General features: G+C 64.8%; 50 protein-coding genes (2 of these 50 only partly in view). 24 read left to right on the forward strand and 26 right to left on the reverse strand.

Features of this window, described 5'->3' with window-relative positions:
* The 6 genes from PTT45_RS10115 to PTT45_RS10140 form a co-directional block, all read left to right on the forward strand.
* On the forward strand, nt 1-129 hold the 3' end of the coding sequence (locus PTT45_RS10115; RefSeq protein WP_273813081.1) for an NAD-dependent epimerase/dehydratase family protein. 840 nt of this gene lie to the left of the window's left edge; 129 of the gene's 969 nt are visible here — the last part of the coding sequence; its start codon lies beyond the left edge, outside the window; the stop codon is at nt 127-129.
* Complete coding sequence (locus tag PTT45_RS10120) at nt 123-1,133, forward strand: MraY family glycosyltransferase (protein ID WP_443218172.1); 1,011 nt, start codon at nt 123-125, stop codon at nt 1,131-1,133. The genes PTT45_RS10115 and PTT45_RS10120 overlap by 7 nt, the downstream gene beginning before the upstream one ends.
* An 18-nt stretch (nt 1,134-1,151) precedes the next feature.
* Nucleotides 1,152-3,146 (forward strand): polysaccharide biosynthesis protein, encoded by a 1,995-nt coding sequence (locus PTT45_RS10125; protein WP_273813082.1) that lies wholly within the window; start codon nt 1,152-1,154, stop codon nt 3,144-3,146.
* 86 nt (nt 3,147-3,232) lie between these two features.
* Entirely contained in the window at nt 3,233-3,553 is a 321-nt protein-coding gene (locus tag PTT45_RS10130) for a ComEA family DNA-binding protein (RefSeq protein ID WP_273813083.1), read from the forward strand.
* Between the two features lie 70 nt (nt 3,554-3,623).
* Nucleotides 3,624-4,547, forward strand: coding sequence for an NAD(P)-dependent oxidoreductase (locus PTT45_RS10135; RefSeq protein ID WP_443218175.1), 924 nt, complete (start codon nt 3,624-3,626; stop codon nt 4,545-4,547).
* The gene (locus PTT45_RS10140) at nt 4,544-5,329 is read left to right on the forward strand and encodes a hydroxypyruvate isomerase family protein (protein WP_273813086.1); all 786 of its coding nucleotides are present in this window, start codon (nt 4,544-4,546) and stop codon (nt 5,327-5,329) included. Before PTT45_RS10135 ends, PTT45_RS10140 begins: the two co-directional genes overlap by 4 nt.
* Nucleotides 5,330-5,374: 45 nt before the next feature.
* Here the strand turns inward: PTT45_RS10140 and PTT45_RS10145 are convergent, their stop codons facing one another.
* The gene (locus PTT45_RS10145; RefSeq protein WP_443218176.1) at nt 5,375-7,420 is read right to left on the reverse strand and encodes a hypothetical protein; all 2,046 of its coding nucleotides are present in this window, start codon (nt 7,418-7,420) and stop codon (nt 5,375-5,377) included.
* 523 nt (nt 7,421-7,943) lie between these two features.
* Between PTT45_RS10145 and PTT45_RS10150 the strand changes: the two genes are divergently transcribed.
* From PTT45_RS10150 to PTT45_RS10160, 3 genes are all read left to right on the forward strand, one after another.
* Nucleotides 7,944-9,104: an MFS transporter gene (locus PTT45_RS10150; protein ID WP_273813090.1), complete on the forward strand. Its 1,161-nt coding sequence runs from the start codon at nt 7,944-7,946 to the stop codon at nt 9,102-9,104.
* Between the two features lie 103 nt (nt 9,105-9,207).
* Complete coding sequence (locus PTT45_RS10155) at nt 9,208-9,636, forward strand: hypothetical protein (RefSeq protein WP_273813092.1); 429 nt, start codon at nt 9,208-9,210, stop codon at nt 9,634-9,636.
* A 55-nt stretch (nt 9,637-9,691) separates the two neighbouring features.
* Nucleotides 9,692-10,024 (forward strand): YnfA family protein, encoded by a 333-nt coding sequence (locus PTT45_RS10160; protein WP_273813094.1) that lies wholly within the window; start codon nt 9,692-9,694, stop codon nt 10,022-10,024.
* Here PTT45_RS10160 and PTT45_RS10165 read toward each other — a convergent pair.
* From PTT45_RS10165 to mnmC, 8 genes are all read right to left on the reverse strand, one after another.
* Complete coding sequence (locus PTT45_RS10165; protein WP_273813095.1) at nt 10,021-10,251, reverse strand: YheU family protein; 231 nt, start codon at nt 10,249-10,251, stop codon at nt 10,021-10,023. The genes PTT45_RS10160 and PTT45_RS10165 overlap by 4 nt on opposite strands.
* Before the next feature lie 27 nt (nt 10,252-10,278).
* Entirely contained in the window at nt 10,279-13,029 is a 2,751-nt protein-coding gene (locus PTT45_RS10170; protein ID WP_273813096.1) for a hybrid sensor histidine kinase/response regulator, read from the reverse strand.
* A gap of 102 nt (nt 13,030-13,131) precedes the next feature.
* Entirely contained in the window at nt 13,132-14,328 is a 1,197-nt protein-coding gene (locus PTT45_RS10175) for an osmoprotectant NAGGN system M42 family peptidase (RefSeq protein ID WP_273813098.1), read from the reverse strand.
* Between the two features lie 8 nt (nt 14,329-14,336).
* On the reverse strand, nt 14,337-16,073 hold the full coding sequence (gene ngg, locus PTT45_RS10180; RefSeq protein ID WP_273813100.1) for an N-acetylglutaminylglutamine synthetase: 1,737 nt from the start codon (nt 16,071-16,073) through the stop codon (nt 14,337-14,339).
* Between the two features lie 21 nt (nt 16,074-16,094).
* The gene (locus tag PTT45_RS10185; protein WP_273813101.1) at nt 16,095-17,864 is read right to left on the reverse strand and encodes an N-acetylglutaminylglutamine amidotransferase; all 1,770 of its coding nucleotides are present in this window, start codon (nt 17,862-17,864) and stop codon (nt 16,095-16,097) included.
* Between the two features lie 125 nt (nt 17,865-17,989).
* A complete protein-coding gene (locus tag PTT45_RS10190) occupies nt 17,990-18,682 on the reverse strand; it encodes an MBL fold metallo-hydrolase (RefSeq protein WP_273813103.1) in 693 nt (230 codons plus the stop codon).
* A gap of 2 nt (nt 18,683-18,684) precedes the next feature.
* The gene (locus PTT45_RS10195; protein ID WP_273813104.1) at nt 18,685-19,440 is read right to left on the reverse strand and encodes a sulfite exporter TauE/SafE family protein; all 756 of its coding nucleotides are present in this window, start codon (nt 19,438-19,440) and stop codon (nt 18,685-18,687) included.
* A gap of 184 nt (nt 19,441-19,624) precedes the next feature.
* Nucleotides 19,625-21,571 (reverse strand): bifunctional tRNA (5-methylaminomethyl-2-thiouridine)(34)-methyltransferase MnmD/FAD-dependent 5-carboxymethylaminomethyl-2-thiouridine(34) oxidoreductase MnmC, encoded by a 1,947-nt coding sequence (gene mnmC, locus PTT45_RS10200; RefSeq protein ID WP_273813106.1) that lies wholly within the window; start codon nt 21,569-21,571, stop codon nt 19,625-19,627.
* 93 nt (nt 21,572-21,664) lie between these two features.
* Here mnmC and pap point away from each other — a divergent pair, with 93 nt between their 5' ends.
* Entirely contained in the window at nt 21,665-23,152 is a 1,488-nt protein-coding gene (pap, locus tag PTT45_RS10205) for a polyphosphate:AMP phosphotransferase (protein ID WP_273813107.1), read from the forward strand.
* A 28-nt stretch (nt 23,153-23,180) separates the two neighbouring features.
* Here pap and PTT45_RS10210 read toward each other — a convergent pair whose 3' ends face one another.
* The 4 genes from PTT45_RS10210 to PTT45_RS10225 all read right to left on the reverse strand — a co-directional run bounded on the left by PTT45_RS10210 (nt 23,181) and on the right by PTT45_RS10225 (nt 26,617).
* The gene (locus PTT45_RS10210; RefSeq protein ID WP_273813109.1) at nt 23,181-23,390 is read right to left on the reverse strand and encodes a DUF6316 family protein; all 210 of its coding nucleotides are present in this window, start codon (nt 23,388-23,390) and stop codon (nt 23,181-23,183) included.
* 132 nt (nt 23,391-23,522) lie between these two features.
* The gene (locus PTT45_RS10215) at nt 23,523-24,143 is read right to left on the reverse strand and encodes an NAD(P)H-dependent oxidoreductase (protein ID WP_273813110.1); all 621 of its coding nucleotides are present in this window, start codon (nt 24,141-24,143) and stop codon (nt 23,523-23,525) included.
* Nucleotides 24,136-25,530, reverse strand: a complete 1,395-nt coding sequence (locus tag PTT45_RS10220) for a class II fumarate hydratase (RefSeq protein ID WP_273813111.1) — start codon at nt 25,528-25,530, stop codon at nt 24,136-24,138. The genes PTT45_RS10215 and PTT45_RS10220 overlap by 8 nt, the downstream gene beginning before the upstream one ends.
* Before the next feature lie 76 nt (nt 25,531-25,606).
* Nucleotides 25,607-26,617, reverse strand: a complete 1,011-nt coding sequence (locus PTT45_RS10225) for a DUF2804 domain-containing protein (RefSeq protein ID WP_273813114.1) — start codon at nt 26,615-26,617, stop codon at nt 25,607-25,609.
* Nucleotides 26,618-26,804: 187 nt separating this feature from the next.
* On the opposite strand from PTT45_RS10225, the gene PTT45_RS10230 reads away from it, so the two are divergent.
* The 5 genes from PTT45_RS10230 to PTT45_RS10250 all read left to right on the forward strand — a co-directional run bounded on the left by PTT45_RS10230 (nt 26,805) and on the right by PTT45_RS10250 (nt 31,167).
* The gene (locus PTT45_RS10230; RefSeq protein WP_273813301.1) at nt 26,805-27,302 is read left to right on the forward strand and encodes a DUF2059 domain-containing protein; all 498 of its coding nucleotides are present in this window, start codon (nt 26,805-26,807) and stop codon (nt 27,300-27,302) included.
* Between the two features lie 13 nt (nt 27,303-27,315).
* Nucleotides 27,316-27,621 carry a BolA family protein gene (locus tag PTT45_RS10235; protein ID WP_273813116.1) on the forward strand — a complete coding sequence of 102 codons (306 nt, stop codon included), beginning with the start codon at nt 27,316-27,318 and terminating at the stop codon, nt 27,619-27,621.
* Nucleotides 27,622-27,743: 122 nt separating this feature from the next.
* Complete coding sequence (gene trhO, locus PTT45_RS10240) at nt 27,744-28,682, forward strand: oxygen-dependent tRNA uridine(34) hydroxylase TrhO (RefSeq protein WP_273813118.1); 939 nt, start codon at nt 27,744-27,746, stop codon at nt 28,680-28,682.
* 114 nt (nt 28,683-28,796) lie between these two features.
* Nucleotides 28,797-29,396 carry a DsbA family protein gene (locus tag PTT45_RS10245; RefSeq protein ID WP_443218177.1) on the forward strand — a complete coding sequence of 200 codons (600 nt, stop codon included), beginning with the start codon at nt 28,797-28,799 and terminating at the stop codon, nt 29,394-29,396.
* Nucleotides 29,389-31,167: an ABC transporter ATP-binding protein gene (locus PTT45_RS10250; protein ID WP_273813120.1), complete on the forward strand. Its 1,779-nt coding sequence runs from the start codon at nt 29,389-29,391 to the stop codon at nt 31,165-31,167. Before PTT45_RS10245 ends, PTT45_RS10250 begins: the two co-directional genes overlap by 8 nt.
* A gap of 65 nt (nt 31,168-31,232) precedes the next feature.
* On the opposite strand, the gene PTT45_RS10255 is transcribed toward PTT45_RS10250, so the two are convergent.
* The 4 genes from PTT45_RS10255 to ccoG form a co-directional block, all read right to left on the reverse strand.
* Nucleotides 31,233-31,955, reverse strand: coding sequence for a TorF family putative porin (locus tag PTT45_RS10255; protein ID WP_273813121.1), 723 nt, complete (start codon nt 31,953-31,955; stop codon nt 31,233-31,235).
* A gap of 289 nt (nt 31,956-32,244) precedes the next feature.
* Nucleotides 32,245-32,877, reverse strand: a complete 633-nt coding sequence (locus PTT45_RS10260) for a hypothetical protein (protein ID WP_273813122.1) — start codon at nt 32,875-32,877, stop codon at nt 32,245-32,247.
* A gap of 119 nt (nt 32,878-32,996) precedes the next feature.
* Complete coding sequence (gene mapR / locus PTT45_RS10265) at nt 32,997-34,406, reverse strand: GntR family transcriptional regulator MpaR (RefSeq protein WP_273813123.1); 1,410 nt, start codon at nt 34,404-34,406, stop codon at nt 32,997-32,999.
* 62 nt (nt 34,407-34,468) lie between these two features.
* A complete protein-coding gene (gene ccoG / locus PTT45_RS10270; RefSeq protein ID WP_273813124.1) occupies nt 34,469-35,884 on the reverse strand; it encodes a cytochrome c oxidase accessory protein CcoG in 1,416 nt (471 codons plus the stop codon).
* A 267-nt stretch (nt 35,885-36,151) separates the two neighbouring features.
* Between ccoG and PTT45_RS10275 the strand changes: the two genes are divergently transcribed.
* Together PTT45_RS10275 and PTT45_RS10280 are read left to right on the forward strand one after the other, a co-directional pair.
* The gene (locus tag PTT45_RS10275) at nt 36,152-37,672 is read left to right on the forward strand and encodes a calcium-binding protein (RefSeq protein WP_273813125.1); all 1,521 of its coding nucleotides are present in this window, start codon (nt 36,152-36,154) and stop codon (nt 37,670-37,672) included.
* Between the two features lie 139 nt (nt 37,673-37,811).
* Nucleotides 37,812-40,250 carry an EAL domain-containing protein gene (locus PTT45_RS10280; RefSeq protein WP_273813126.1) on the forward strand — a complete coding sequence of 813 codons (2,439 nt, stop codon included), beginning with the start codon at nt 37,812-37,814 and terminating at the stop codon, nt 40,248-40,250.
* A 4-nt stretch (nt 40,251-40,254) separates the two neighbouring features.
* Here PTT45_RS10280 and PTT45_RS10285 read toward each other — a convergent pair whose 3' ends face one another.
* The gene (locus PTT45_RS10285) at nt 40,255-41,217 is read right to left on the reverse strand and encodes a quinone oxidoreductase family protein (RefSeq protein ID WP_273813127.1); all 963 of its coding nucleotides are present in this window, start codon (nt 41,215-41,217) and stop codon (nt 40,255-40,257) included.
* Nucleotides 41,218-41,341: 124 nt separating this feature from the next.
* Complete coding sequence (locus tag PTT45_RS10290; RefSeq protein WP_273813128.1) at nt 41,342-42,118, reverse strand: AraC family transcriptional regulator; 777 nt, start codon at nt 42,116-42,118, stop codon at nt 41,342-41,344.
* Between the two features lie 309 nt (nt 42,119-42,427).
* Between PTT45_RS10290 and hppD the strand changes: the two genes are divergently transcribed.
* The 4 genes from hppD to maiA all read left to right on the forward strand — a co-directional run bounded on the left by hppD (nt 42,428) and on the right by maiA (nt 46,513).
* The gene (hppD, locus tag PTT45_RS10295; protein ID WP_273813129.1) at nt 42,428-43,510 is read left to right on the forward strand and encodes a 4-hydroxyphenylpyruvate dioxygenase; all 1,083 of its coding nucleotides are present in this window, start codon (nt 42,428-42,430) and stop codon (nt 43,508-43,510) included.
* A 154-nt stretch (nt 43,511-43,664) separates the two neighbouring features.
* On the forward strand, nt 43,665-44,801 hold the full coding sequence (locus tag PTT45_RS10300; protein ID WP_273813130.1) for a homogentisate 1,2-dioxygenase: 1,137 nt from the start codon (nt 43,665-43,667) through the stop codon (nt 44,799-44,801).
* A 76-nt stretch (nt 44,802-44,877) separates the two neighbouring features.
* Nucleotides 44,878-45,861, forward strand: a complete 984-nt coding sequence (locus tag PTT45_RS10305) for a fumarylacetoacetate hydrolase family protein (protein ID WP_273813131.1) — start codon at nt 44,878-44,880, stop codon at nt 45,859-45,861.
* Nucleotides 45,851-46,513, forward strand: a complete 663-nt coding sequence (gene maiA, locus PTT45_RS10310) for a maleylacetoacetate isomerase (RefSeq protein WP_273813133.1) — start codon at nt 45,851-45,853, stop codon at nt 46,511-46,513. The genes PTT45_RS10305 and maiA overlap by 11 nt, the downstream gene beginning before the upstream one ends.
* A 160-nt stretch (nt 46,514-46,673) precedes the next feature.
* Here maiA and PTT45_RS10315 read toward each other — a convergent pair whose 3' ends face one another.
* The 4 genes from PTT45_RS10315 to PTT45_RS10330 form a co-directional block, all read right to left on the reverse strand.
* Nucleotides 46,674-47,066 (reverse strand): hypothetical protein, encoded by a 393-nt coding sequence (locus PTT45_RS10315; protein ID WP_273813134.1) that lies wholly within the window; start codon nt 47,064-47,066, stop codon nt 46,674-46,676.
* On the reverse strand, nt 47,063-47,662 hold the full coding sequence (locus tag PTT45_RS10320) for a hypothetical protein (protein ID WP_273813135.1): 600 nt from the start codon (nt 47,660-47,662) through the stop codon (nt 47,063-47,065). The genes PTT45_RS10315 and PTT45_RS10320 overlap by 4 nt, the downstream gene beginning before the upstream one ends.
* A 247-nt stretch (nt 47,663-47,909) precedes the next feature.
* Nucleotides 47,910-48,275 carry a response regulator gene (locus PTT45_RS10325; protein WP_273813137.1) on the reverse strand — a complete coding sequence of 122 codons (366 nt, stop codon included), beginning with the start codon at nt 48,273-48,275 and terminating at the stop codon, nt 47,910-47,912.
* An 83-nt stretch (nt 48,276-48,358) separates the two neighbouring features.
* Complete coding sequence (locus PTT45_RS10330) at nt 48,359-49,753, reverse strand: ATPase domain-containing protein (protein WP_273813138.1); 1,395 nt, start codon at nt 49,751-49,753, stop codon at nt 48,359-48,361.
* 403 nt (nt 49,754-50,156) lie between these two features.
* Between PTT45_RS10330 and PTT45_RS10335 the strand changes: the two genes are divergently transcribed.
* Entirely contained in the window at nt 50,157-50,606 is a 450-nt protein-coding gene (locus PTT45_RS10335) for a hypothetical protein (protein WP_273813139.1), read from the forward strand.
* Complete coding sequence (locus tag PTT45_RS10340; RefSeq protein ID WP_273813140.1) at nt 50,585-51,049, forward strand: hypothetical protein; 465 nt, start codon at nt 50,585-50,587, stop codon at nt 51,047-51,049. Before PTT45_RS10335 ends, PTT45_RS10340 begins: the two co-directional genes overlap by 22 nt.
* A 135-nt stretch (nt 51,050-51,184) precedes the next feature.
* Here PTT45_RS10340 and PTT45_RS10345 read toward each other — a convergent pair whose 3' ends face one another.
* From PTT45_RS10345 to PTT45_RS10355, 3 genes are all read right to left on the reverse strand, one after another.
* Entirely contained in the window at nt 51,185-51,940 is a 756-nt protein-coding gene (locus tag PTT45_RS10345; RefSeq protein WP_273813141.1) for a bestrophin-like domain, read from the reverse strand.
* Nucleotides 51,941-52,250: 310 nt separating this feature from the next.
* Nucleotides 52,251-52,847 (reverse strand): hypothetical protein, encoded by a 597-nt coding sequence (locus PTT45_RS10350; RefSeq protein WP_273813142.1) that lies wholly within the window; start codon nt 52,845-52,847, stop codon nt 52,251-52,253.
* Between the two features lie 357 nt (nt 52,848-53,204).
* Complete coding sequence (locus tag PTT45_RS10355) at nt 53,205-53,672, reverse strand: Lrp/AsnC family transcriptional regulator (protein WP_273813143.1); 468 nt, start codon at nt 53,670-53,672, stop codon at nt 53,205-53,207.
* A 199-nt stretch (nt 53,673-53,871) separates the two neighbouring features.
* Between PTT45_RS10355 and PTT45_RS10360 the strand changes: the two genes are divergently transcribed.
* Nucleotides 53,872-56,332, forward strand: the 5' portion of a protein-coding gene (locus PTT45_RS10360) for an indolepyruvate ferredoxin oxidoreductase family protein (protein WP_273813144.1). 1,007 nt of this gene lie beyond the right edge of the window; the window shows 2,461 of its 3,468 coding nt (coding positions 1-2,461); the start codon lies at nt 53,872-53,874; its stop codon lies off the right edge, out of view.

Genomic DNA, 56,332 nt, shown 5'->3' on the forward strand with positions numbered 1-56,332 from the left:
CGGCTGTACGGTTCCTTGCAGGTCGATATCGAGAAAAACCGAATGCTACTGGCCTGGACGCCACCTATCAGTAATCAAGAGGCTTTGCGCATTACTGCTGAGGATTTTCTAAGGAGGGAAAGATGCTGACTCTGGCCTGGCTTCTGCCCGCCGTTTTGCTGCTTTCATGGGCTGTGACAGGTGGTCTGCGGCAGTATGCGCTCCATCGCAATCTCCTGGATGTGCCTAATCAGCGCAGCTCCCATAGTGTGCCCACCCCGCGAGGCGGAGGCATGGCTATCGTGCTGAGCTTCCTGCTGGCGCTACTGGTGCTGTGGCTATGCGAATGGATCTCTGCGTCTCTGGCGGTCGCCCTGCTTGGGGCCGGATTGCTTGTGGCCCTGATTGGGTTTCTTGATGACCATGGGCACGTCCCCGCTCGCTGGCGTTTACTCATCCATTTTGTCGCCGCTATTTGGGGACTCTACTGGCTGGGAGGCGCGCCCGCTGTAGTCGTTGGTGATACGAATATAGAGCTGGATTGGTTGGGGGTTGTTCTTGGCACCTTTTACCTAGTCTGGCTACTCAATCTCTATAATTTCATGGATGGTATCGACGGCATCGCGGGCATCGAAGCGGTTACCACCTGCCTGTCTGTGGTGTTGATTTGTGTTTTGATGGGCCGTTGGCAGGTAGCGTTGATGCCGGCTGTGCTCGGTTTGGCTTCGCTGGGGTTTCTACTGTGGAATTTCCCGCCTGCGAAAATTTTTATGGGCGATGCTGGCAGTGGCTTCCTCGGGCTGATGCTGGGCATGCTCTCTTTGCATATGGCTTGGGTGGAACCCCAGCTTTTTGTTTCTTGGCTGATATTGCTAGGCGTTTTTCTGGTTGATGCTAGTGTCACCTTGGTTCGCAGGCTGCTGCGTGGCGAAAAGATCTATCAGGCACACCGCAGCCATGCTTATCAATATGCCTCGAGAAGGTATGGCCGGCACCTACCGGTTACCCTGGCTGTAGCAGCTATAAATTTATTCTGGCTGGCCCCGCTGGCTGTCTGGGCTGCATTTCATGGGAACGATTGGCTGGTGCTTTCATTGGCGTATGTGCCGCTAGTTCTTTTGGCTCTGAAATTCCGAGCCGGCCAATCTGATTGAAACAAGGGCATGAGGCCTATGAATATTCGTTCCTGGCTGGTTAGTTGGCCGCGTAGATATAAGCGATTGCTGCAGGTTGGGGCTGACGTTCTGATTTGCTGGGGTGCGCTATGGCTGGCCTTCTGGGTTCGCTTGGGGTCGGACAAGCTGATCAATCCCTTCGGCGATTATCTGTGGCTGTTTGTATCGGCTCCTCTTATCGCCATCCCCGTCTATATTCGCGCCGGCATGTACCGAGCAGTGTTGCGTTATCTGGGTAATGATGCCCTGGTAACTATTTTTAAAGCGGTGACTTTCTCCGCGTTGCTACTGGCCTTGGTGGTGTATTGGCATAAAGGTGCGGCTGTAGTCGTCCCGCGCTCCTTGGTGTTCAATTACTGGTGGCTGAGTCTGGTGTTGGCTGGTGGTCTCCGCCTGCTGATGCGCCAGTATTTTATGGGCGACTGGTTCAATGTCCGTGCCGCTATCAATCTGTCTAGCAAGGACGATTCATTGCCTCGCGTTGCCGTCTATGGGGCTGGTACCGCGGGTAATCAGCTGGTGGCCGCGTTACGCATGGGGCGCTCAATGCGGCCAGTGGCGTTCATCGATGACGACGACAGCATTGCCACCCGTGTCATTGCCGGGCTGAAGGTTTACAAGCCCAAGCATATCTCCCAGTTGATCAATGAGACCGGGGCTCAGGAAATTCTCCTGGCAATACCATCCGCCAGTCGCGCCCGTCGTAAAGAGATCTTGCATCACCTTGAGCCCTTTCCCCTTCATATTCGCTCAGTCCCCGACATCATGGACTTGGCCAGTGGCCGGGTTCGTGTCGATGATATTCAAGAGGTCGATATCGCTGACTTGCTGGGGCGAGATGCGGTGCCGCCTCAGGCTGAACTGTTTGAGCGCTGCATCCGCGACAAGGTAGTGATGGTGACCGGGGCTGGTGGCTCGATAGGCTCTGAACTATGCCGTCAACTGGTTGGCAGCCAGCCTAGAACCCTAGTGTTGTTCGAACACGCCGAGTTCAACCTCTACAGCATTCATCTCGAGCTGGAGGCAATCGTTCGGCGGGAATCTTTGCCCATTCGCCTGGTGCCCATACTCGGCTCGGTGCGCTCGCAAGAGCACTTGCTGGAGGTGATGCGAGCCTGGGGTGTAAACACTGTCTATCACGCTGCTGCGTACAAGCATGTACCGATGGTCGAGCACAATATTGCAGAGGGTGTGCGCAATAACGTATTTGGAACCTTGAGTGCCGCACAGGCTGCGCTCAAGGCCGGCGTTGATCACTTTGTGCTGATCTCCACCGATAAGGCCGTTCGCCCCACGAATATCATGGGAAGCACCAAGCGGCTGGCAGAGTTGGTGTTGCAGGCACTGAGCCTGGAGGCTGCCCCTGTTTTGTTCAGCGATACGGGCGGAGTGCACCAGGTCAACAAGACACACTTCACCATGGTGCGTTTCGGCAACGTGCTGGGTTCTTCCGGCTCGGTAATTCCGTTGTTCCGTGAGCAGATCCGGCGTGGTGGGCCGGTGACCGTAACCCATCCATCTATCACGCGTTATTTCATGACCATTTCCGAGGCCGCGCAGCTCGTGATCCAGGCTGGTGCCATGGGGCAGGGTGGTGATGTGTTTGTCTTGGACATGGGGCAGCCAGTCAAGATCCTCGAGTTGGCCGAGAAGATGATCCATCTTTCTGGCCTGAACATTCGCTCCGAGCGTAACCCGCAAGGAGATATCGATATTCAGTTCACCGGTTTGCGGCCGGGTGAAAAGCTCTATGAGGAGTTGCTGATCGGCGACAACGTCAGCCCAACTGGCCACCCGATGATCATGTGCGCCAATGAGGAGCACCTGCCTTGGGACAGCATGAAGTTGATTCTCGACGAGATGCTGCTTGCATTGGTCAAGGATGATTACGATCGAGTTCGGCAACTACTGCGTGAGACGGTCAGTGGATACTCTCCAGAAGGAGAGATAGTCGACTGGATACATGTGCAGCGTCGCACAGAACCTAAGTAGTGGCCGTTTGACAGCCCTGGGATGATGGCTAGATTTCAGGGGCGTGATCAGGAAGTCACGCCTCACTGAATACAAGGAGCCTCACCATGTACAAGAAGTCTCTCGCCATCCTGCTGCTTTCTTGCGCCGTATCGCTGACCGCCAATGCCGCGACTACTGAGCCGGCCAAGTCCTCTACGGCGCCCGCCGAGCAGGTTCAGCAGGTCGAAGGTCAGATCAATCTCAACACCGCTGATGTTGCAACCCTCGAGGCGGGGCTGCTGGGTATTGGGCCGGCGAAGGCCCAGGCCATAGTCGATCACCGTAACAGCAACGGTCCTTTTGCATCGGTCGATGAGCTGCTGGAAGTCAAAGGTATTGGCCCGGCAACGCTGGAGAAGAATCGCGACAAGCTGAGCGTCAACTGACACCTAGCCTCCCTTCCTGAAAAAAGCCGGTCCATGACCGGCTTTTTTGCTTTCTGCGCGACAGATTACACTGCGCCTTCGCAAAAGCCGCCAGGAGTCAGTCGTGTCTGCAATGCAACCTTCGCTCGGATTCGCCGGTATCGGCTTGATGGGCCTTCCCATGGCCCGGCGCCTGCTGGCGGCCGGTTATCCGTTGAGTGTGTGGAATCGTTCTGCTGAGAAGTGCGCCGTCTTGGCCGATGAAGGGGCCGAGGTTGTTTCCTCCGTCGGCGATCTATGTGAGCGGGCCGATATCGTGATGCTGTGCCTGGCCGACACGGCGGTAGTGCGTGAAGTGGTCTTCGGCCAAGGAGGGCTGGTCGAGCACGCTCGCCCCGGCCAGTTGCTGGTCGATTTTTCCAGCCTGGAACCGGCGGCCACCCGCGAGATGGCCTCGGAGTTGGGCGCGCGCACGGGTATGCACTGGGTGGATGCGCCAGTCTCCGGCGGTACGCCGGGCGCAGAGGCGGGCACCCTGGCGATCATGGCTGGTGGTCGGGCGGAGGACTTAGAGCGGGTTCGCCCGGTCCTGGCGCACCTTGGTCAGCGTCTGACGCACATGGGCGACGTGGGCGCCGGGCAGGTCACCAAGGTCTGCAACCAGATGCTGGTTGCCTGCAATGCGCTGGTGATTGCCGAAGTGGTCGCATTGGCAGAGCGCTCGGGAGTCGATGCGGCGATGCTTGCGCAGGCCCTGGCCGGAGGCTTCGCCGATTCCAGGCCCTTGCAGATACTGGCCCCGCAGATGGCTGAGAGCCGCTTCGAGCCGGCCAAGTGGCATGTCCGCACACTGCTCAAGGACCTGGATACTGCGGTAAAGCTGGCTCGCGAGCAGGGTGGTGCCACGCCCATGAGTGGCCTGGCTGCCCAGTTGATGCGGCTGCACGGTAGTCAGGGGTATCTGGAGCAGGATCCGGCGACGCTGGTCCAGCTGCTGCGTGAGAGCGGCTCATGAAAATCGCTGCCAACCTGTCTTTGCTATTTGCCGAACAGCCCTTGCAAGAGCGTCCCGCTGCGGCTGCTGCGGCTGGTTTCGACGGGGTGGAGATTCAGTTTCCCTATGAGGTTGCCGCGCCGTTGCTGCGCGACGCGCTGCAGTCTTCGTCGATGCCCCTGGTACTTATCAATCTTCCCGCCGGCGATTTGATGGCGGGAGGGGCGGGGCTGGCAGCAGTGCCCGCGCTGCAGGCAGAGTTCGATCGGGCTCTGCAGCAGGCTCTCGATTATGCTGCGGTGGTCCGGCCACTCTGTGTCAATGTGCTGCCAGGGCGCTTGGCTGAAGGCGTCACCCGCGAGCAGGCGTTATCCACGCTAGAGGCCAATCTGCGTAAGGCTGCGCAGCGATTTCAGGACATGGGCATCCGTGTGTTGTGCGAGGCAATCAACCCACTGGACATGCCGGGCTTCCTTATCAATACGGCTGAGCAGTTGGCGGAGTTGTTGCGGCGGGTGAATCATCCGAACTGTCTGGCGCAGCTGGACCTTTACCACATGGCCAGGCAGGAACTGGACTTTGCCGAATGCCTTGCTCATCTGCAGGGCAGGATAGGGCATGTGCAGTTCGCCGATTGCCCAGGGCGCGGGGCGCCTGGCACTGGCGAGCTGGCGCTGGAGGCGCAGTTGCAGGCTCTCATTGCCAGTGGCTACCAAGGCTGGCTGGGCGCGGAGTACAGACCGAGTGGGGCGACCCAGGCAAGCCTGGATTGGCTGCCGCGCTGGCAGGCTTCCCTGCCGTGAACGAAAAGGCCCGCAGATGCGGGCCTTTTCGCTTTGCTCGATCTGTCAGTCCTTGGCGTAGTCGTTGAGCGAGATGACCCGGGTCTTGCCGACGCGGTGGCGGTAGATCTCGCGCAGGTACTTGATGGCCTTCTTCACGCTTTCGCGGGACAAGCGGATGTCGTTGATCGAGACGAACTTGTCCTGGTCGTGGATCAGCTCGCGGTACTTCTTCTCGTACATCGGCTTGATCGCGTACCAGTTGGTGTCGAGGATCTTCGCCGGGTTCTCGTACTCGTTGAGCATTGCCTCGATGCGCGCCTCGTCGAAGTCCTCGGAGACGATGAAGTCGAGCATGGCGTTGTCCAGGCTCTCGTCGTAGCGGTACTGGTCGCGGGCGAAGCAGCGCTTGATGAAGGCGACGATCAGGGTCAGGAAGTCGTCCGACAGGCACGGGCTCTTGACGATCAGGGTGGTCAGCGACAGGTTGGCCGAGGCGCCGATCACCAGGGCGTAGCGCTTCAGGGTGGTGTTGGGGAACAGGCTGTTGAGGTGGGTCTTGAGCCGGTTAAGGTCCATGTAGGACAGCTTGTAGTCCTTCGGCAGCGAGACGATGGACACCACCGAGGAGCAGTTCTTGAAGAAGTGCAGGTCGCTCAGGGCGCTGGCGTCGAAGTTGGACTTCTTGTACTGCTCCAGGGCCGCGCGGTAGCGCTTGGCCTCGATCGGCAGCAGGCTGATGCCCTCGATGGCCTGGGTGGTCTTGTTGAAGTGTGGCAAATCGATGGAGCGGAAGAACAGGTCGTCGATGTTGAGCTTGGGCTGCTCCTTCTCGAACACCTTGAACTTCTCGGTGGTGGCCGGCTGGGCCTGCTCGGCTACCACGGATTCCGCGTAGGCCACGGCCACCGGGCCGGCCAGGCTCATGAACAGGTCGTTTGCATCGAGGCGGATGGTCTCGCCGATGTCGATGCCGGCGCGGCGGAAGTAGTTCTGATCGTAGTCGGTGGTCACCGCCTGGGCGGTGAGGATGTTGAAGATCTGCTGCGAGATGTACTGGTTGGCGTGGCGCTCCATGGCGTTCACGTCGATGTTCTGTACGTTGCCGCCGTCGCTCTCTTCGGCGTAGCGCATGATGTCGTTGGAGATCAGCATCATGGCGTTCCACGGGCGGATGCGGCGCATCACGCTCTCTTCGCCGGTTTCTTCGCTGTCGAAGTTGTAGGAGAAGTCCCACTCCTCGGCGAGGTACTTGCACAGCAGGCGGCCGGCGTTGATGTGCAGGGCTTCGGACATCTCGATGCGTTGATCGGAGATGTTCGGCAGGATGCAGATGCCGCTGGTGAAGATCGGCTCGAAGACGAAGGAGTGACCGCGGTTGTCCTCGCTGCTGCTCTCCTGCTTGGTGTCGAAGGTCTTGCTCATGTAGGCGAACTGCTGGGCCAGGCCGAATTCCGAGGCCATGCCCGAGCCGGTGCCGCCGCCGGCGCTGAAGATGTAGAAGTACAGGCGCGACTGGTTGGCCTTGATGCCGCAGGAGTCGATCAGGTAGCTGTGGATGAACTTCCAGTCGGCGTTGGAGAAACGCTGGGTGTCCTTGTTGAGGATGATCTTGGCCAGGTACTGGCCGAGGATCGGTGCGTTACCGGCGCCGCCGGCATGGACCTCGGACAGGTCCATGATCTTCATCTTGCTGTAGTCGTCGAGGAAGCCGTTGGTCTCGGCCTTGCGCGAGAAGCGGATGCGCCCCTCGATGTCCTTGTCCAGGTCGCCGAGCATCACCAGCGGCTCGATCAGGAATACCGGCTTGGCGCTGCGCCCGGAGGACAGGCGAAGGTTGCTGCGGATCCAGCTGGCCGGGCGCTGTTCGCCGTTCTTTTCCTGGGCGCTGAATTCGTTGAGGTAGAAGCGCCGGGCGTTGTACACCAGCGAGGCTACGTCGAGGGCGATGTTGGAGCCGCACCGGCCGAGGCCGATCAGGCACACCGACGGGAAGTGCTGGGCGTGGCGTGCGTCGAGGCCGTCTTCGCCATGCAGCTTGGGGAATACCCGTTCGCGCAGACCGTCGAGGTTTTCGAGGATGCGGTCGATGTCGCGTTCGGTGAAATACATGTACTGCTCGTTGCTTACCTGCAGGCTCTGCTGCGGGGCGGAGACGGGGGCGGGCAGTGTCTCGGTCACGGTATGGGGGACGGTACGCGGTTCGGATACGGAGGAATCAGTGTCTTTAGTTGTTTTCATCGTCGACATTCCGTGGCTGTTGGCGGCAGCTTTTTATTAGTCAATCAGAGTCTGTAAATGCTCTGTTACATTCAATAGCACTATATACAGCGAAGCGGTTTTATTCGAGGCGGCGACAACTCTTTTCTCCGGCTTGATCCCGCATGGGGCCTGGCCTGTCGCCGGTTCACTGGCGAAGTGCCATTTAGCTGCAGGGAAGGTCGGTTTTCTGACGTTGTTTGTATCTTGAGTATCTTCATGGATTGAATCCGGACAGTAACCAGGGTGTGCTTACTGTTGCGGCTTTTTATTGTCCACTTGGTCAGTTTAATGTGCCCCGCGCTTGCCGGAGCGCGCCTTGCGAGAGTAGGGTTGCAGCCCCGGCCTGCCTGGCCTCCCTGTTGTTGGATGTAACGTGAAACCTGTACCCAGGGCCCTGCTATTGCTGGCGCTGGTGCTGGCGGCGATCAATCTGCGCCCCGGCATCACCTCTCTCGCCCCCCTGATCGAGCGCATTGCCGAAGAGCTGTCGCTGAGTCGCGGATTGATCAGCCTGACCACTGCTTTGCCGGTCCTGTGCATGGGCCTGCTGGCGCCGCTGGCGCCGCGCCTGGCCGTGCGTTTCGGCCTGGAGCGCACCGTCGCCGTCTGCCTGGGGCTGATCATGCTGGCCCTGCTGCTTCGCCTGGGCGGGCATTTCAGTTCGCTGCTGATCGGTAGCGCCGTGTTGCTCGGCGCCGGTATCGCCGTGGCCGGACCGCTGCTGTCCGGATTCATCAAGCGCCACTTCCGTGATCACGTCGGCCAGGTGGTCGGCTGGTATTCCTTCAGCATGGCCATCGGCGGCGCCGCGGGTGCGGTGCTCACGGTACCGCTGACCCAGGGCCTGGGTGATGACTGGAGCCTGGGCCTGGCGGCCTGGTTCGTGCCGGCCTTGCTCGCCGGTCTGCTCTGGCTGCGCTTGCCGAATCGGGCCGAGGAGGCGGTGGCCGGTGATGCTCAGGGGCTGCCCTGGCGCGAGCCGCGGGCGTGGCTGGTGACCGGCTTCTTCGCCATTCAGGCTGGCTTCTTCTACACCATGGCCACCTGGCTGGTGGCGCGCTACCACGAGGCGGGTCTGAGCCTGCTGCACGCCAATGGCCTGTTCAGTCTGTTGATGCTGGTCGGCCTGCCCAGCGCCTGGCTGCTGCCCTGGCTGGCCCAGCGTTTCGATATCCGCCAGCCGCTGCTGGTGGGCTGCGGGATGATCCTGACCCTGTGCATGAGCATGATCACCTTCCAGCCGACGCTGTGGCCCGAGGTCTGGGCCGTGCTGATGGGCTTCGTCCTCAGCGGCTCCTTCGCTCTGTCGCTGGTGCTGCCGCTGTACGAGGTGCACACGCCGCTGGCCGTCAGCCGCTGGACGGCGATGATGCTCTGCGCGGGCTATGGCATGGCCTGCCTGGCACCGATCCTGGCAGGGCTGGGGCGCGACCTGGCCGGTAACTACCAGATGCCGTTCATGGTGCTGATCGGCCTGGCCGTGCTGATGACGCTGATCGCCTGGGCCCTGCGCACACCGCAACGCTCGGCCTGATCAGGCGTCTGCTCCGGCGCTTTTTGCGCGGGGAGGGCATTGGTTCCTTTGCAGCTGCCATGCCCTGTGTTAGAAGGCAGCCTGCACTTTCTGGAGTACCCGTGTGGAGTCCGAATCCATCGTCTATGGCTGCATCCGCGACTGGCCGTCCGGTGATCTCGAGCAGCGTGCGCTGCGTCGTGGCACCAACCGCCAAGTGTTGGAGCAGCTGCCTGACGGCGACGCCTGGCCGTTCCTCGGTCGCGAGATGTTCTCCTTCTGCGGCAACGAGGGTGAAGGGCTGTACCAGACCCAGGTGATCCACTTCGGCGCCAGCTACCAGGCCATCGAGTACGAGTGGGCGCTGTGGGTGAAGGAATTCGAGGCGCTGCTCAAGCGCCTGTACTGGGCCAGCGCCGTGGTACACCTGGAGACCGAACTGAACGGTCTGCACACCTTCCGCTGGGAATCGGAGAGCGGCTTCCATAGCCCACAGGAAGAAGACCTGCGGGTGCGCTGCGTGTGGGAGCGCGAGGGCAGCCTGCGCGGCTGAGTTCGAACTGGCGGCACCGCGATCCACTGACCCGACCGCTTTCAAGAGATCGACGATGCTCAACTACTTCTGGTTCTTCCTCGCCGCGCTGTTCGAGATTGCCGGCTGCTACGCCTTCTGGATGTGGCTGCGGCTGGGCAAGAGCGCCTGGTGGATCGCCCCAGGCCTGCTCAGCCTGACCCTGTTCGCCCTGCTGCTGACCCGTGTCGAGGCGGCCTACGCCGGGCGCGCCTATGCCGCCTATGGCGGCGTCTACATCGTGGCTTCGCTGCTCTGGCTGGGCGTGATCGAGCGGACCCGGCCGATGCTTTCGGATTGGGCGGGCGCAGTGCTGTGCCTGATCGGCGCGGGCATCATCCTGCTCGGTCCGCGTTTCGCCAGTCACTAGTCCTCCAGCCACTCCTTCGGCACTTCATCGCGTAGCGCCAGCTGGCACTGCTGGCTGTCGGCGTCGAAGACGATCACTGCCTGACCTTTCTCCAGCGCCCTGCGCGCCCGCTCGACGCGGGTAGCCAGTGGCGTGTCGTCACCGTTGTCGGTGCCATCGCGGGTGACGAAGTCTTCCAGCAGGCGGTTCAGGGTCTCGGCTTCGAGCATCTGGTGGGGGATCAGCATGGCGGCTCCTGTTGGCGGGCGGCCATGCTAATCGGTCACGTGGGCCTGCGCGAGCAGGTAGCGATCAAGCATGGCGTAGAGCTGCTGGCAGTCCAGCGGCTTGCCGAGGAAGTCGTCCATGCCGGCGGCCAGGCCCTGGTCACGGTGCTCGTCGAGGATATGCGCGGTCAGAGCGATTATCGGCACCGCCGGCAGCTGGCGGTTGTACTCCAGCTTGCGGATCTGCCGGGTCGCCTCGAAGCCGTCCAGTTCCGGCATCTCGCAGTCCATCAGCACCAGCTGCACGGCGCCGGGATCACGGCGGTACTCGGCGACCGCGGCGTTGCCGTCGGCCACCATCCGTACCGAATAGCCGCGCTTCTTGAGGAAGCCCTGGACCACCATCTGGTTCACCCGATTGTCTTCGGCCACCAGGATGCAGGGCGTGCTGCCGGCACGCTGCTCCAGCGCCGGCGGCACGGCGGGCGCCTCACTGCGCCGCTCGCTGTACAGCTCCAGCAGGGTGTCGCGCAGGCCGACCACCGAGAGCGGCAGCGGCTGGCCCAGCAGACGCAGGCCGCGGCCCTCGGGTAGCTGCTGGTATTGCTCCGGCGGGCTGAGGATCAGCACGCGCTGGCCGTGTTCCAGGTCTGGTCGCAGGCTGTCCAGCCAGTGCCCACTGCTGCCCGGCCAGGGCGCCATGAGCACCAGCAGCGGCGGGGCGGTGAAGTCTTCCAGGTAGTCACGCAGGCGTTCCGGGTCTTGGCAGCGCTGGGTGCGCATGCCCCAGCGGCCGAGCAGGTGACCGAGGCAGTCGAGGCCCTGGCCGTCCAGGGAGCAGAGCAGGGCGGTGCGGTTCTCCAGCAGCGCAGCCAGTTCATCGTGGTCTTCGACGGCGCGGCGCAGCGGCACGTCGAAGGCGAAGCGCGAGCCCTGTCCCGGGGTGCTCTGCACCTCGATGCGGCCGTCCATCATCTCCACCAGCTCCTTGCTGATGGCCAGGCCCAGGCCGCTGCCGCCATAGCGGCGGGTGGTGCTGGAGTCGCCCTGGGCGAAGGACTTGAACAGCTGGTGGAGGCTGTCGTGGTGAATGCCGATGCCACTGTCGCTGACCGCGAACACCAGGTGCAGGCCACCGTCGCTGTTGCTGCGCCGGCTGACTGACAGAGACACGTGGCCCTCCTGGGTGAACTTGAGGGAGTTGCCCAGCAGGTTCATCAGCACCTGCTTGAGCCGCGTCGGGTCGCCCTGGATGCGCCGTGGCACACCGCCCTCCAGGCAGACATACAGGCGCAGGCGCTTCTCCAGGGCCTGGGCGGTGAACAGCGCAAGGGTCTCGGAGATCATCTGCTCCAGGTCGAACTCGATTTCCTCCAGGCTCAGCTTGCCGGACTCGATGCGCGCGTAATCGAGGATGTCGTTGATCACCGACATCAGCGAACGGCCCGAGCTGCTGATGGTATCCACGTAGAAGCGTTGGTTGCGGTCCAGCGGCGTCTCGCGCAGCAGCTGCAGCATGCCCAGAACGCCGTTCAGCGGGGTACGGATCTCGTGGCTCATCTTGGCCAGGAAGCGGCTCTTGGCCTGGTTCTCGTACTCGGCCTGCTCGGCGGCCTGGCGCGAGCGGAAGCCCTCGTCCTTGAGCAGGTTGATGCGGTCGGCCAGGCCGATGGACAGGCTCAGCAGCTCGATGGTCACGCCGACCTTGACCACCGCCGAGCCGTAGATGCCGAAGATCTCGATGCCCAGCGAACCACTGGTGACCAGGATGAACGCCACCAGCAGCACGCTCCAGGCCAGCACATAGTAGGAGCCGTGGCGCACGCCGCGGCGCCAGGCATAGGCGCCGGTGAGCAGTAGGATCAGCGAGACCAGCAACACGGAAACGCTGGCCAGGATGTTCCAGGCGGCCAGGCCGATCAGCGGCACCGACAGCAGGCAGCCGACGATGACCAGCATCAGCAGGCGCAGGCCCTTGTCCAGGCGCGGGAAGTGCTGCGGGATGTGCAGGAAGTCCCGGCTGAACTGGGCGGCGGTGAGGCAGTGCAGGAACATCAACACGTAGATGCTCACCGACTGTAGGCCCACGTGGTTGGGCAGCAACTTGAACAGCATGCCGTCGAAGCAGGCGGCGAACAGGCCGACGTTGACGTTGTACACCAGGTACCAGAAGTAGGCGCGCTCGCGCAGCGAGATGAACAGGAACAGGTTGTAGATGAACATCGCGAACAGCACGCCGTAGAAGGCGCCGTTGATGCCCATCAGGTTTTCCTGGGCCGCCGCGCTGGCGCCATGGGTGCTGAAGAACAGGGGAACGAAGATGGTGCTGGTGCTTTGCACCCGGATCAGCAGGGTGTTGCTGCCATGCGGCAGGTCCATCGGGAACCAGAAGTGGCGCACCTGCACTGGGCGCTGGGCGAAGGCGTAGCTGTCCCCGCTGTGCTGGTGCTGCAGGCGCCCATCGCCGTCCTGCAGGTAGACATCGATCTGGTCGAGCAGGGCGTAGTTGACTTCCAGGTAGCCGGACAGCGGTTGCGGGCGGCTGTTGACCAGGCGCACCTTGAACCACCAGACCGAATCGTTCTTGCCCAGGTTGGCGTGGTCGCCATGCACCTGTTCGAAGGCGCTGTCCGGTAGGCGCTGCACGGCCTCGGCATCCAGCGTGCCGTCGCTGTCGCGGTAATAGCCCATGTAGGGAGCCAGCGACAGGCGCAGGTCATCCCGGTCCAGGGGGGCAGGGGCGAGCGCCCACAGTTGTCCACTCAGGCAGAGCAGCAGTACGGCCAGACACAAGCGCATCTGCCAACCTCATCGTTCTTATCGGTTATGCCAGCACTTTGCCCAGTTGTGGGCACGGCTTCAAGCGGCCGTTGCAGAGCCGGGCACGACCGCCCCAGAAGCTTAGCCCGGAGTGTCCGGGCGCGCTCCGAGGACGCTGTCGAGGTTGGGCACCTGGGTATCGCTGGCCAGCTGGGCGTCGTGCTCGATCTGGTGGCTGAAGCGCTCCAGCGAATGCTCCTGGGCCGGCTTGGCGTCCGAGGCGAACACCGGCGGGCTGAGCAGGTAGGCGCCGATCAGGCGGGTCAGCGCGGCCAGGCTGTCGATGTGGGTGCGCTCGTAGCCGTGGGTCGCATCGCAGCCGAAGGCCAGCAGGGCGACGCGGATATCGTGGCCGGCGGTGACCGCCGACTGGGCGTCGCTGTGGTAGTAGCGGAACAGGTCGCGGCGCACCGGGATCTCGTCCTCGGCGGCCAGGCGCAGCAGGTGGCGCGACAGGTGATAGTCGTACGGCCCGCCGGAGTCCTGCAGGGCCACGCTCACTGCGTGTTCGCTGGATTGCTGGCCGGGAGCGACCGGGGCGATGTCGATGCCGACGAACTCGCTGACGTCCCAGGGCAGCGCCGCCGCCGCGCCGGAGCCGACCTCCTCGGTGATGGTGAACAGCGGGTGACAGTCGATCTGTGGCTCCAGGCCGCTGTCCTTGACCGCCTTGAGCGCCGCCAGCAGCGCCGCGACGCCGGCCTTGTCGTCCAGGTGGCGGGCACTGATATGGCCACTTTCGGTGAATTCCGGCAGCGGGTCGAAGGCGACGAAGTCGCCCACCGATACCCCCAGCGCCTCGCATTCGGCGCGGCTGGTGCAGGGCGCATCGAGGCGCAGTTCGATGTGATCCCAGCTGATCGGCAGGCTGTCGACCTGGGTGTTGAAGGCATGCCCGGAGGCCATCAGTGGCAGCACGCTGCCGCGCAGCACGCCGTTGTCGGTGAACAGGCTGACCCGGCTGCCTTCGGCGAAACGGCTGGACCAGCAGCCCACCGGCGCCAGGGCCGGGCGGCCGCCATCCTTGATCTCGCGGACGATGGCGCCAATGGTGTCCAGGTGTGCCGATACGGCGCGGTCCGGGCTGGACTGGCGGCCCTTGAGCGTGGCGCGGATGGTGCCCCGGCGAGTCAGCTCGAAGGGGATGCCGAGTTCGTCCAGGCGCTCGGCGACATAGCGCACCACGGTGTCGGTGAAGCCGGTGGGGCTGGGGATGGCCAGCAGTTCGAGCAGTACCTGGCGCAGGTAGGCCAGGTCGGGTTCGGGCAGTCGTTGCATGGGGTACCTCACAAATGCGAGCGGCTGAGTGGAAACAGCAGGTCGACGAAGCGCTCGGCGGTCGGCTGGGGCTGGTGGTTGGCCAGGCCGACCCGCTCGTTGGCCTCGATCAGCACGTAGTCTTCGGCCTCGGCGGACTCGACCAGCAGGTCCAGGCCCACCACCGGAATCTCCAGCGCGCGGGCGGCCTGGACCGCGGCCTGGCGCAGCAGCGGGTGCAGGCGCTCGGTGACGTCCTCCAGGGTGCCGCCGGTGTGCAGGTTGGCGGTCTTGCGCACGGTCAGGCGGGTGTCGGCGGGCAATACGCTGGAGTAGTCGTGGCCAGCGTCGTGCAGGGTGCGCTGGGTCTCTGCGTCCAGCGGGATGCGGCTCTCGCCACCGGTGGCGGCCTGGCGGCGACGGCTCTGTGCCTCAATCAGCGCGCCAATGGTGTGCACGCCGTCGCCGATCACCTCGGCCGGGTGGCGCACGGCGGCGGCGACCACCTGATAGCCGATCACCACGATGCGCAGGTCCAGGCCCGGGTGGTAGCTCTCCAGCAGCACGCGCTGGTCGAAGTGACGGGCCCGCTCGATGGCTTCCTGCACCGCGTCGATGCTGCGCAGGTCGACGGCCACGCCCTGGCCCTGTTCGCCGTCCACCGGCTTGACCACGATGCTGCCGTGCTCGGCGAGGAACGCGGCGTTGTCCTCCTTGCTGCCGGCCAGGCGCTGGGCCGGCTGGCGCAGGCCGGCGCGGGCCAGGGTGCGGTGGGTCAGGTGCTTGTCCTGGCACAGGGTCATGCTCACCGCACTGGTCAGGTCCGACAGCGACTCGCGGCAGCGAATGCGCCGGCCGCCCTGGCTCAAGGTGAACAGGCCTCCTTCGGCATCATCCACGCGCACCTCAATGCCGCGGCGGCGCGCCTCGTCGACGATGATCCGCGCATAGGGGTTGAGCTCCGCTTCCGGCCCCGGGCCGAGGAACAGGGCCTGGTTGATGCCGTTGCGGCGCTTCACCGCGAAGGTCGGCAGCACGCGGAAACCGAGCTTGGAGTAGAGCGCCTTGGCGCCCTTGTTGTCGTGCAGCACGGACAGGTCCAGGTGGTTCAGGCCGCGGCTCATGAAGTGCTCGATCAGGTGGCGCACCAGCGCCTCGCCGACCCCGGGGCGCTGGCAGTCCGGCGCCACCGCCAGGCACCACAGGCTGCTGCCGGCCTCGGGGTCGGCGAAGGCCTTGGCATGGTTGAGGCCCATCACCGCGCCGACCACCCGGCCGTCGCTCTCGTCCTCGGCCAGCCAGTAGCTGGGGCCGCCTTCCTCGCGCGGGGTCAGCTGCTGGCTGTCGATCGGCAGCATGTCGCGCTGCAGGTATAGGCTGTTGACCGCCTCCCAGTCCTGCTCACCATGCACCCGGCGGATGCGGAAGCCGCGGAAGCTGGCGTGGGCCGGGCGGTAGTCCATGAACCACAGGCGCAGGGTGTCGGACGGGTCGAGGAACAGTTGCTGCGGCGCCAGGGCCAGCACCTGATGGGGCGCGGCCACGTACAGGGCGATATCGCGCTCGCCGGGGCGTTCATCCTGCAGCGCCGAGGCCAGCGCTTCGGCGTTGGGATAAGTGTGGCCGATCAGCAGACGCCCCCAGCCGCAGTGCAGGCTCTGGGGCGCGGATTGGGCGATGCCGTCCTTGGCCAGGTGCGCCTGCAGGCGCTGGTAGGAGGGCGGCTGGCCACGCTGTAGACGTTGGGTGAAGGCAGATGCACGCATGATGAAATTCCTTGTGTCGGTCTACAGACCCTGTTCGCTGAGCCATAGGTTGAGGGCGGCGAGCTGCCAGAGCTTGGAGCCGCGCAGCGGGGTGAGCTGGCCGGTCGGGTCGCTGAGCAGGCGGTCGATCACCGCCGGTTCGAACAGGCCGCGGTCCTGGCTGGGGTCGAGCAGCAGCTCCTGCACCCAGCCCAGCGTGGCGCCTTGCAGGTGCTTGAGGCCGGGCACCGGGAAGTAGCCCTTGGGACGGTCGATCACGGCGTGCGGAATGACCTTGCGGCCGGCTTCCTTGAGCACGTGCTTGCCGCCATCCGGCATCTTGAAGCGCGCCGGGATGCGCGCGGAGAGCTCCACCAGGCGGTAGTCGAGGAACGGTGTGCGTGCCTCCAGGCCCCAGGCCATGGTCATGTTGTCGACCCGTTTGACCGGGTCGTCGACCAGCATCACCGTGCCGTCCAGGCGCAGTGCCTTGTCCACCGGCGCATCGGCGCCGGGCATGGCGAAGTGTTCGCGCAGCAGCTCGCCGGACCAGTCCGGGCCGTGCCATTGCGGGCGCAGTGTGGCCAGGGTCTCCTCGCGTGAACGGTCGAAGAAGGCGGCGCGATAGGCGGCCTCGGGATCGGCGGCGCCATCGACCTGCGGGTACCAGTGGTAACCGGCGAACAGCTCGTCGGCACCCTGGCCGCACTGCACCACGGTGCAGTGCTTGGCCACTTCGCGGCCGAGCAGATAGAAGGCCACGCAGTCATGGCTGACCATCGGCTCGCTCATGGCGCGGAAGGCCGCCGGCAACTCGGCGAGGATCTCTGCCTCGCCGATGCGCAGCTGATGATGGCGGGTGCCGTAGTGGCGGGCGATCAGGTCCGAGTAGTAGAACTCGTCGCCACGTTCGCCGCCGGCATCCTCGAAACCGATGGAGAAGGTCGACAGGTCCTGCACGCCGGCTTCATGCAGCAGGCCGACCAGCAGGCTGGAGTCGAGCCCGCCGGAGAGCAGCACGCCGACGTCCAGGGCCGCGCGCTGGCGTACCTGTACCGCCTGGCGCAGGCCTTCGAGCACGCGGTCGCGCCAGTCGTCGAGGCTGAAGCGCTGCTCTTCGTCGCGCGGGCCGAAGGGCAGCTGCCACCAGGTGCGCTGCTCGCGGCGGCCGTCGCGCTCGAGGCGCAGCCAGCTGGCCGGTGGAAGCTTGCGCACGCCCTTGAGCAGGGTCAGCGGCGCTGGCACTACGGAGTGGAAGTTGAGGTAGTGGTCGACGGCCGCCGGGTCCAGCGCGGTGTCGACACCGCCGCCCTGCAGCAGGGCCGGCAGAGTCGAGGCGAAGCGCAGGCGCTTGTCGTCTTCGCTCAGGTACAGCGGCTTGACGCCGAGGCGGTCGCGGGCGAGGAACAGGCGTTCGCTGTCCCGCTCCCAGATGGCGAAGGCGAACATACCGTTGAGCTTGGGCAGCAGGTTTTCGCCCCAGGCGTGGTAGCCCTTGAGCAGCACCTCGGTGTCGCCATCGGAGTGGAACTGGTAGCCGAGGGCGCACAGCTCATCGCGCAGCTCCGGGTAGTTGTAGATGGCGCCGTTGAACACCAGGGCCAGGCCGAGCTGCTGGTCGACCATGGGCTGGCCGGAGGCCGGTGCCAGGTCCATGACCTTCAGTCTGCGATGCCCCAGGGCCAGTGGCCCGCTGCTGTGGAAGCCGCAGGCGTCGGGGCCGCGAGGGGTCAGGTGGTGGGTGATTCGGGCGATGGCGGCCAGGTCGGCCGGTTGATGGTCGAAGCGTATTTCTCCAGCTATTCCGCACATATTTCCTTACCGGTTTTGCCGTTGGGGAGGCTGCCCTGAAATTTGGGCAGTAATTCTCCGACCGGCATTGATAAGGATCGTTTAGATCAATTTTGCATAAGCGGAACTTGCCCGGCCGATGCTGTTCAGGCCTGGCCGCAGGCCCGGTTGGCCGGTACGGCGATGTCCATCAGCTTGGGATGGGGCAGGTGCAGGCTGCCCATCAGGCGGGCATAGGCCTCGGCATCGGCGACCTGCAGGCGCGGGTTGTGCGCGGCTTCCTCGGCGATGCTGGAGCGGGTCCAGCCGCGGTAGTCGTGGGCTGGCCACACCTCGGTAGCGCCCGGCAGGGTAAGTAGGCGCTGCAGGCTGGCCCACTGGGTGCGGGCGTCGCCGTTCTGGAAGTCGGTGCGGCCGCTGCCGCGGATCAGCAGGGTGTCGCCGCTGAACAGCTTGCCGGGCTCGTTGGCGTGCGGCGGCAGCAGGAAGCAGTAGGAGTCGTCGGTATGTCCCGGCGTGTGCAGGGCCAGCAGCTCGCGCTGGCCGAAGCTCATGCGCTCGCCTTCGGCAAAGGTGAAGCTGGCGCAGGCGCTGCCGCTCTCGCGGCCCATGCCGCTGCGGCAACCGGTGGCGCTGCGCAACTCGCCGAGGGCGGTGATGTGGTCGGCATGGGTGTGGGTGTCCAGCGCCAGCTGCAGTTGCAGGCCCAGCTCGCGCAGCAGGCGCAGGTAGTCGTCCAGCTTGTCCTTCACCGGGTCGATCAGCAGCGCCTGGTCGGCATCGGCCAGCAGGTAGCTGTAGGTCGAGCTGTCGGCGTCGAAGAGTTGGCGAAAGATCACGATCAGCTACCTCCGAGGAGTTTCTGCGCCGCCAGTGACAGGCTGACCGCCACCAGCAGCAGGGCGAACAGGCGCTGCAGCAGGCGCCCGCCGAGGCGCTGGGCCAGGGCGTTGCCACCCAGCACGCCGGCGGCACCGCCCAGGGCCAGGCCAGCCAGCAGTGGCAGCGAGGGCTGCGCGCCGCTGAGGTAGAGCAGGAAACCACCACCGGAGACCACGGCGATCACCATCATCGAGGTCGCGGTGGCCGCCAGCATGTTCAGCGGGGTGAAGGCTAGCAGTGCCGGTACCACCATGAAGCCACCGCCGACGCCCATGAGGCCGGAGAACACCCCGACACCGAGGCCGATGGCCACCAGCGGCCCGCTGCGCAGTGGGCCATCGTAGCTGCGTTCCTGCCGGCTGCTGCGCCACATGCGCCAGGCGGTCCACAGCACCAGGGCGCAGAAGCCGATGACCAGCACTGCCTCGGGAATATGCCGGCCGAGCCACTGGCCGATGGCGTTGCCGGGCAGGCCGGCAACCGCCAGCAGCAGGACCGGCCGCCAGGCCACCTGGCCCTGGTAGGCGCGGGGTACGGCGCCGATCAGGGCGGTGAGCGCGACGGCGCCGAGGCTGACGCCGATGGCGTCGCGCAGCGGCAGGTGCAGGCTGAGCAGCAGGGGCAGGGCGACCAGCGAGCCGCCAGCGCCGGTGAGGCCGAGCAGCAGGCCCAGCACCATGCCGATGCCTACGGCTTCGAGCAGCAGCGCCTCCATCAGCGCACTTCGCGGCGGGTTGGGGCGGTGGTCATAGATTCCGGCTCGTTGTCTGAGTACGGATGGTCACGCGATCGATCTCGGTTGGGGCGCGGCAGGTCGGGCGGTAGAACCAGGCAGATTCATCGTCTGGTCGCCGCCCTGGCCGTGCTGGAAACAGGCGCTAGAGCATAGCCGGTCGCGTTCAGGCGTTGCGGATCAACTTGCGCAGGGCGAAGCGGTTGGGGTGGCAGGCCTCGGTCACGGCGCGTGGCAGCGGCAGCGGTTCGTCTTCCAGCCAGGCGGCCAGCAGTTCGCCGCACAAGGGTGCGCTGATCAGCCCGCGCGAGCCGTGGCCACTGTTGACGTACAGGCCCTCGCGCCAGGGGCAGGGCGTGTCCGGCACCTGGCGAGCGTCCTTGCCGAGCACCGCATAGGCGGCAGCGAAGGCCTCGTCGTCCGCCAGCGGGCCGACGATGGGCAGGTAGTCCGGGCTGGTGCAGCGGAAGGCGGCGCGACCCTGCAGCTGCGCCGGGTCCAGGTCTTCTGCACCCAGGCGGGTGGCCAGGTCGGTGGAGATCTCGCGCAGCAGCTCTAGGTTGCCAGCGTGCTCGGCGGTGGTGGGCTCGCAGTCCTGGCTGTGGAAGTCGAAGCTGGCGCCCAAGGTGTGCTCGCCATGGCGTGGTGGGGCGACGTAGCCCTCGGCGCACAGCACGCAGTTCAGTGCCGCGCTGGCGTCGGTCAGTGGCAGGCGGCTGATCTGGCCGCGGATGCGCTTGAGCGGCAGTTCGGCGAAGCGGCGCACTTCGGCCGCGCCGGCCAGCACCGCGACCGGTGCCTCGGCCAGCAGGCGCTCGCCGTCCAGCGCCTGCCACTGGCCAGCGACCCGGCGCAGTTCCACTGCCTCGCTGTGCGTCAGCAGGCGGATGCTCGGGTGATCGGCCAGCAGGCGGCACAGGGCCGGCGGGTGGACCCAGCCGGCCTCGGGGTAGAACAGGCCGCCGGCGGGTAGGGCGACGCCAGCCAGGGCCTCGGCCTGTTCGCGGTCGAGACGTTGCAGCAGGTCGTCGGGGAAGGCGCCGGCCAGCTTGGCCTGGCGCTCATCTTCCTTGGCATCGAAGGCCAGTTGCAGCACGCCGCAGGCGGCCCAGTCATCCGGCTGCAGGCGTTGCAGCAGGCGCCGGGTATGGCCGAAGCCGGCGACCACCAGTTGCGATAGCGCGGTGCCATGGGCGGACAGCTTGAGGTAGAGCACGCCCTGGGGATTGCCCGAGGCCTCCCGGGCGACCTCAGCGTGACGTTCCAGCAGGGTTACTCGCCAGCCGCGCGCGGCCAGGCTCGCGGCCGTGGAGCAGCCGGCCAGGCCGGCACCGATCACCAGCGCCTCGCGGCGATCGGCCAGCGGTGGGCGCGCATGCCAGGGCTTCGCGCTCGGTTGTGCATCCCCCTGGTACGGGCCGCTGAGCATCTCCCATTTCTTGCCATGGCCGGGCCTGCGCTTTACCGCGAAGCCTGCGGCGACCAGGCCACGGCGCACGAAGCCGGCGCTGGTGAAGGTGGCCAGGCTGGCGCCGGGGGCGGAGAGGCGCGCCAGCTGGGCGTACAGCGCGTCATTCCACATCTCGGGATTCTTTGCCGGGGCGAAGCCGTCGAGGAACCAGGCATCGACGCGTGCATCCAGCTGCGGCAGCTGCTCCAGCACGTCGCCGATCAGCAGGGTCAGGGTCACGCGGCCGCCATCCAGTACCAGGCGCTGGAAGCCTGGGTGGATGGCCACGTATTGCTCGAGCAACTGGCTCGACCAGGGCTGCAGCTCCGGCCACAGGGCCAGGGTGCGCTGCAGGTCCGCCGCTGCCAGCGGGTACTTCTCGACGCTGACGTAGTGCAGGCGGGCGCCGGCGGGGGCCTGTTGGTCGAACAGCTGCCAGGTGCAGAGGAAGCTGATGCCAGTGCCGAAGCCGGTTTCGCCGATCACCAGGCGCTCGCCCGCGGGCAGCGCGGCGAAACGCGCCTGCAGGTCATTGTGGGCGAGGAACACGTAGCGCGTTTCCCCCAGGGCATCTTCGCGAGAGAAGTACACGTCGTCGAACTGGCGCGACAGCGGTTGGCCTTGGTCGTCCCAGTCGATCTGGGCGTAGCTGGTGTCGGACATCGGGGCACCCGGGAAGGAGGTGCGGCATTGTAGCGGCATGCCCAAATTCGCGGTGATCCGCTAGGCTGGGCAAATCGACGCACGGAGGTATGCATGTTCGAGTCTGCCGAGCTGGGCCACAGTATCGACAAGGACGATTACGACAAGGAGATGCCGGCACTGCGCGAGGCGCTGCTGGAGGCGCAGTTCGAACTGCAGCAGCAGAAGCGCTTCCCGGTGATCATCCTGATCAACGGCATAGAGGGCGCCGGCAAGGGCGAGACGGTCAAGCTGCTCAACGAGTGGATGGACCCGCGCCTGATCCAGGTCAGCACCTTCGACGTGCAGACCGACGAGGAGCTGGCGCGACCGCCGGCCTGGCGCTTCTGGCGCGCGCTGCCGCCCAAGGGGCGCATCGGCATCTTCTTCGGCAACTGGTACAGCCAGATGATCCAGGGTCGGGTCCATGGCCACTTCAAGGATGCGGTGCTGGACCAGGCCATCGACGGCGCCCTGGCGCTGGAGGAGATGCTCTGCGACGAAGGCGCGCTGGTCTTCAAGTTCTGGTTCCACCTGTCCAAGAAGCAGATGAAGGCGCGCCTCAAGGAACTGCAGGACGACCCGCAGCGCGCCTGGCGCATCAGCCCGCTGGACTGGCAGCAGTCGAAGACCTACGACAAGTTCGTGCGCCATGGCGAGCGGGTGTTGCGCCGCACCAGCCGCGACTTCGCTCCCTGGTACGTGGTGGAGGGCAGCGACGAGTACTACCGCAGCCTGACCGTCGGCCGCATCCTCCTCGACGGCCTGCAGGCGGCGCTGAAGAACCAGGCGCCGCGCCCGCCGCGTGCCCATGTGGCGCCGCTGGTGGCCAGCCTCGACAGCCGTACCCTGCTGAGCTGCCTGGATCTGACCCAGCGTGTGGAGAAGGACGAGTACAAGGCGCTGCTCGATGCCGAGCAGGCGCGCCTGGCCATGCTGGTGCGTGACAAGCGCATGCGCCGGCACGCGCTGGTGGCGGTGTTCGAGGGCAACGATGCGGCCGGCAAGGGCGGCGCCATCCGCCGCGTGGCGGCGGCACTGGACCCGCGCCAGTACCGCATCGTGCCGATCGCCGCGCCGACCGAGGAGGAGCGTGCCCAGCCCTACCTGTGGCGCTTCTGGCGGCACATTCCAGCGCGCGGCAAGTTCACCGTGTTCGATCGTTCCTGGTACGGCCGGGTGCTGGTCGAACGGGTAGAGGGCTTCTGCGAGCCGGCCGACTGGCTGCGCGCCTATGGCGAGATCAATGATTTCGAAGAGCAGCTGACCGATGCCGGGGTGGTGCTGGTGAAGTTCTGGCTGGCCATCGACCAGGACGAACAGTTCCGCCGCTTCACCGAGCGCGAGGAGACGCCGTTCAAGCGCTTCAAGATCACCGAGGAAGACTGGCGCAATCGCGACAAGTGGGACGTTTACTGCGACGCCGTGAGCGATATGGTCGACCGCACCAGCACGTCGATCGCGCCGTGGACGCTGGTCGAGGCCAACGACAAGCGCTTTGCCCGGCTCAAGGTGCTGCGCACCATCAACGAGGCCCTGGAGCAGGCCTTCGCTGCCGACTGATGGTGGTGCGGGCTGACCGCACCATGGCTCAGTAGACGCGGCTCTCGACGATGTCGTTGGCCTGCTTCATGCGACGGATGTAGAAGGCGATCTCGCGCTCGGCGTCCACGCGGGTGAAGTAGGGGCCTTCCAGGGTGCCTTCGCGGGTGGAGAAGAAGTACTGGCCGTTGACCGCACTGACCCGTTCGCTACGGTAGTGGGTGCCGGGATTGGGGTCGATGATGCGTTGTCCGAACATGGCTTTGGCTCCTGCGGAGAGTTGCACTGTTTTGAGTGTAGTGCGCACTCCCAGGCGAGCCGGGGCGGGCGATGGATGGTCATATTTTGAGCAGTTGCGGCGCGAATCCACGCGCCGCAACTACTGCTTGGCTCAAGCCCTGACGCCGAGCCCCTCGGCTTTGCGCAGCCAGTTCTGCCGCTGTTCCTCGGACGAGGGGCGCACCGGGGCGAACTCGGTCAGGCGGCGGGTCTTGATGCCGCAGAAACCGAGGATGGTGCGCACCATCTGCCGATGCGCCGGCGCGCCGTAGATCCAGCGGAAGTACCAGGGCGGTGTGTCCAGGGTCACCAGCAGGTCTGCGGTGCGCCCGGTCAGCAGCTTGTCCCACAGCTGCGAGCGGTTGCGGTACTTGAAGGCGAAACCGGGCAGGAAGGTACGGTCGAAGAAGCCCTTGAGCAGCGCCGGCACGCCGCCCCACCAGACCGGGTAGACGAACACCAGATGCTCGGCCCAGTGGATTTGCCGCTGGGCCTCCAGCAGGTCCGGCTCCAGCGCCTGGTGCTGCCCGTAGCCCTCGCGCAGGATCGGGTCGAACTGCAGCTCGCCGAGCTTCAGCTGACGCACCACGTGGCCCTCGCCGCGGGCGCCGCTGCTGTAGGCCTCGGCGATGGCGTGGCACAGGCTGTCGCTCTTCGAGGTGCCGAGGATCATCAGGATGCGCTTGCCGTCACCCTCCAGTGGCGTGGCGCCGCTCTTCGCTTCTTCAGCCATGTTGTCCGGACTCCAGCATGTTTTCCGGGCGCACCCAGGCCTCGAACTGTTCGTTGCTCAGATAACCGAGTTGCAGCGCCGCCTCACGCAGGCTGAGGCCCTCGGCGTAGGCCTTCTTGGCAATCTCCGCAGCCTTGTCGTAGCCGATGTGCGGATTGAGCGCGGTGACCAGCATCAGCCCGCGCTCCAGGTGCGCGGCCATCTGCTCGGCGTCCGGTTCCAGGCCTTCGATGCAGTGCTCGGCAAAGTTGCGGCAGCCATCGGCCAGCAGGCGGGTCGATTGCAGTAGGTTGTGGATGATCACCGGCTTGAACACGTTGAGCTGCAGGTGGCCCTGGCTGGCGGCGAAGGCGATGGTGGCGTCGTTGCCCAGAACCTGGCAGGCGAGCATGGACAGCGCCTCGCACTGGGTCGGGTTGACCTTGCCGGGCATGATCGAGCTGCCCGGCTCGTTGGCCGGCAGGCGTACCTCGGCGAAGCCGGCGCGCGGGCCGGAGCCGAGCAGGCGCAGGTCGTTGGCGATCTTCATCAATGCCACGGCCAGGGTCTTCAGCGCGCCGGACAGCGCGGTGAGTGGCTCATGGCCGGCGAGGGCGGCGAACTTGTTCGGCGCCGAGACGAAGGGCAGGCCGGCCAGCGCCGCCAGCTCGCTGGCCATGGCCTCGGCGAAGCCCTTGGGTGCATTCAACCCGGTGCCGACGGCGGTGCCGCCCTGAGCCAGTTCGCAGACCGCCGGCAGGCTGGCGCGGATGGCCTTCTGCGCATAGTCGAGCTGGGCGACGAAGGCCGACAGCTCCTGGCCAAAGGTCACCGGGGTGGCGTCCATCAGGTGAGTACGGCCGGTCTTGACCAGGCGCATGTGGCGGGTGGCCTGTTCGGACAGGGCGCCGGACAGTTCGGCGATGGCCGGCAGCAGCTGGTGATGCACGGCCTGCACGGCGGCGATGTGCATGGCAGTGGGGAAGCTGTCGTTGGAGCTCTGCGCGCGATTGACGTGGTCGTTGGGGTGTACCGGGCTCTTGCCGCCGCGTCCCTGGCCGGCCAGTTCGTTGGCGCGGCCGGCGATCACCTCGTTGACGTTCATGTTGCTCTGCGTGCCGCTGCCGGTCTGCCAGACCACCAGGGGGAACTGCTCGTCGAGTTGGCCGGCCAGGACTTCGTCGGCGGCCTGTTCGATCAGGCGGGCGATGTCCGGAGGCAGCTCGCCGATACGGTTGTTGACCCGTGCGGCGGCCTTCTTGATCAGCGCCAGGGCATGCACCACGGGCAGTGGCATGCGTTGTTCGCCGATGGCGAAGTTGATCAGCGAACGCTGGGTCTGGGCGCCCCAGTAGGCATCCTCGGGTACTTCGATGGCACCGATGCTGTCGGTTTCGATACGGCTCATGACTGTCTCCGGACTGTTTCCGGCAGTTTAGGCCGCCGGAGGAGGGGTGGGTTCCCCGGCTTGTCTATCGGTGCGATTACCAGCGCGCGTGAGTGGCGCCGAGCCAGCCGCAGGCCCCGCTGACCGGGACCTTCTCGCCCTGCGGCCCGCGCAGCAGACCATCGAAGTGGCCGAACCACTGACGGGTGTCGGCATAGAAGGGGCCGAACTTGGGGCAGGCCCGGTGCAGCTGGCGCGGGGTGAAGTTCAGCTCGACCTGGCCGCTGGCGCTATGCAGCCGCCAGGGCTCCTGCGGGCCCAGCGGGCTCTGCTCGAAGAGTACTTCTTCATCCATGTGCAGGAGCTCGCCACCAAACCACAGGGCGTTCTCCGACAGGCCGCTGTATTCGGTCCAGACGCTGCCGAAGTTACCGGCGATGCCGCCGGGTGCGGCGAACACGGCGCGGGTCCAGTGGCTGTTCAACGGCCACACGCCACGGGCGAAATCGAGTGCGGCGAAGCTTTGCCCCGCGCTGCACAGGTACTGCTGACGGCCCAGCTGCAGATTTCCTGTTACCGGCAGGCCCAGTTGGCGGCAGCTGGCGTGGAAGCTGCGCTTGCCCATCGGGCAGACCAGGTTGACCGACTCCAGATGCTGCGGGCGCTGGATATCCAGCGCTACTTGCAGCGGCTGGCCACCGATGTCCGGGGCGATCACAGTCAGGCGGACCGCGTTGCCGCGATCATCGGCGCGCAGCTGCAGGCGGCTGTGGTTGAAGCTGTGGCTCTCCAGCGGCGTGTCCGGCAGCTCGCTGCCGAGGCCGAAGGGGCGCAATTGGGTATGCGAGGCCGATTTGCCGCTGTGCAGGTCGAGGAAGAAGGCGGAGCCGTAGCTCAGGTAGTCGAGGTCGGCGATGGTCAGCGCCAGCATCCAGTCCGGCGTGGTGATGCACCAGCGGTTCCAGCGTTTGCGCCGGCCTATGTTGCCGGGCAGGGCGCAATGCACCTGAGGGCGGCTGGACCAGCCGATGGCCTCTGGCAGGAGGCGGCCACGCGGGTCACACAGCGGCTGCAAGGGCGCGGCAAGCGGGTTGGTGAAACTGTTCATCAGACACGTCCATGTGTGGGGCAGGCACTGCTTATGCGAGTTATGGCCGGCCACCGAGAGAACGGCAATCATGCCCATCCACCGACTGTCGCGGCAAGTGCTGGCCTTTTGCTGCACTGCCGCGCGCTTGAGCCGTCGCGGCGCAGCGCGCAGAATGGCCGCCCGCGTTTTCCCCAAGGACTTCCCCATGATTCGCCTGCGCGCTGCCTGTTCCCTCCTGCTACTGCTGGTCTGCGGGCCGCTGCTGGCCGATCCCGCCAGCCATGCCGTCGAGGCCAAGCGCTTCCTGGAACTGACCCGCGCTGACAAGCTGGCCGTGCCGGCCTACATGCAGGTGCGCCAGATGTTCGCCCAGCGCTTCGTCCAGGCCGGTGGCAACGAGGTGCAAAAGGCGCTGCTCGAGCGCTACCAGGCCCAGGCGGTGACGGCGCTGGACAAGGTGGTGGGCGAGGGCAAGCTGGATAATGAGCTGGTCTCCCTCTATACCGACGCCTTTACCGAGGCCGAGCTCAAGGAGCTGCTGGCCTTCTACCAGACCCCGGTCGGGCGCAAGGTGCTGGAGCAGATGCCGCAACTGATGGCGCACTCCGCCCAGCTGACCCAGGAGCGCCTGCAGAAGGCCGTGCCGGAAGTGGACAAGCTGCTCGGCGAGATGACCGCCGAACTCAAACCCGCCAAGCAGTGAGGAGAGCACACCGATGAGCATGCGCGACAAGATCATCGCCGCCCTGCAGCCACTGCAGAACGAGCACCTCGATGTGCTGGACGAGAGTCACATGCACAGCCGTGGCCAGGAGACCCACTACAAGGCGGTCATCGTCAGCCCGCTGTTCTCCGGCCTCAACGCGGTCAAGCGCCACCAGAAGGTCTACGCCACGTTGGGCGAGCTGATGCAGCAGTTCCATGCACTGGCGCTGCACACCTACACCCCGGAGGAGTGGGCGCAGCAGGGCATGGCCCCCGATTCGCCGACCTGCCGTGGTGGCAGCAAGCACGACCATTGATCCCGCAGCGGGTGCCCTCGGGCGCCCGCCTGCGTTAGAATCGCCCCCGCGCCGGCTCTAGCCGGCGCTTTCATTTCATCCCCGGTCCGCCCTTTGCGAGGGTGACCACTGGAGAGCGTTTAATGACTGCGAAGATTGTTGTCGCGGCGCTATACAAGTTCGTGTCCCTGCCGGACTACGAAGCGCTGCGCGAGCCCCTGCTGAACACCATGGTCGAGTTCGGCGTGAAGGGCACCCTGCTGCTTGCCGAGGAAGGCATCAACGGCACCGTTTCCGCCACCCGTGAAGGCATTGATGGCCTGCTGGCCTGGCTCAAGCGCGACGCACGCCTGGTCGATGTGGACCACAAAGAGTCCTACTGCGACGAGCAGCCGTTCTACCGCACCAAGGTCAAGCTGAAGAAGGAAATCGTCACCCTCGGCGTGCCGGGCGTGGACCCCAACCAGCGCGTCGGCACCTACGTCGAGGCCAAGGACTGGAACGCCCTGATCAGCGACCCCGAGGTGCTGCTGATCGATACCCGCAACGACTACGAAGTCTCCATCGGCACCTTCGAGGGCGCCGTCGATCCCAAGACCCAGTCGTTCCGCGAGTTCCCGGACTACATCAAGGCCCACTACGACCCGGCCAAGCACAAGAAGGTCGCCATGTTCTGCACCGGTGGCATCCGTTGCGAGAAGGCTTCCAGCTACATGCTCGGCGAAGGCTTCGAAGAGGTGTTCCACCTCAAGGGCGGCATCCTCAAGTACCTCGAAGAGGTGCCGCAGGAGCAGAGCAAGTGGCAGGGCGACTGCTTCGTCTTCGATAACCGGGTGACCGTGCGCCACGACCTCTCCGAGGGCGACTACGACCAGTGCCACGCCTGCCGCAATCCGATCTCCATCGAGGATCGCCAGAGCCAGCACTACTCGCCCGGCATCAGCTGCCCGCATTGCTGGGACTCGCTGTCGGAGAAGACCCGCCAGGCCGCCCGCGAGCGCCAGAAGCAGATCGAGATCGCCCAGGCGCGCAACCTGCCGCACCCCATCGGCTACAACTACAAGGCGCTGCAGGAAGGCTGAGCCAGGGCAACATCCATGGCCGCGTCGCGCGATACACTGCGGCCATTCCTCGCCCTCTTGTCGAAGTAAGGATCACCCGTGCGCCCAGCCCGCCTGCTTTACGTGATGGACCCCATGTGTTCCTGGTGCTGGGGCTTCGCTCCGGTAGCCCGCGCCCTGGCCGAGCAGGCTGCGGCGGCCGATGTGCCTCTGCAGCTGGTGGTCGGCGGCCTGCGCCGACAGCAGGCAGCGCTGGAGCCGGCAGTGCGGGTGCGCATCCTCTCCCACTGGCAGGCGGTCAACGCCGCCACCGGGCAACTGTTCGACTTCGCCAACGCCCTGCCGGAAGGCTTCGTCTACGACACCGAGCCGGCCTGCCGCGCCCTGGTCACCGCGCGCCAGCTGGACGAGCAGAGTGCCTGGTCGCTGCTGCAGCTGATCCAGCAGGCCTTCTATACCGAAGGGCGCGACGTGACCCAGGGCCCGGTACTGGCCGAACTGGCCGAGCGTGCCGGCATCCCGCGCATCGAGTTCGCCGCGGCCTTCGACAGCCAGGCCATGCAGGCCGCTACCGAGGCCGACTTCACCTGGGTGCAGGACCTCGGCATCGCCGGTTTCCCAACGTTGTTGGCCGAGCGCGATGGCCAGATGGCCCTGCTGACCAACGGCTACCAGTCGCTCGAGGTGCTGCAGCCTCTGCTCGGGCGCTGGCTGGAGCATGCCGCCCATGCCTGATCGTTTGACCTGGGCGGAGATTCGTCGCCTGGCCCTGCGGCACCGCAAGGGCCTGATCCTGGCCAACCTGATCGCTGTGATTGCCACCTTGTGCAGCGTGCCGATTCCGCTGCTGCTGCCGCTGCTGGTCGACGAGGTGCTGCTCAAGCAGGGCGACGCCGCGCTCAAGGTGATGGACCGCTTCCTGCCGGTGGGTTGGGAGGGCGCCGCCGGCTACATCGGCCTGATGCTGGCGCTGACCCTGGTGCTGCGCCTCGGCGCGCTGGTCAGCAACGTGCTGCAGGCGCGTTTGTTCGCGCGCCTGTCCAAGGATGTGACCTACCGCCTGCGAGTGCGCCTGATCGAGCGCCTCAAGCGCATCGCCCTGAGCGAATACGAGAGCCTCGGCGGCGGCACCGTCAGCGCGCACCTGGTCACCGATCTGGACACCCTCGACAAGTTCATCGGCGAGACCCTGAGCAAGGTATTGGTGGCGCTGCTGACCCTGACCGGCACCGCGGCCATCCTGATCTGGATGCACTGGCAGCTGGCCCTGCTGATCCTGCTGTTCAACCCGCTGGTGATCTACGCCACCGTGCAGCTGGGCAAGCGGGTCAAGCACCTGAAGAAGCTGGAGAACGACAGCACCGCACGCTTCACCCAGGCACTGACCGAGACCCTGGAGGCGATCCAGGAGGTGCGCGCCGGCAATCGCCAGGGCTTCTTCCTCGGCCGCCTCGGCCTCAGGGCGAAGGAGGTGCGCGACTATGCCGTGGCCTCGCAGTGGAAGAGTGACGCCGCCTCGCGCACCAGTGGCCTGCTGTTCCAGTTCGGCATCGATATTTTCCGCGCCGCAGCCATGCTCACCGTGCTGTTCTCCGATCTGTCGATCGGCCAGATGCTCGCGGTGTTCAGCTACCTGTGGTTCATGATTGGCCCGGTCGAGCAGCTGCTCAGCCTGCAGTACGCCTACTACGCCGCCGGCGGCGCGCTGGCGCGGATCAACGAGCTGCTGGCGCGTGCGGACGAGCCGCAGCACGAGGGGCGCATCGACCCCTTCAAGGGCCGCGAAACGCTGGGCATCGAGGTGCGCGGGCTGAGCTTCGCCTACCGCGAAGACCCGGTGCTGCACGATCTCGACCTGTCCATCGCCCCCGGCGAGAAGGTTGCCCTGGTCGGCGCCAGCGGCGGCGGCAAGAGCACCCTGGTGCAGCTGCTGCTCGGTCTCTATACCGCCCAGGCCGGGACCATACGCTTCGGCGGCGCCAGCCTGGAGGAGATCGGCCTGGAGCGGGTGCGCGAACATGTGGCCGTGGTGCTGCAGCATCCGGCGCTGTTCAACGACACGGTGCGCGCCAACCTGTGCATGGGCCGTGAGCGCAGCGACGAGGCCTGCTGGCAGGCGCTGGAGATCGCCCAGCTGGCGGCAACCATTCGTGCGCTGCCGCAAGGTCTGGACAGCATGGTCGGTCGCTCCGGCGTGCGCCTCTCCGGCGGCCAGCGCCAGCGCCTGGCCATCGCCCGCATGGTGCTGGCCGAGCCCAAGGTGGTGATCCTCGACGAGGCCACCTCGGCCCTCGACGCCGCCACCGAGTACGCCCTGCACGCGGCCCTCGGTCGCTTCCTCAGCGGCCGCACCACGCTGATCGTCGCCCACCGCTTGAGCGCGGTGAAACAGGCCGATCGGGTGCTGGTGTTCGACGGCGGCAGCATCGCCGAGGACGGCGACCACCAGCAGCTGATCGCCGACGGCGGGCTGTACGCCAAGCTCTACGGCCACCTGCAGCACTGAATGAAAAAGGCCGCCCGCAGGCGGCCTGAATCAAGCAAGCAACGGCCCTTGAAAGGGCCTTGTTTTTAGAAGGACTTGGACACGGCGACGGTCAGGTTGGAGTCGCAGTAGTCGTCCTTGCCATAGGTGGCTTCGCAGACTTCAGCGTCGATGTCGGTGTCGGTGTAGGTCAGCGAGAAGTCCAGGCCGAGCATGGTCTTGCCGAGGCCGATGCTCCAGTCCTTGTAGTCGTCGCTGCCGGCTTTCTGGTCGGTCATGCCGTAGCTGGCGGAGGCGGTGATTTCGTACGGCAGCTCGTACTCGTAGCTGAGCCAGGTGTAAGTCGGATGAATCCCGGTCTCTACGCCGTACTTGTAGCCCAGAGTGAAGCCATAGGCGCTGACGCTGGGCATGATCTCGTAGCCGTTCCACTGGCTGGCCTGCGGGTAGGTGTACTTGGCCAGTTGCAGGTCGGCGGAGATGTCGTCGGTGAAGCTGTAGCCGTAGCCGACGTAGTAGTCGACTTCGATGTCGGCGCCGCTGGTGTTGCCCGGGAAGGCCGCGTCGTCGACGTTGGAGGCCCACACGCCGGCGTACAGGCCGCTCTCGTGAGCGACGTCCAGGCTGCCCTGGATCGCGGCTTCGCCGGCGGTCTGCGACTGGCCGCGCCAGATGTAGTCGCTGGCCAGGGTGGCGGTCATGCTGACGTCGAATTGGCCCAGCGGGCTGTCGACGGTTTCGGCGACGGCGACGCCGGCCATGGAGAACAGAGTAGTGGTGGAAAGAGCCAGGCTCAGTTTCTTCAGCATTGCAAACTCCTGAATGCGCAAAGTGTTGGGTGGCTTGACTGTTTCTATGTGCTCTAGCGGCAATTTCGGTTAAGCCAATTCGCTATAAGCGCTATTCGTGCCAGCTTTATAAAAACCGATATTTATCAGCAAATTGAGAGAGTTCAGGACGCGCGTGGCGAGCCCGCGAGCGGCGGCTGTGCACTTCGATTGAGAACTGCTGCGCATTTTTGGGGCGAAGCGCGGGCGAGGCGCGGGCGAGGCGTGAGGCGCGTTGCGGCAGGCGGGCTGCCGCAACGAGGGGAGGGGATTACTGCTTGGCGGCTTGCTTGGACTCCCAGGCCTGCAGGGCCTTGACCCGTGCCTGGCTGTCGGCCATGGGCTTGGTCAGCGAGTCCTTGTAGAAGTCCAGCCAGCTGCGCGAGCCCGGCGTCATGCCGGCCAGCTCTTCCATGCCGTCCTTCAGCGCATTGAGGGTGTGCTGGTAGTTGTTTTCCTGGCCGATCAGCGTGCGCGCGACCATGCGGATGTTCTCCCGGTCCTGCTCGCGGGTGTCCGCAGCCTCGGGGGCTGCAGCGGTTGATTCGCTAGGCGCGGCGGTCTGTTGTTGGGCCTGCAGCAGGATCAGGCGCTGCTGATCCTTGATCTGCTGTTGCAACGGGGCGATCTGCAGTTGCAGGGCGCCGACTTCCTTCTGCAGGGCTTCGACGCTGGCCATGCTCGCCACGGCGGCGGCATGCTCGTCTTCCTCGGGCTCGTCCGGGCCGCTGAGGGCGGCGACCAGGATCCAGGCGATCAGGTTCAGCACCAGAGCGCCGGCCAGACCGAAGATCAGCAGGCGGTTGAGCTTGCCGGCTTTCTCCAGTTGCTCGATGCGCTGCTGCTCGCTGGGCGCTTCACCGGATGCTTCGCTGGCGGCGGAAGTTGCGCTGTCGTCGCTCATGGTCGTCTGTCCTTGTTCTGGTATGGCACGGTGCCATTATTGCCCGCGACTCGGTCGCTGCCTACCCGCAGCATAGCCGCGAGCCGCGCCGGCCTGCCTGGAGTGGTGGTCTGGGGCTGCTAGAACGCGGCGAGGATGCGCCCGAGCAGCTCCATCGCGCTCTCGCTTTGGGCATCCCAGGGGTGGCCATGGTTCAACCGCGCGCAATGGCGGAAGCCACGGGTCGCGGAGAAGATCGGTCCCGGCGCCAGGCTGATGCCCTGGGCCAGGGCGAGCTGGAACAGCTGCAGCGAGTCGACCCGCTCGGGGAACTCGAACCACAGGAAGTAGCCGCCACTGGGGCGGGTGACCCGCGTCTCGGCCGGGAAGTGCCGGGCGGCGGAGGCGAGCATGGCCGCCTGCTGGGTCTCCAGGGCGATGCGCAGCTTGCGCAGATGGCGGTCGTAGCCGCCGTGCTGCAGGTAGTCGGCGATGGCCGCCTGGGCCGGCACCGAGGGCGAGATGGTGGTCATCAGCTTGAGCCGGCTGATCTGCTCGGCATAACGCCCGCCGGCCACCCAGCCGACCCGGTAGCCCGGCGCCAGGCTCTTGGAGAAGGAGCCGCAGTGCATCACCAGGCCGCCGCGGTCGAAGCTCTTCATCGGCCTGGGCGGGTGGGCGCCGTAGTACAGCTCGGCGTACACGTCGTCCTCGATCAGCGGCACCTGGTGCTGGTGCAGCAGTTCGTAGAGCTCGGCCTTCTTGGCATCGGAGAGGCTGGCTCCCATCGGGTTCTGCAAGCTGCTCATGAACCAGCAGGCCTTGATCGGCAGGCTGTTCAGGCGCTCGGCCAGCACGCCGAGGTCGATGCCCTCGCGCGGGTGCACGGGAATCTCCACAGCCTTGAGCTTGAGTCGCTCCAGTACCTGCAGGGTGGCGTAGAAGGCCGGCGACTCGATGGCTACCAGGTCGCCCGGCTGGGTCACCGTCTGCAGGCACAGGTTGAGCGCCTCCATGGCGCCGTTGCTGATCACCAGCTCCTCCAGCGGCAGGCGCACGCCGGCGACCATGTAGCGCAGGGCGATCTGCCGGCGCAGGTCGGGGTTGCCGGCGGTCATGTCGGCGATCACCGCATGCGCCGGCATGTCGCGCAGGGCGTGGGCCATGGAGCGCGCCAGGCGCGGCAGGGGGAACAGCTGCGGGCTGGGGAAGGCCGAGCCGAAGGGCACGGTGGCCGGGTCCTTCAGCGAGCCGAGCACGGAGAACACCAGCTCGCTGACGTCCACCTCGGTGCTGGTGGCGGTCGGTGCGCTGCTGCCGGGTTCGGCCAGCGCCTGGCTGGCCAGTTCGCGGACGAAGTAGCCGGAACGCGCGCGGGCCTGGATCAGGCCGCGATCCTCCAGCAGGTAGTAGGCCTGGAAGATGGTCGACGGGCTGACGCCGTAAGTGCGCCGCGCGTGGCGCACCGAGGGCACGCGCTCACCGGGGGCGAGCACGCCGCTGCGGATCAGCTCGGCTATCTGGTCGGCCAACTGTTCGTAGCGTTTCATCTCGCCCCTGACTGCGCTCCATGTGGGCGCACAGTCTAAGGGCTGGGGGGGCTGGCCTGCCATCAGCGCCCGCTCGGGGCGATGAAGGTGCTGTCGGCCTCCAGGCGCTCGTCACCGTCGCGCAGGTTGATCACCTCGAAGTGCACCGGTGCGGGGCTGCGGCCCAGTGGCTCGCGCTCCAGCACCACGCTGACCGGTACCTCGAGAATCTCGCCGGCGTCCAGGTGGATGTCGCTCGGCCCATTCAGGCTGAACGGCTGGCCTGCCACCAGGCCCAGGTGGTAGCGCTGCGGCTCCTGGGTCTTGTTGATCACCTTGAGGCGGTAGACGTTCTCGATCTGCCCGGCGGCGTTCTCGCGGAACATGCCGCGGTCCTTGGCCACATCGAGCGATACCAGTGAGCGCGCCTGCAGGGCCCAGGCGAAGGCGCCGATCATCAGCAGCAGGGCTACCGCGTAGCCGATCAAGCGCGGCCGTAGCAGGTGGCGGCGGCCACCCTGCATCTCGCTCTCGGAGCCATAGCGGATCAGGCCGCGGGCATAGCCCATCTTGTCCATGATGCTGTCGCAGGCGTCGATGCAGGCGGCGCAGCCGATGCACTCCACCTGCAGGCCGTCGCGGATGTCGATGCCGGTGGGGCAGACCTGGACGCACATGGTGCAGTCGATGCAGTCACCGAGGCCTTCGGCCTTGTGGTCGACGTCCTTCTTGCGCGGGCCACGGTTCTCGCCACGGGTGGCGTCATAGGCGACCAGCAGGGTGTCACGGTCGAACATCACGCCCTGGAAGCGCGCGTAGGGGCACATGTACACGCAGACCTTCTCGCGCAGCCAGCCGGCGTTGAGGTAGGTGGCGGCGGTGAAGAACAGGATCCAGAACAGCGCGGCGCCTTCCAGCTCGCCGCTGAACAGCTCCATGGCCAGCGGGCGGATCGGCGTGAAGTAGCCGACGAAGGTCAGCGCCGTGAGCAGCCCAACCGCCAGCCACAGGCCGTGCTTGGCGCCGCGGCGCAGCAGCTTGGCCGGGCCCCAGGGTGCGGCGTCGAGCTTGATGCGCTGGTTGCGCTCGCCCTCGGTGATCTTCTCCACCCACATGAACACCCAGGTCCACACGCTTTGCGGGCAGCTATAGCCGCACCACACGCGGCCGGCGAACACGGTGATGGTGAACAGGCCGAAGGCGCAGATGATCAGCAGCGCCGAGAGCAAGATGAAATCCTGCGGCCAGAAGGTGGCGCCGAAGATGTAGTAGCGGTGCTCGGCCAGGTTCCACAGCACGGCCTGGCGACCGTCCCAGTCCAGCCAGGCGGTGCCGAAGAAGATCAGGAACAGCAGGCCGGCACCGTACAGGCGCAGGTTGCGGTACAGACCGGTGAAACTGCGGGTGTGAATGGGGCCGCCGGCCTGCGCCGGGGTCATGCGGACTGGCTGGCGCGGGTCGATGGTATCGATGATCTGCGCCGGTATGCGCTCGCTCATGGTGGGCCTCTCGGGCTTCTAATCAGGCTGAGCGAATTGTGTCTGCCGGACTGCTTGGATAACAGATTCAGGTTGTGCGGCAAAAACCGTATCAGATGAGTCGCCAACGCCTTTCGTCGGGCCTGCCGATCATCCATGCGCGGCGCCCGGTCCAATGCGCGGGTGCGGGCTTTGGCCCGTGCCGCAGGCGTGCATGAAGGATTCCACCCGGGCGCATTACGGATCATGCGCCGGCCCGGTCAGGCTGATCACCGAACGGAGCTTGCTATGCCTACCGATAACAGCATGGGTTGGACCTTCTACGGTCTGGTCGAGGACCGCTTCTACGACGACGGCAACACCTACCTGAACAACAATCCTGGCGCCTATGGCTTCGCCCCCGGCGAACAGGTGCAGGGCCAGCTGGTGCTCAGTGGCGCCGCGCTGACTGCCTACCTGGCCGCGCTGGATGGCGCCGGCGTGGGCAGCGTGACGCTGGATGCTGCCAGCGGCGTGGACTTCCAGCTACCACTGCCGCGCGTGGATGGCCTCGACGAGGGCGACTTCACGCCCTGGGCCGCGCCTGTCCTGAGCCTGAGCAGCCAGGGCCTGGAGTTGCCACTGGCCGATGCCCGGGCCTTCCTGTTCTCGCAGAGCGATGAGGACGGGCCGAATTTCTGGATGAGCCAGGCCAGCGCCGGCGGCTTCTTCTTCCGCGATGACGACGATGTGCAGATGCACTTGCTCGGCGTCTGGGTGCCCAGCGCTGCGGTGGTCGACCAGGTGATCGGTGATGACGGCGGCGAGACGCTGCATGGCGGTGCGGACCTGAGCCTGCTGTTCGGCCGGGGCGGCAACGACTCGCTGCTGTTGCAGGGTGCCGGCTACGCCTGGGGCGGGCTCGGCGAGGACGTGCTGCGCGGCGGCAACGGCGACGACTGGCTGTACGGCGGCTATGACAACGATGTGCTCAGTGGTGGCGCTGGGGATGACCAGTTGCACGGCGAGGGCGGCGCGGACCGTATCAGCGGCGGCAGCGGCAACGACGTGATCCATGGCGATTCGCAGTGGCAGCCCGGCGGCGATGACAGGCTGTCCGGCAATGCTGGCGACGATCGCCTATTCGGCGGCTGGGGAGACGACATCCTGCGTGGTGGCGAGGGCGCCGACTATCTCGATGGTGGGGAAGGCAACGACACTGCCGACTACGGTGAGTCGGTGACCGGCATCGCCATGTCGCTGACGACCCAGGCGGGGACATACGAGGCCGCAGGCGATGTGTTGCTGAATATCGAGAACCTCAGTGGCAGCCGCTTCTCCGACTCGCTGGGCGGCGATGCCGGCGACAATCGCCTGCATGGCGATGCCGGTGATGACTGGCTGTGGGGCGGCGGTGGCAGTGACCGGCTCTACGGCGGTGACGGCAACGACGTGCTCAACGGTGGTGTGAACCGACCCGGTGCCGTGGATGGCGCCGACTACCTCACCGGCGGCGCCGGGCGCGACAGCTTCGAGTTCCTCATGGACGAATGGGTCAGCGTGCCTGTAGGCGAGGATGGCGACTACGTCGACTTCTTCCTGCGCCTGAACTTCGGCCGCGACAGCGTGCTCGACTTCGACCCGCAGGAGGATGTGCTGACCTTCGTCGGCGGGCCGCTGAGCTTCCAGTCGCTGAGTATCAGCGAGCAGCAGACCGGTTCAGGCGAGCTGGGCACCCTGATCACCCTGGACCAGAACAGCCAGGTGTTCCTGCTCGGCGTGGTGGCCGACCAGCTGAACGATGCCAACCTGCAGTTCGTCGGGGCCTGAGGGCCCGGCGGGCGCGGAGTTGGCCGAAAAAACCTGACTATTCTGCGACTTGGCAAAAAGCCATCTATACCTGTCTGGTACGCCAGCATTCGTGCGCAGATCGCCGCGCCCGCCGCCTCGTTCGGGGAGACAGGGATAGATGAGTCAGGAGACGGGCGCCCCGCGGGCGCGCATCACTTCGCAGTTGCTGCGGCTGGTCTGGCCGTTTGTGCTGGTCGTGCTGCTGCAGTCGCTGCTGGCGGGCGGCAGTCTCTATCTGCACTCGGCGGTGCGCGGCTACGTAGCTGGCGAGAGCATGTGGTCCAAGGGCCTCAAGGACGCCATCCACTACCTCGACCTCTACGTGCAGAGCGGTGCCGACCGCCACCTGCGCCTGTACCACGAGGCTATCGAGGTACCGCTCGGCGACAACGATTTCCGCATCGCCATGGATCACCAGCCCGAGCCGGATCTGGAGCGTGCGCGGGCCGGCATCCTGCAGGGCAAGAACCATCCGGACGATGTCGAGGGGATGATCTGGCTGTATCGCTACTTTCGCCAGTTCAGCTATCTGCAGCGTGCCATCGAACAATGGGAGCGCGGCGACCGCTACGTGTTCGAGCTGACCATGCTGGCCGGAGAAGTCGAGCAGCAGAGCCTGACCGGTGCGGCGACGGCAGCGCAGCGCGCGGCATGGCGCGGGCAGATCGAGGGCATCAATCTCGGCGCCACACGGGCCGCCGAACTCTTCTCGCAGATTCTCGGCGAGGCCTCGCGCGCGGTGCTCTGGCTGCTGGTGCTGGGCAACCTGTGCACCGGGGTGTTGCTGATCAGCCTGGCGGTGCTGCGCACGCGGCTCCTGTTGATCCAGCGGGCGGAAGCCGATCAGGCACTGGCAGCGGTCAAGCAGCGCGCACAGACCATCCTCGCCTCCATCGGCGACGCGGTGATCAGCCTGGATCGCGAGGGCCGCATCGCCTACATGAACGCCGCCGCCGAGCAGCTCACCGGCTGTGCTTTGCAGCAGGCCGAGGGTCGCGCCTTCGAGCAGCTGTTTTCCATTGTCGACGAGCACTCCGAGGCCAACGCCGTCTCGCCGCTGCAGCAGATACTCGCCGGCCAGGAGGATGGCGACTACGCCAAGCTGGTGGTGCGCCAGGACGGCAGCAAGGTAGCGGTCAACCTGGTCGGCACGCCGATCCAGGAGCGCGGCCTGGTCAGCGGCGTGGTCATGGTGCTGCACGACATGACTCGTGAGCGCCAGTTCGTGGCCAGCCTGTCCTGGCAGGCCAGCCACGATGCCCTGACCGGGCTGGCCAACCGCCGCGAGTTCGAATACCGCCTGGCCCAGCTGCTGGCGCGCATGCTGCGCCAGCACGGGCGCCATGCCCTGATGTTCATCGACCTGGACCAGTTCAAGCTGGTCAACGACACCTGTGGCCATGCCGCCGGCGATGAGCTGCTGCGGCAGGTCTGCCAGGAGCTGCAGCTGCACCTGCGCGAGGGCGATACCCTGGCGCGCCTGGGTGGCGACGAGTTCGGCGTGATCCTCGAGAACTGCCCGACCGAGGCCGCCCTGCGCGTGGCCGAGGCGCTGCGCAAGTCGGTGCAGGAGCTGCGTTTCGCCTGGGGTGGGCGGGTGTTCAGCATCAGCGCCAGCATCGGCCTGGTGCAGGTGCCGCCGGGTCAGGTGAGCCTGGCCGAACTGCTGCGCACCGCGGACCTGGCCTGTTACTCGGCCAAGGAACGTGGGCGCAACCGGGTGCACGCCTACCAGCCGGACGACTCGGAGATGTCGCACAAGGTCGGCGAGATGAGTTGGGTGCAGCGCATCCAGCGTGCCCTTGAGGAGGACCGTTTCCGCCTCTACGCGCAGCCCATCGTGCCGCTGCGCGCCGGTGAGGATGGCGGCCATGTGGAGATCCTCCTGCGCCTGCAGGAGGACGGCGAGCTGATCGCCCCCGGCAGCTTCATTCCCGCCGCCGAGCGCTATGGCCTGATGTCGCAGATCGACCGCTGGGTGGTGAGCCACACCCTGGAGATCCTCGCGCGCTTCCACGCCGAGCACCCGCATGCGCCGCAGCTGCATTGTGCGATCAACCTGTCCGGCGCCAGCATCGGCGACCGCGAGTTCCTCGCCTTCATTCGCGAGCAGCTCGGCAGCTACCCGGTGGCGCCGCAGACCATCTGCTTCGAGGTCACCGAGACGGCGGCCATCGCCAACCTGGCCGACGCCACCCACTTCATCAACGAACTCAAGGCGCTCGGCTGCCGCTTCTCGCTGGATGACTTCTGTGCCGGCATGTCGTCGTTCATGTACCTGCGCCACCTGCCGGTGGACTACCTGAAGATCGACGGCAGCTTCGTCCGCGACCTGCTCGACGACCCCATCGACCGGGCCATGGTCGAGATGATCAACCAGATCGGCCACGTCATGGGCAAGCGCACCATCGCCGAGTTCGTCGAGACGGCGGAGATCCTCGCCGTGCTGGGCGAAATCGGCGTGGACTTCGCCCAGGGCTACCATCTGGGGCGCCCGCAGCCCTTCGCTACTTTCGCCGGGCTGCAGGTGGCAGCGCTGGCGGACCCGACCAGCTAACCGGTCAGGGCAGAAGGATGATCTTCTCGCAGCTGCCCGGCGTGTTGACCGCCGCATAGGCTTCGGGGCCGGCGCTCAACGGCAGCTCGCTGAGCGCGGTGGGCGGCGTCAGCAGGCCCTGATCGAACAGCTTGCCGAACTCTTCGAGCATGCGTGCACAATCGGCCGGGCTGTAGAGCAGGGTGTTGACCCCGACCAGGGTGCCGCCGCGGCGGTACAGGTTGAGCGCCGGCAGCTCGACCATGCCGTCCAGCGGCGCGGCGATGTAGGCGATGCGGCCGAAGGTGGCCAGGGCGCCGACCGCGGCCGGCAGCCAGAAGCCGGTGGTATCGAAGATCACCTCGGCGCCGCCGGGGAATACTGCCTCCACTTGCGCACCCAGCTGCTCGGCACTGCTCAGCAGCAGGCAGGCGGTGCCGCTATCCAGCAGTTGCTCCTGCAGCTGCGGATTGCGCACCGCCGCCAGCACGTCCGCGCCGAGGGCCTTGGCCAGGCCCAGTGCTGCCGTACCCACCGCGCCGTTGGCGCCGATCACCAGCACGCGGGTACCTGGGCCGACCTGGCTGCGGATCAGCGCATCCCAGGCGGTGGTGTAGGGCACGCCGAGGGCGGCGGCTTGGCTGAAGCTCAGGGAGTCCGGCTTGAGCGCGACGCCATCGGCAGGCAGGCAGATGTACTGCGCATGGCTGCCATCGCGGCTGAAACCGAGGCCCTTGCCGGTGCCCCACACGGCCTTGCCCAGCAGATGCGCGGGGCCTTCCACCACCACGCCGGCGAAGTCACGGCCGGGCACGCGGGGCAGGGTGGTGTAGGGGAAGCGGCCGAGCACGTTCTTCACATCGCTGGGGTTGAGGCCGGCGGCGTGCACCTGTACCAGCACCTCGCCGTCGTCAGGCTCGGGGCGGGAGAGTTCGACGTGGCGCAGGGAGGCGAGATCGCCGGTGCTGGAGAACTGCAGAGCGTGCATGGAGGGTCCTTATCGAGAGGCGAACTGCCAGGGCCGCTGGGCGCTGGCGGGTTGGGCGCAGTGTATGGCCGCTCGATCCGGGTATTCGGCCAAGGACTTCAGGCTATCGGCCAAGTTGTGGCGTTCAGGCGCCGAGGTTGTCGCGGTATTCGCTGGGTGTCAGGCCCAGTTCGCGGCGGAACATGTCGCTGAAACTGGCGGGCTGGTAGCCCAGCTCGCGGGCGATGCGCCCCACCGGCACACCCTGGATCAGCGCGGCGGCGGCGCTGGCCAGCTGCACCTGGCGGCGCCATTGGGCGAAGCCCATGCCCAGGTCGCGCAGCAGCAGGCGCGACAGGGTGCGCACGCTGGCACCGGCCTCCTGTGCGTGCTGCTCGAACGACAGCTCCAGCGAAGGCGCGGCCATCACCGCCTGGCACAGCTGCAGCAGGCGGCGGTCGGCGCCGTCGGGTAGTGGCACGCGCAGCTGCGAGCGGCGGGCACGGCGCAGTTCCAGCACCGCCAGTTCGGCCAGGGCGGCGTAGTAGGGCGCATCGGTCTGCTGTTCCTGCTCGACCAGGGCGACGATCAGCTCGCGCAGTAGCGTACGCACCTCGAACACCTGCACCTGGCTGTCCAGCTCGCGGGCCAGCTGCGGGCTCAGGTAGATGTTGCGCATCTGCAGTTCGGACACCACGCGGATGCCATGCGGCACGCCCGGCGGCAGCCACACGCCGCGCTGCGGCGGTACCAGCAGCGCCTCGCCGGGTGTTTCCACCCACATGATTCCGGACACGGCATACAGCAGCTGGCCCCACTCGTGCTGGTGCGGCTCGATGAACAACCCACGCGGATAGCTGCGCGCTAAGGCGCGCAGCGGGATGCTGGTGTTGCTCAGATCGGGGGGCGTGGCGCGGGCCATGGGCACCTGCTGTCGGGTTGGCTGGCGCGATCTTAGCCCAGGCGCAGACTGCTTGTATGGCCCGCGGCAGTGGCGCCGGAAAGCAGGCTGTCCAGCTTGTAAACAAATCGTGACGCCACTGGCGGAGCAGCCAGCAGGCCACGGCGGCTCGGCGAGCTGTAAGGAAAACTTGCCGAATGGCTCGGCGAGCCGGGCTGGGCGGCGCTGGACGCTGGCTTGTGCGGCCGCTCGCCGCCGGCTGTCATGGGCATAACAAACCCCTGCCGGCCCGACTGGCAGGCGCCCCAACAATAACAATCAGGAGGCGGGATGAACGCCGTGGCCAAGATCGATCAGCACAACCCCATCGGTACCGACGGTTTCGAGTTCGTCGAATTCACCGCGCCCAGCGCCGAGGGCATCGAGCAGCTGCGCCAGCTGTTCAGCGCCATGGGCTTCACCGAAACGGCCAAGCACCGCTCCAAGCAGGTCTGGCTGTTCCAGCAGAACGACATCAACTTCGTGCTCAACGGCAGCCCCACCGGCCACGTCCGCGCCTTCGGCGAAAAGCACGGGCCGAGCGCCTGCGCCATGGCCTTCCGGGTGAAGAACGCAGCCCAGGCCGCCGCCTACGTGAAAGAGCAGGGCGCCACCCTGGTCGGCAGCCACGCCAACTTCGGCGAGCTGAACATTCCCTGTGTCGAGGGCATCGGCGGCTCGCTGCTGTACCTCGTCGACCGCTACGGCGACAAGAGCATCTACGACGTCGACTTCGAGTACCTCGAAGGCCGTAAGCCTAGCGACAACGCCGTCGGCCTGCAGCAGATCGACCACCTGACTCACAACGTCAAGCGTGGGCAGATGGACGTCTGGTCCGGCTTCTACGAGCGCATCGCCAACTTCCGCGAGATCCGCTACTTCGACATCGAGGGCAAGCTCACCGGCCTGTTCTCCCGCGCCATGACCGCGCCCTGCGGCAAGATCCGCATCCCGATCAACGAGTCGGCCGACGACAAGTCGCAGATCGAGGAATTCATCCGCGAGTACCACGGCGAGGGCATCCAGCACATCGCCATGAGCACCGACGATATCTACGAAACGGTGCGCCGCTTGCGCGCCAACGGCGTGGACTTCATGAGCACGCCGGACACCTACTATGAAAAGGTCGACAGCCGCGTGGCCGGCCACGGTGAACCGACCGCCACCCTGCGCGACCTGAACATCCTGATCGACGGGGCGCCTGATGATGACGGCATCCTGCTGCAGATCTTCACCAACACGGTGATCGGCCCGATCTTCTTCGAGATCATCCAGCGCAAGGGCAACCAGGGCTTCGGCGAGGGCAACTTCAAGGCGCTGTTCGAATCCATCGAAGAGGACCAGTTGCGTCGCGGCGTGATCTCCGAGGAGTAGTCATGTACCGATTTTCTACTGCGCTTGCCCTGGCGGTGTTGCCGCCTCGCTCAGGTTGCTCATTGACCGACATGTCAACTGCGCACCTTCGCGAAGCGGCGCCTAGCCAGGCCTGCGCTCGCTACGAAACTCGATACATGACAGGAGCCCGGCAATGAGCCGCAAATGGATCAGCTTCCCCCTGCGCGAGGGCGAGCACTCGCGCCAGGCCCACTGCGATTTCCCCGAGGGCACCTACGAGCGGGAGATGGGCCGCGAGGGCTTCTTCGGCCCGGTGACCCACCTGCACCACAAGCATCCGCCCACCGGCTGGATCGACTGGGAAGGACCGCTGCGCCCGCACGCGTTCAACTTCAACAAGATATCCAGCGAGCGTGATTGCCCGCTGGAGGCGCCGCTGACCCTGCACAACGCCGATGTGAAGTTGCGCGTGTGGAAGACCCACGGCGCCATGCGCCACCTGGTGCGCAACAGCGACGGCGACGAGCTGCTGTTCGTGCACGACGGCGCAGGGCACTTCTACTGCGACTTCGGCCACCTGGAATACCGCGACGGCGACTACCTGCTGATCCCGCGTGGCACCGCCTGGCGCATCGAGCCAACGGTGCCCAGCCACTTCCTGCTGATCGAGAACACCGACGGCGCCTACCAGCTGCCGGACAAGGGCCTGCTCGGCCCGCAGGCGATCTTCGACCCGGCGGTGCTCGAACACCCGCATATCGACGACGCCTTCAAGGCCCAGCAGGACGAGCAGACCTGGCAGATCCGCATCAAGCGGCGCAACCAGATCAGCACCGTCACCTATCCGTTCAACCCGCTGGATGCGGTGGGCTGGCATGGCGACAACACCGTGGTGCGCCTCAACTGGCGCGACATTCGCCCGCTGATGAGCCACCGCTACCACCTGCCGCCGTCGGCGCACACCACCTTCGTCGCCAACGGCTTCGTGGTCTGCACCTTCACCCCGCGTCCGGTCGAGAGCGACCCTGGCGCACTCAAGGTGCCGTTCTTCCACAACAACGACGACTACGACGAGGTGCTGTTCTACCACCGTGGCAACTTCTTCAGCCGCGACAACATCGAGGCTGGGATGGTGACTTTGCACCCCTGCGGCTTCCCCCACGGCCCGCACCCCAAGGCGCTGAAGAAAGCCCAGGAAGACCCGGCCACCTTCGCCGAGGAAGTGGCGGTGATGATCGACACCCGCCGCGCGCTGGAGGTGGCCGAGGCCGCTGCCGCGGTGGACGTGCCCGAATACGTGAACTCCTGGCGTGCGCCGGGGTTGAAGTAGAAGTGCGTGGCCGTTTGGCCGCACGCACGCTGAACGAATTCCCTGGCGCGCACGGCGCGCCTAACGAGGCTGAAGCATGAAACTCGCATCACTGAACCTGGGCCGCGACGGCGAACTGGTGGTCGTCTCCCGCGACCTGGCCCGCGCCGTGAAGGTGCCGCAGATCGCCGCCACCCTGCAGGCCGCGCTGGACGACTGGGAGGTCAAGCGCCCACTGCTGGAGTCGGTCTACCAGCGCCTCAACGATGGGTTGATCGACGAGGCCTTCTTCTTCGATCAGGCCGACTGCCACAGTCCGCTGCCGCGCGCCTACCACTGGGCCGATGGCAGCGCCTACGTCAACCATGTCGAGCTGGTGCGCAAGGCCCGTGGCGCGGAAATGCCGGAATCCTTCTGGCACGACCCGCTGATGTACCAGGGCGGCGCCGACAGCTTCATTCCGCCGCACGCGCCGATCCAGATGGGCGACGAGGCCTGGGGCATCGACCTGGAAGCGGAGATCGCGGTGATCACCGACGACGTGCCGATGGGCGCCACGGCGGCCCAGGCGGCCGAGCGCATTCAGCTGCTGATGCTGGTCAACGACGTGTCGCTGCGCAACCTGATCCCCGGCGAGCTGGCCAAGGGCTTCGGCTTCTACCAGAGCAAGCCGTCGTCGAGCTTCTCGCCGGTGGCGGTGACCCCGGACGAACTGGGCGAGGCCTGGAAGGACGGCAAGGTGCACCGGCCGCTGCTGTCGCACATCAACGGCGCGCTGTTCGGCCAGCCGCATGCCGGCACCGACATGACCTTCAACTTCCCGACCCTGGTCGCCCATGCCGCCAAGACCCGTCCGCTGGGCGCCGGCACCATCATCGGTTCGGGCACCGTGTCCAACTATGACCGCAGCGCCGGCTCCAGCTGCCTGGCGGAAAAACGCATGCTGGAGATCATCGAGCAGGGCGAGGCCAAGACGCCGTTCCTCAAGTTCGGCGACCGGGTGCGCATCGAGATGCTCGACGCCGCCGGCCAGAGCATCTTCGGCGCCATCGACCAGGCGGTGGAGCGCTATGAGCAGTGAGCTGACGCTCTACGGCTACTGGCGCTCCAGCGCCGCCTACCGGGTACGCATTGCCTTGGGCCTCAAGGGCCTGGCCTACCGCCAGGTGCCGGTGCACCTGGTCAAGGACGGTGGCCAGCAGCACAGTGCCGAGTACCAGGCGCTGAACCCCCAGGAGCTGCTGCCGCTGCTGGTGGACGAGCGCAACGGCGGGGCACGCATCGCCCAGTCGCTGGCCATCCTCGAATACCTCGACGAAGTCTTCCCGGTGCCGGCGCTGCTGCCGGCCGAACCGATCCAGCGCGCCCAGGTGCGTGCGCTGGCGCTGCATATCGCCTGCGATATCCATCCGCTGAACAACCTGCGCGTGCTGCAGTACCTCAGCACCGAGCTGGGCGTCGACGACGAGGCGAAGAACACCTGGTACCGGCACTGGGTAGAGAAGGGGCTGGCGGCGGTGGAGCAGGGGCTCGAAGGGTTCAAGGGCGGCTTGTCGCTGGGTAACCGGCCGGGATATCTGGAAGCCTGTGTGATTCCGCAGCTGTACAACGCCCGGCGCTTTGCCTGCGCAATCGAAGGTTTGCCGCGGCTGCTGGAGATGGAGGATCGCTGCCTGGCGCTGGACGCCTTCAAGGCCGCCGCGCCTGAGGCGCAGCCTGACGCGCAGGGCTGACTGCGCTGCGCGAGAGCGTCTGGGCAGATTATCTGGGGGTAGGCGCCGATCCGCAGGCACGAGCAAGCAACTCGTTGTCAGGTCGGAAGTGAGGGGACAGATCAGTGCAGAGGCCTGGTTTTTAATCAGGCCTCTGTTAGCGGCAGGACGCCGAGGCTATTTAGTTAGGAACCAGGTCGATGCTGCCGCAGTTGGAACCCTTGGTTGCGATCATATCCACCCGCCTGTCCCGGTTGATCGCGACGCGCATTTCGCAGTTGGCCTGGTTGAACACGTCCCCCCAGTATTCCTGATGCACCAGCTGCCCATTCATGGGGCCGGTATAGGTGCCGAGGGCTTCGCGCGTGGTGTACGAGGTGTCGTAGCCATACACCAGTACGACCCACTGCCTGTCGGTCATTCCACCTATCTGTTGTGGCGCGCCGAAGTAGTCGATCACTTCGGATACGGGGCGATCCTTCCAGTAGTTGCGGGCCAGGGTATCCGGGACGTTCATACCCGCGCAGCCGCTCAGCAGCAGGGTCGTCATTCCGAGCGCGATGATCCTTTTCATTGCACGCTCTCCGTCGAACCGCCGGTTGCCGGCTGGGGCATCATGTCGAAGGCTTCATCGATCTTCTTCAGGATGGCCTCTTTGGCCAGTTCACGTCCTTGAGCGATGAAAATCGCGCCGGACTGTTCGTCCAAGGTCGAAACCTGCATCTTCCCAAGGTGGTGGTATGCACGGTTCGACGCTCGCTCACCTGGTTTGCAGACAAAGTCCCGGCTCTTGATCATCCAGTCTTCTGGTTTCTTGAGCCATTCGCCGTCTACATCCTTGCCGGACCAGGTGTTGCCCCAGTCGTTATGCACCTGAATGTTGGTGACGCGTGCCCTTTGCTTGGCACAGTCCACTTCGATATCGAGGAAACCGACCCAGGCTGAACCTCCCTCCCGACTTTCCGCCTGGAAAACGCCTGCCGTGCGAATTCCGCCAGGGCGACTGGCATTCCCGGCACGATCATCGATGTAGTAAATGTGGCGGTATCCAGACTCAGCCTCTTCCTGATGGACGATCCAGAAGTCGCCGGTAGGCGGGACATCCGCCTGCGCGGCAAAAGAAGTGCTTAGGAGCAAGGCAGGCAGTAAATGCCTGAGGGAAGGACACATGGCGACAATCCTTTGCTGTTGAGACCATCGCAGGGCAAAAGCCCTACGCCAGAGAGGTGTCTGGAATCTAGCGATGGGGCTGGAAAGGGGTCAAGGCTTCTGTCCCGTTTCCGCCGATTCGGTCAGGTTTCGATCTTCCGATAGAGGTATTCGCAGCCAGAGCAGTCCTTGGTTGCCACCTTGAGCAGGTAGCCCGAACCGTCGGCCATGAAGAGGCTGTCGCTGGAGTTTGTGAAGGGTAGGGCGATTAGGTTTCGAGCTTGAGCAATGCCTTGACCTGCTCGATAACCGACTCGATCCGAAAGGGTTTATCGAGCACCGCTGCGAACAGGTCGGAGCGAGCGGTACCCAGGTGAGCTTGCGCGCCGCTCATAAGAATCATGGGCGTGCTCTTGTGATCGGGATGCGCTCTTACCGCCTCGGCGAATTCTATGCCCGTCATGCCCGGCATCATGAAATCAGTGATGATCAGGTCGGGGCGCTCTCTATCCAGAATCTCCAAGGCCCGCTTTCCGCTGCCAGCGGTAACCGTGAGTAAGCCTTCATCTTCCAGGGCGAAGCTCAGAATATTGGCGATCAGGTACTCGTCATCGAGTATCAGCACCGTTGTCATAGGCGATCCACATCACGGACGGCTCTAGCGACAGTTACCTGCTGCATAGATTCTGGCTTCGAATGGTGCGCCCAGGACATGGGTTAGGCCTTCTTCACGGATATTCCAGGGCCACCTATGACTACCTCAAGCAAAGAAGGGTCATAAGCGCTGTCTCTGACTTTAAGGATCGACAGCTGTCGTTGCAGTTCAGAGCCTTTCTCGCCAAAGCGCATCAGCAGCAGGTTGTCTGCAATGCTGGAGAGATCCGGCACGGGAGCATCGACGTGACTGCTGATCAGGCTCTGGGCTTCCCACGTCGCAACCACGGTCACGCCTTGCGCTCGCAGCTGCCCCATGAGCGCGGAGAAGATATCCAGCACGCGGGTTTTGTCCGCAGCCACGCGAACCATGCCGCCCAGGCTGTCCAGGAACACGCGCTTGATCCGTTTGCGCTCGACAATGTCCAGCAGCTCATACCCTAGCCGGTCTATCAGCCCCTTGGTTGGAGCGCGCCATGCGATGTTGAGTGCGCCGCTACTCTCCATTGCCGGAAAGTCGAAGCCCAGCCCAGCTGCTTTCATGCGCAAGCGTTGCGGTGTTTCGTAAAACCCGAAGAACAGACCGGGCTCCTCGCGGGTGCACTCCCCGATGAACTGGATGCCGATGGAGGTTTTCCCCGTACCGGAAGGGCCGGCGATCAGGGTGGTCGAGGAACGTGCCAAACCTCCGCCAAGCACCGTATCCAGCGTCGGTATGCCACTGCTCAAGCGAGTGAAGTTGTCGGCGTCATCACCGGCGAGAGGGTTAAGCACGCTTTCCAGCCGTGGATAGACCACGATGCCGTTTTCGTTGATTTCGAACTCGTGTACTCCCGAGATCGCACCGCTGCCGCGAGTCTTGCGCAGTTTGATGCGGCGGACGGTCTGCGGGCCAATGGTCTCTTCGCCCATCTCGATCACACCATCGACCATGGTGTGTTCCGGGCTGCCATCCTCGAGCTGCGAGCTGGTCAGGAACAGCACCGTGCAGCCGGCAAAAGCGGCGTGGCCTTGGAGTTCGGAAATGAATTTTTTCGTGTCGATCGGCGACTCGGCCTTGGAGCGCGCATTGAGCAGACCGTCCAGAATCATGACCGTCGCCTTCTGCCGGCTGATCTCCCGGCGCAGCAGCTTCACCACCTCGTCCAGGCCGTCATTTTCCAGGGTGTCGAATGCGCTGACGAACTGGATTTTCTCGCCGATCTGCTCCTTGTCGAAGAAGCTCAGCGTCGAGAGGAACTGGAACAGCCGATCATGAGGCTCGGCTAACAGGGTGGCGAAAAGGACACGCCCGCCATCGCCGATGTGGTTGAAACCGAGCTGGTTGGCCAGGATGGTTTTCCCAGACCCTGGTCGACCTTGAATGATGTAGGAGGCGCCAGCAACAAAGCCGCCTTTCAATAGCGTGTCCAGGCCCTTGATGCCGCTTTTAAGGCGCGCTAGTTGATACAAGTCCATGCCCTCCACTGATCGTGCCAGCATCTTATGAGATGCGCGCTGCTGCTTCCGCGATGCTGGGCATTGTCGCCTGTTTTGCGCAAAGCTCCTACCCACCCGGTTTGCATGGGGTTCGGCCATCGCTGATGGCCAGGATGTGCAAGGGCTATATGGATGTCCGATCCGGGCAGCTAGGAGAAGTTCGCAACCATTGGTAGACCTCTGGAGTCCGGCCGCTTGCAAGAAATTGCTGCAGAGGGAGTGGGTACTTTTGGCCGGTTGCAGCCGCCCGCCACGAGGTTTGCTGCCCAGCAAATTAACCTGCGCCCCGGCGCTCCCCTGCGCGGGGCTTTTTCTCTTGCACCCACTTCCCTAGGAATCACTAGCTCGTGGATGATGGATCGCCGCCGGGGAGGGCGTCTCTATGAGCGTATTCAAAGTGATCTGCTTGGCAGTAGCCACGTCCGCGCTTACTGGATGTGCCGTAGGCATTGCCAACGAGGTGATGTTTGATGCATACGCCAGTACGGAGACACCTGAGAATTCAGGTGAGGCGCCTGCCAACTATCGCGGTAAGGATTGCGTAGCGCTGGCTGTAGAGCGGGGAGTGCAGGAACGGCTTGTTGCTGATAGTGATGACTACGTTAGAAAGCATGCTAACTGGGCTCTAGCGTCGATCCAGCAGGTCGAAAGAGAGAGTGGATGTATGCCTGGCATTACGTCACTACAGGCGGCGATGGTTGACCAGGTTCTCAAGCACCCTGAGTCCTTGAAAGAGCTTGAATCTCAACTTCCGCCTGGTGGTCTGGAGTACATCAAAGCTAGAGGCAACCCCCTGCAAATGCCCCATCTGTGGCCGCCATCGCTCCTGTAACGACGCCCACTATTGTGGTTCAGACACCACAACCTCAACCGGTGCAGATTCCGAAGAAAGCTGAGGTAGTAGAGCCGGCAGCTCCGCTCACGAACGAATACTGTTATTTCTACTTCACCTCTGATGATTTCAGGGTGAAGCCTGATGTGTTTTCGCCGATTTTCCGTGACGCACAAATCAGCAAAACGGCAGCTAACCAGATCGCGGCTATCAAGCAGTATCAGCACAAGGTGAATCAGACTCAGCCAGATACGTGGAGAGAGTTCGATTTCAACCTTATCCCGTGTAACCCTGCGGCAGGGGTGTGCATGGGGGTTGCACACTCTCTATTCAAACCGAAGCAGGTAGCGACTCTGGTTTGCTTCACCTCCGAAAGCGCGGCACAGGCGAAGCTGGATTACGACAGAGACCGTGATCCGCTGGCGATCACTATCGGCCGGTAACGGTCGATTATGTTCTTCGAGCTGTTGCCACTTGCCGATAACCATCGCCAGCGAATGACTGCTATTGGCCGACTCCAGACGTTCGATCTCTCAGGCAAGTAGCCAACCCGAAGAAGTCGTCAGTCCAGCGCGCCGCTACAGGTGCATTTCAGCCAGCGCTCTACGCAATGGCGAGTCTGAAATCTGTATCGCCCCGTGGAAAGGGATGTCCATGTCGAGCACCAGATAGACGGATGCAGCAATCAATAGTGCCGATACGGTAAACATGCTTATTACCATTGGGTTGCGTGGGGCTCGATAGCCAAAGCTGGCGTAGATCAATGTCAGCCATGCCCCCAGCATGCCTATGAGTGGGAGAGGAATCGCTCCTTCGGACTGCTCGACAATTTTCCAGCGTTGCTCGATGAGCAAGCGATATTGCTGACGGAGCTCTTCAAGTAGAGTCTCCTGATAGCGACTCTCAGGATCAATGGCGGCCAGGGCCACACCGATATCATCCAGGTATTGGGTAGCTGGGCTTTTGCGGTGCTGGAGCGCCTCGTCTCCGCGATATGGGTTGGCGATGGCGTGCTCTACGTAGGCCACTAGATGAGCGCGGGTGTCTTCTGCTTTTTCTCCGTAGTTTTTCAACGTACGGTCGAAGATGATCAGACTGGTGGCGAAGGCATGCACGTTCGTATCGATGGCTTCGAAGGTGTTTTTGGCAGAGTTGATCATCAAGCCGAACACCAGCGAAGTCATAACCACAAAAATATTGGCAACCAGGCGAACCACCGTGTTGGTTTCTTCGTCTCGGTGACGAGCTGATAGCTTGGGATACCAATGCATCATCAGCAGGGATGCTGACAACAGGCAGACGAAGATGCCTACTGCGATAAAGATTGATTCCATATGTCCTTTCTCAGCGCGCAGCCGATTGAACCCGCCAATGCCCTAACCTTACGCGGGCAGACATTCATTTTCTAATCTTTGACACTTCCTAGGCTCTTTACAACGGGCGTTTCGGATTTCCGCTTGTGGCCGGAAGCAGCATCTTGCAAAGGTCAGCTATCTGCCCTTCTGCCCTTCTGCCCTTCTGCCTCGTGCCACTGCGTACGGCGAGTATGCCGCACGCTAGAAGCCTGGCGTGCGCATGTTGGCGGGGACGTCTCGCCTGAGGTACTCCTGCCAGCTCAAGGTCTGGCAGGGGTGATACACCAGACTACAAATTCCAGAACTCAGATGACGGGAAGTCATCGATTGAGTCTTCAAGGAAGTCATCATCATCCTCGATCTCTTCCAGGCGCATTGAGAACGATGACGGCACGAGTTGCCAGCGCTGCTCTCTGAACTTCACCTCGAAATTCAGAATTGCAGTGAACCACCGGAACTGCTGTGCGAACTGCGGGGTGTAGCCCACCTGCTCGATGCAGGTTAACTCGGCTTCGCCAGAGGCGAACAGAAGCCCTTTCTCCTCGTCATACCGGCTTTGCACGAAAAGCCCGCCCATGTGAAACCTGATATCTGACGTTTTGGGTGCCAGTTCGTCCCGAAGGGCCAGCTGCGTCACGTGCTCATCCAGCTCCTTGGCTACGCCCGTGAGAGAAACCACATCCTCAAACCTCTCAACACCGAAGACGAAGCGAAGCAGGCGCGCGTCGTCCGGGCGTCGCTGACCAACACTTTGAAGGTCGTGGTAACTGGCGAAGCCAGCAATAAGCGATAGCTGCTCTCGTGTCTCTGAAAGCTGTCGACCGCGTAGTTGCGCAGTGGCTTTGGAGAGAGATTTGAAAACGTTCAGCGCGGAAAAAGTGGACATGACATTCCTCGTGACATGGACGCGATGACCGATTGCCTGTTCACCGGACTGTCCATGATGGGATTGCCATGGTTCTTCGGAAAGGTGGGGTAAAACGATGGGCTCTTGCTTCGCGTAACAGGCACCAGGCGACCATCACCGCCCTGAAGCGAAAGATATCCAAGCGGATGGGCTAAGGCAAGATCAGCGATCTTTCTGCGCCAGGCTCAGATTGCGGGATGAGCCGAATGGAAATTTGCTAAGCCGCACCACGAGTCGAAATTAATACGAAGTGGGTTTCCGCTTGTGGCCGTTAGCGGCCATCGGCAGTAACGAGAACAGGCCTCAGAAGTCTGGTTTTCCGGGGCGTTTGCATGATCAATCCAGCGGCAATTCCGTAGTCCTCTTCACCTCGCTCATTGCGATGTGCGAGTGCGCCTCGTGCACATGCGGGCGCTGCAGCAGGTGGTCGCGCAGGAAGCGTTCGTAGTCGGCGATGTCCTTGGCCACCACCTTGAGCAGGTAGTCTGAGCCGCCGGCCATGCTGTGGCATTCCAGCACCTGCGGGTAGCCGACCACGGCCTGCTCGAACTCTTCTAGGTTGGTGCGGCCGTGGGCCGACAGTTTGATGTCGACGAATACGGTGATGCCCAGGCCGAGCTTCTTCGGGTTGAGCAGGGCGACCTTGCGCTCGATCAGCCCTTCTTCCTGCATGCGATGGATGCGCCGCCAGCAGGGCGATTGCGACAGCTCCACCTTCTCGGCGATTTCGGCGGCCGAGAGGTCGGCGTTGTGCTGCAGCAGGCGAAGGATGCGGCGGTCGATGGAGCTCAGCTTTTCCTGCATGAATTTTTCTCTTTATTGGTCATGAAGGGATAAGTCATGCGCAGTATTCCGCTTCGCTCCTCAAAAAAGAAAGAAAAATCCGAAACTCCTCGGTCATAGTCTTTGCCATACGACTCGGCGCGGCGACCCCGTGCCAGGGTTTAACGGCGACCTCCAAGAAAGGTCGTCTCGCTCACCACAAGAATAAAAGGAGCGCGCTATGTCTCTGGCCGAAATCCGCCTGGACGACAAGTACCGTGTAGCCACGGGCCAGCTGTACCTCACCGGTACCCAGGCCCTGACCCGCCTGCCCATGCTGCAGAAGCAGCGTGATGCCGCCTTCGGCCTGAATACCGCCTGCTTCATCTCCGGGTATCGGGGTTCGCCTCTGGGCAACCTGGACAAGAGCCTGTGGGAAGCCAAGCAGTTCCTGCAGGACAACCACATCCACTTCCAGCCCGGCGTCAACGAAGAGCTGGGCGCCACCGCCGTGTGGGGTAGCCAGCAGGCCAACCTGTTCCCCGGTGCGCGCTACGACGGCGTGTTCGCCATGTGGTACGGCAAGGGTCCGGGGGTGGACCGCTGCGGCGATGTGTTCAAGCACGGCAACTCGGCCGGTGTGGCAGAGAAGGGCGGCGTGCTGCTGCTGGCCGGCGACGACCACGGCTGCAAATCCTCGACCATCGCCCACCAGAGCGAGCATGCCTTCATCGCCGCATCGATTCCGGTGCTCAACCCGGCCAACGTCCAGGAAATCCTTGACTACGGCATCATCGGCTGGGAGCTGTCGCGCTACAGCGGTTGCTGGGTAGCGCTGAAGACCATCGCCGAGAACGTCGACTCCTCGGCCGTGGTCGACGTCGACCCGCTGCGCATCGAGATCAAGCTGCCGACCGACTTCCAGCTGCCGGAAGACGGCGTGCATATCCGCTGGCCGGACCCACCCCTGGCCCAGGAAAAGCGCCTCAACCAGTTCAAGATCTACGCCGCCCGGGCCTTCGCCCTAGCCAACAACCTCAACCAGATCAAGCTGGATTCGCCCAACCCGCGCCTGGGCATCATCACCACCGGCAAGTCCTACCTGGACGTGCGCCAGGCCCTGGATGACCTGGGTCTGGACGAAGAGCTGTGCGCCCAGGTCGGCCTGCGCGTGCTCAAGGTCGGCATGAGCTGGCCGCTGGAACCGGTATCGGTGCACCAGTTCGCCGAAGGCCTGGACGAGATTTTGGTGGTCGAGGAGAAGCGCAGCATCATCGAGGACCAGCTCACCGGCCAGCTGTACAACTGGCCGGTCGGCAAGCGCCCTCGGGTGGTCGGCGAATTCGACGAGGAGGGTGTTTCCCTGCTGCCGAACCTGGCCGAGCTGACTCCGGCGATGATTGCCCGCGTCATCGCCAAGCGCCTGGCGCCGATCTACACCAGCGCCACCATCGACGAGCGTCTGGCCTTCCTGGCGGCGAAAGAAGCCGCGCTGGCCGCGCCCAAGCACGACACCAAGCGTACCCCGCACTTCTGCTCCGGCTGCCCGCACAACAGCTCCACCCAGCTGCCGGAAGGTAGCCGCGCCCTCGGCGGCATCGGTTGCCACTACATGACCCAGTGGATGGACCGGCGTACCGATACCTTCACCCAGATGGGCGGCGAGGGTGCTACCTGGATCGGCCAGGCGCCGTTCACCGACACCAAGCACGTGTTCCAGAACCTCGGCGACGGCACCTACTTCCACTCCGGCCAGCTGGCCCTGCGCGCTGCCGTGGCCTCCGGGGTGAACATCACCTACAAGATCCTCTACAACGATGCGGTGGCCATGACCGGTGGCCAACCGATCGACGGCGAGCTGCGCATCGATCAGCTCAGCCAGCAGGTGTTCGCCGAGGGCGTGAAACGCATAGCCCTGGTCAGCGACGAGCCGGACAAGTACCCGACTCGTGCCACTTTCGCGCCCATCGTCACCTTCCACCATCGCCGTGAACTGGACGCCGTGCAGCGTGAGCTGCGCGAGGTCAAGGGCACTTCGGTGATCCTCTACGACCAGACCTGCGCCACCGAGAAGCGTCGCCGCCGTAAACGCGGCAAGTTGGTCGACCCGCAGAAGCGTGCCTTCATCAACCCGGCCGTGTGCGAGGGTTGCGGCGACTGCAGCGTGAAGTCCAACTGCCTCTCCGTGCTGCCGCTGGAAACCGAACTGGGGCGCAAGCGTGAGATCGACCAGAACGCCTGCAACAAGGACTTCTCCTGCGTCGAAGGCTTCTGCCCGAGCTTCGTCACCGTGCACGGCGGCGGCCTGCGCAAGCCCGAGGCGGTGGGTGCCAAGGCGCTGTTCGTGGCCCTGCCGGAACCGCGTCAGCCGGACCTTTCGCGGCCGTGGAACATCCTCCTGCCAGGCGTCGGTGGCAGTGGCGTAACTACCGTTGGCGCCTTGCTGGGCATGGCTGCGCACCTGGAAGGCAAGGGCTGCACCGTGCTCGACCAGGCCGGCCTGGCGCAGAAGTTCGGCCCGGTGATCAGCCATATCCGCATCGCCGCGAAGCAGGACGACATCTACGCCGTGCGCATCGCCGCCGGCGAGACCGACCTGCTGCTGGCCTGTGACCTGGTGGTGGCGGCCGGCGAGGAATCCCTGGCCAAGCTCAACGACAAGATCGCCAACGCCGTGGTCAACAGCCACGAGGCGGCCACCG

Origin of the sequence: Pseudomonas sp. Gutcm_11s (genome assembly GCF_028649395.1) — a bacterium.
Taxonomy (GTDB): Bacteria; Pseudomonadota; Gammaproteobacteria; order Pseudomonadales; family Pseudomonadaceae; genus Aquipseudomonas.

What these genes read in the sequence shown, in the direction of transcription:
- PTT45_RS10120 (WP_443218172.1), top strand. Translation starts at nt 123, where the DNA reads ATGCTGACTCTGGCCTGGCTTCTGCCCGCCGTTTTGCTGCTTTCATGG.
- PTT45_RS10125 (WP_273813082.1), top strand. Translation starts at nt 1,152, where the DNA reads ATGAATATTCGTTCCTGGCTGGTTAGTTGGCCGCGTAGATATAAGCGA.
- PTT45_RS10130 (WP_273813083.1), top strand. Translation starts at nt 3,233, where the DNA reads ATGTACAAGAAGTCTCTCGCCATCCTGCTGCTTTCTTGCGCCGTATCG.
- PTT45_RS10140 (WP_273813086.1), top strand. Translation starts at nt 4,544, where the DNA reads ATGAAAATCGCTGCCAACCTGTCTTTGCTATTTGCCGAACAGCCCTTG.
- PTT45_RS10145 (WP_443218176.1), bottom strand. Translation starts at nt 7,420, where the DNA reads ATGTATTTCACCGAACGCGACATCGACCGCATCCTCGAAAACCTCGAC.
- PTT45_RS10160 (WP_273813094.1), top strand. Translation starts at nt 9,692, where the DNA reads ATGCTCAACTACTTCTGGTTCTTCCTCGCCGCGCTGTTCGAGATTGCC.
- PTT45_RS10165 (WP_273813095.1), bottom strand. Translation starts at nt 10,251, where the DNA reads ATGCTGATCCCCCACCAGATGCTCGAAGCCGAGACCCTGAACCGCCTG.
- PTT45_RS10170 (WP_273813096.1), bottom strand. Translation starts at nt 13,029, where the DNA reads ATGCGCTTGTGTCTGGCCGTACTGCTGCTCTGCCTGAGTGGACAACTG.
- PTT45_RS10175 (WP_273813098.1), bottom strand. Translation starts at nt 14,328, where the DNA reads ATGCAACGACTGCCCGAACCCGACCTGGCCTACCTGCGCCAGGTACTG.
- ngg (WP_273813100.1), bottom strand. Translation starts at nt 16,073, where the DNA reads ATGCGTGCATCTGCCTTCACCCAACGTCTACAGCGTGGCCAGCCGCCC.
- PTT45_RS10185 (WP_273813101.1), bottom strand. Translation starts at nt 17,864, where the DNA reads ATGTGCGGAATAGCTGGAGAAATACGCTTCGACCATCAACCGGCCGAC.
- PTT45_RS10195 (WP_273813104.1), bottom strand. Translation starts at nt 19,440, where the DNA reads ATGGAGGCGCTGCTGCTCGAAGCCGTAGGCATCGGCATGGTGCTGGGC.
- mnmC (WP_273813106.1), bottom strand. Translation starts at nt 21,571, where the DNA reads ATGTCCGACACCAGCTACGCCCAGATCGACTGGGACGACCAAGGCCAA.
- pap (WP_273813107.1), top strand. Translation starts at nt 21,665, where the DNA reads ATGTTCGAGTCTGCCGAGCTGGGCCACAGTATCGACAAGGACGATTAC.
- PTT45_RS10210 (WP_273813109.1), bottom strand. Translation starts at nt 23,390, where the DNA reads ATGTTCGGACAACGCATCATCGACCCCAATCCCGGCACCCACTACCGT.
- PTT45_RS10215 (WP_273813110.1), bottom strand. Translation starts at nt 24,143, where the DNA reads ATGGCTGAAGAAGCGAAGAGCGGCGCCACGCCACTGGAGGGTGACGGC.
- PTT45_RS10220 (WP_273813111.1), bottom strand. Translation starts at nt 25,530, where the DNA reads ATGAGCCGTATCGAAACCGACAGCATCGGTGCCATCGAAGTACCCGAG.
- PTT45_RS10225 (WP_273813114.1), bottom strand. Translation starts at nt 26,617, where the DNA reads ATGAACAGTTTCACCAACCCGCTTGCCGCGCCCTTGCAGCCGCTGTGT.
- PTT45_RS10230 (WP_273813301.1), top strand. Translation starts at nt 26,805, where the DNA reads ATGATTCGCCTGCGCGCTGCCTGTTCCCTCCTGCTACTGCTGGTCTGC.
- PTT45_RS10235 (WP_273813116.1), top strand. Translation starts at nt 27,316, where the DNA reads ATGAGCATGCGCGACAAGATCATCGCCGCCCTGCAGCCACTGCAGAAC.
- trhO (WP_273813118.1), top strand. Translation starts at nt 27,744, where the DNA reads ATGACTGCGAAGATTGTTGTCGCGGCGCTATACAAGTTCGTGTCCCTG.
- PTT45_RS10245 (WP_443218177.1), top strand. Translation starts at nt 28,797, where the DNA reads ATGTGTTCCTGGTGCTGGGGCTTCGCTCCGGTAGCCCGCGCCCTGGCC.
- PTT45_RS10250 (WP_273813120.1), top strand. Translation starts at nt 29,389, where the DNA reads ATGCCTGATCGTTTGACCTGGGCGGAGATTCGTCGCCTGGCCCTGCGG.
- PTT45_RS10255 (WP_273813121.1), bottom strand. Translation starts at nt 31,955, where the DNA reads ATGCTGAAGAAACTGAGCCTGGCTCTTTCCACCACTACTCTGTTCTCC.
- PTT45_RS10260 (WP_273813122.1), bottom strand. Translation starts at nt 32,877, where the DNA reads ATGAGCGACGACAGCGCAACTTCCGCCGCCAGCGAAGCATCCGGTGAA.
- mapR (WP_273813123.1), bottom strand. Translation starts at nt 34,406, where the DNA reads ATGAAACGCTACGAACAGTTGGCCGACCAGATAGCCGAGCTGATCCGC.
- ccoG (WP_273813124.1), bottom strand. Translation starts at nt 35,884, where the DNA reads ATGAGCGAGCGCATACCGGCGCAGATCATCGATACCATCGACCCGCGC.
- PTT45_RS10275 (WP_273813125.1), top strand. Translation starts at nt 36,152, where the DNA reads ATGCCTACCGATAACAGCATGGGTTGGACCTTCTACGGTCTGGTCGAG.
- PTT45_RS10280 (WP_273813126.1), top strand. Translation starts at nt 37,812, where the DNA reads ATGAGTCAGGAGACGGGCGCCCCGCGGGCGCGCATCACTTCGCAGTTG.
- PTT45_RS10285 (WP_273813127.1), bottom strand. Translation starts at nt 41,217, where the DNA reads ATGCACGCTCTGCAGTTCTCCAGCACCGGCGATCTCGCCTCCCTGCGC.
- PTT45_RS10290 (WP_273813128.1), bottom strand. Translation starts at nt 42,118, where the DNA reads ATGGCCCGCGCCACGCCCCCCGATCTGAGCAACACCAGCATCCCGCTG.
- hppD (WP_273813129.1), top strand. Translation starts at nt 42,428, where the DNA reads ATGAACGCCGTGGCCAAGATCGATCAGCACAACCCCATCGGTACCGAC.
- PTT45_RS10300 (WP_273813130.1), top strand. Translation starts at nt 43,665, where the DNA reads ATGAGCCGCAAATGGATCAGCTTCCCCCTGCGCGAGGGCGAGCACTCG.
- PTT45_RS10305 (WP_273813131.1), top strand. Translation starts at nt 44,878, where the DNA reads ATGAAACTCGCATCACTGAACCTGGGCCGCGACGGCGAACTGGTGGTC.
- maiA (WP_273813133.1), top strand. Translation starts at nt 45,851, where the DNA reads ATGAGCAGTGAGCTGACGCTCTACGGCTACTGGCGCTCCAGCGCCGCC.
- PTT45_RS10315 (WP_273813134.1), bottom strand. Translation starts at nt 47,066, where the DNA reads ATGAAAAGGATCATCGCGCTCGGAATGACGACCCTGCTGCTGAGCGGC.
- PTT45_RS10320 (WP_273813135.1), bottom strand. Translation starts at nt 47,662, where the DNA reads ATGTGTCCTTCCCTCAGGCATTTACTGCCTGCCTTGCTCCTAAGCACT.
- PTT45_RS10325 (WP_273813137.1), bottom strand. Translation starts at nt 48,275, where the DNA reads ATGACAACGGTGCTGATACTCGATGACGAGTACCTGATCGCCAATATT.
- PTT45_RS10330 (WP_273813138.1), bottom strand. Translation starts at nt 49,753, where the DNA reads ATGGACTTGTATCAACTAGCGCGCCTTAAAAGCGGCATCAAGGGCCTG.
- PTT45_RS10335 (WP_273813139.1), top strand. Translation starts at nt 50,157, where the DNA reads ATGAGCGTATTCAAAGTGATCTGCTTGGCAGTAGCCACGTCCGCGCTT.
- PTT45_RS10345 (WP_273813141.1), bottom strand. Translation starts at nt 51,940, where the DNA reads ATGGAATCAATCTTTATCGCAGTAGGCATCTTCGTCTGCCTGTTGTCA.
- PTT45_RS10350 (WP_273813142.1), bottom strand. Translation starts at nt 52,847, where the DNA reads ATGTCCACTTTTTCCGCGCTGAACGTTTTCAAATCTCTCTCCAAAGCC.
- PTT45_RS10355 (WP_273813143.1), bottom strand. Translation starts at nt 53,672, where the DNA reads ATGCAGGAAAAGCTGAGCTCCATCGACCGCCGCATCCTTCGCCTGCTG.